Below are 57,083 nucleotides of genomic sequence, written 5' to 3' on the forward strand. Positions count from 1 at the left end.
CGCCACAGAGCTGGCAAAAGTTCTCGATCTCGTGCTGGACCTCCAGCTCCTCGAAGACGACGAGTCGGGGCGCATCGAGACGCTGGCCGACTACATCGCCGCGAGAATCCGCAGGCTGGGGTTCGAAGCCTCGCGAGAGATCACGCTCTCGCCCCGCCATGTCGCGCCTGCCGCGTCCACACCATCAGGTGACGCTCTCGCCTTCGACGACATCCTGGGCGGTCTCAATAAATGATCGCCGTGGTCCAGAAGATCTTTTCGGGCCTCCACCGCGAGCGCCGCGCGTACATGCAGGCTCGCGAACTCCTGGCCAGATGGGACGCCGACCGTGCGTGACCCTCTCACTGCGGAGTGTGCCGAACTCCTCGACCAGCTCCGCCCGCTGATCTCTCGCGAAGCTCACATGCACCTGACCTGTCGCGGCCCCTCTGCCACTTTGGCAGGCATGCTGCGAACAGTGCTTGACGCGCCTGACTCCGCGAGAGATGAGGCGAATGAGTATTGGACACAGTCCTTTCATGCCGATCCCATGGAAGGCCTGTCAGACGCGGCACAGAGAGAATTCGTTGCAACTGGGATTCGACGTTCAGAACTTCTTCTGTCACGGGATGCGCTGGCCTATCTGAAGTTGATGACGGGCAGGGATGCGGCGACAGCGCTCGCTATCCTCTTCACCGCCGACGATGCCGGACAGGGCGCACTGTCGTCACAGTGGGCCGCTGCCTTCCAGTCTCAGAACTGAGGAATCCTCAACTCCAGACATTGCGTGGCGGAACCTAACGCGGAACCCTGTCAAGCCTGGCGGAACACCCCTATGTGGCACCGGGATGGGAGTGAAACCAGTCAATCTGGGCAAAGTCGCTATGCCGCGTCTGTCTCGGTCGATAGTAAAGGGCATGACCGACCAAACTCCCCGCCGCCCCTTGGGGAGGCCGTGCACCGTGTGCTCTCACCCTGGTCGCGAACAGTTGGAAGCCGCCCTGATCGACGGTGACAACATCTCCTCCATTGCGCGTCGATTCGCGGTTTCTAGTGATGCCGTCTACAGGCACACCCGTCGTCACTTCAGCGCCGCTGCGCGAGAGGCAATGACCGGCCCCGCGGGCCTCGCACCATCTGATGTAGCAGCCAGGGTGCTCGCCGTTGCAGATGCGGCCCGGGATCTTCGCCTCACCTCAGCCACTTCGGGACGACGTGGAGATGCAGTGCGATCCATGTCAGTTGAGCTGAAGGCCCTTGAAACGTTGTCCGACCGCTTCGGGATTGAGAATTCCGATGTTCTGGCGGAAATAGCTCAGCTCTCGACCCTCGCAACCTCGCTCGCTCGACTCATGCGACGAGATCCAACCGTGGCAACAGCGCTAGCCAGTGAGCTGCGAGACGACGGTCACTCTGACCTCGCTGAAGAAATCGAAAGCGTCGCCGTAGCGCAGACGCAGATTGGAATGAATTGATGACCACCACCACCACAGGCAATCCGCTCGCTCGCCCCGGCGCATCCGTTCACTTTTTGGGCACTGTTTCCCTGGCCCGATCCCTCGCTCTCGGCTCAGTCGGGATCCTGGTCAACAGGGGCGACGTTGCCGTGCTCACAGAAGAACTTCTTCGGGCAAACCAGGATCGGAACGGCGCGTCGGTTTTCGACCTCATCGATGATCCTGACGCCCAGATCGAGAAATACGGACAGGTCTTGGTGGCCCCCGGCCCCTGGCCGGAAGACCAGCCGACGTGGGTCTACGGCACGCCTGAGTGGGCCGCGGCACGGGAAGAGGCTCGCCGCCGTGCGTGGCTTGTGGACACGGCAGAAGCCCGCTCAGCAGCGCTCGCAGCGGTCGAACGAGACTTCGGACCCGCCGCCCCCACGTCCAAGACCCTGAACGCTCGGGGTGCGCGCTAATGGCCATGGGAGACTCCTCGAACAGCAGTTCGGGCATGCAGTTCCGATCCGGCGTGGTCGATTTCCTGGAGGCGAGCGGCGTCCCCGTGGAACGAGTCAAAAGCCCGGGCCGGTTCAAGCTCAGCGAGGCGATCTCGGAAGACCGACCCCGGGGCGACATTCAGGGGGTTGAGGGATGGGTGATAAATACCCGTGCCCGTCCTTTGAACACGATCGCACAGGGAGACGACGAGGCAAAGAGAGACGCCGAACACGACGGCGCACCCTACGCAGCTACCATCTGGCGACGCCCGGGCGGAAAGCTCAAAGACAGTCTCGTCGTGCTGGACATCAGCGCATTTTCGGACCTCCTGCGCCGGGATCTCGAACGAGTCGAACTGTGAGGGTCAAACTCAGCCGCGAGCGGGGGCAGGGTGGCACTGAGCGGATCGTCGTCGGCGGCAAAACCTTTCGAATACCCGCTGGGAGCATTGTGGAGCTGCCCCGGGATCCTCGGGGTGCTTTCGGGTGGGTGCTCGATCCCCAGGGCCGCGTTCGGGCGTTCGTCGCGGCAGGCGAGGTGGACGTGCCAGATGAGATCGCCTCTACTGTCCGACGCGAGGTGTTCGGCCTCCAGTAGATCTTTTAAAGCTCCCGGGTTGCGCCACTTCCCGGGGTTGCTCGCACTTCCTCTGCCCCCGAGTGCAAGCACGATGCGCCCCTCTTTTTGGAAGGGAGGGGCGCATCTTTCGTGTCGGTCTGAGTCAGACGAATTCAAGGAATTAAGTGCGCTCGGGGCCACTAAGAATTTCGAAAGATTTGCTGCCTGTCGGGACGCCGCGAACGGTGAACGGTTTCGGGCGTCGGCCTACGGACTCCAGGGCCTGAGTCACCTGCTCAGACGTGAAATCCGAGAGTGCCGCATGCTCGAATATGGACGGTCCCGCACTCTGGAGGGCGCAAGTCGCTGCGTCACCGAGGAGATTTGGGCTGTGGTCGGCGATTTCTTGCAGAGCCATTAGCCAAGCATTCCAGTCACCTGGGTTTGCGAATGCCGACGCCAGCATGAGGCGCGAACGTTGCTGTTCGTCAGCCGTCGAGATCGCCAACCTCATTAGGGCGGGAGCGCAGAAATAATCTAGGTGGAGGCATCGAAGAACGCCGAGATCGTCGCCGACCACAAGTTCCATGGCCTCTTTCCACGCTGCCTCGGGGTGCCGTTCGGGTCCTGGAGTCCCTATTCGATTTCGTACGTCCGTGAACGCAAGCAGCTTCAGATTCCACTCCGGGTGGGCCTCTAGGTTGAGATCCCTAGCTTTCTCGAATTGTGCAAGGGACTCATCAAGGTCACCAAAGTAGAGGAGGGCATCCGCGTAGAACGCAGTGAAGGAGTCATCGCCTAGCTCGACGGCCTTGCTGTAGTGCGCCGCCGATTCTCGGTAGTCACCGTCGTGAAAGTCCATTCCTGCCAGGTCGGACCAGAAGTACGAACGGTCCTTGTATGCAGGGTCCACTTCCGATGCTTTGTTCAGGAGAGATCGGGCCAAATCATGGTCGTCTCCTTTGACGAATTGCGACGCATTGTAAAGAGCCTGTGAGTAGATCTCGTCCCGAGGGGCTTCGTCACGCAGGAGAAGGGCCAGCGTTTTTCGCTCATTCGGTCCAAGCTTGTCAAGCTCACCCATCACAACCGTCATTGCTTGGAGGCGTTGCAACATAGTTCCGTGAAGCGCGGAACGCCGAAAAAGTTCAGCCATAGCTGCGAATGAATGTGGTTTGGCTAGCTTTGCAAGACTTCCTCCGAGCGCTTTCTCATCCAGAATTAAATCCGAATCGCGGACGGCGGCGGAGAGGAAGTACGTCTCTAGCGCGAAGAGACGCAGGCTTTCTGTTAGGACTGCAAGGCCCGCAGCCACGTCGGCCAAGGTGGTGGACAGTAGACGATCACGATCTTTCTCTGGCGATGCATTGTTGAAGTGCAGCACGATCCCTGGATTACCAGAGATGCGGATCAAGATCGTTTTGCTCTCGATGATGATGTCGATGCCTACATCCGTTGACACGCGGCCAACGTGTATCTCATCCCGGGGAATTAGAAGGCCGCGGAGTCGAGCAGATAGCTCTGCTGTAAGACGTCCATCTCCCATCCAATCCTCGCGACGCTCAATGACGATGGAGAGAGGGAGCTGAACGTGTCCTCGAATCAGAGCACGACGGGATGAGATTTCCCGCTTGATAAGCGCGGCAGAACTGTCATCCCACTCTCGACCAATTGTGACTTTCCAGCTCTTAGCAGTCGGGCTCTTTTTGTATCTGTCGATGAGGTAACTCATCTCCCAGAACACTCGGTCGGTCCATTCATCCCACACGATGACTACGACCGGCACGTCACTTTCCCGCCAGTAATTAAGAGTCGAACGTCTTAGGGTCACTCGGGCGGGATCGTCCGACTTGACTTGACCTTTTAGTTGCACGCCAAACCGCATGCCGGTCGCCGAGTCTCCGTCGAAGATCTCTACGTCCAGGTCGATTCCGTAATCGTGCTCTCTAGGCTCGACTATCCAATTTCCCGGTAGGCGCTGCTCGAAGGCTTTACGCGAGTCAGACTCCAAGACGTGCTGATAGGGCCGCTGTGGCATGTCTTCGGTCAAGTGCGCCTCCTGGATCTTTAGCGGCTGTCTCGCCGCAGCAGGGAGATTACCCGCCTAGACGCCGGACACCGGGATCTGGAGGCGTGGGGTTGCCAGTGGACCTACTGTTTCTCGAAGCAATTGCGACACTCTCAAAAACGATCGATTGATGAGAGATCTCTAGGGACCGTGCAACTCCCCGAGGACGATCTAATTATTGTCTCAAAACTCGACTACGAAAAGTTGCCCTATTCCTTGCTTTCGCAAGTCGAGTATTGATAATCTCGACACATGAGCGAGACAGCAATTCCCGAAGGCCGACTGATCGGCTACGCCCGCGTTTCCACGTCGGAGCAGGACGAGACGATGCAAATCGACGCCCTCATCAAAGAGGGAGTGCAGCGGCGTGACATCTATGTGGACCGTGGGGTCTCCGGGTCGAAGACATCACGACCGGCCCTTGACCGCATGATCACTGAGATCGAACCGGGCGACGTGCTCGTGCTTTTCAAGCTCGACCGTCTCGGGCGTAACGCCGGACACCTCGTGACCCTCCTCGATGACCTCAAAAGCCGGGGCATCTACGTCCGCAGTGTGCAGGATGGCCTCGACTCCACAACCACTATGGGCGCTGCAATGATGGGGATGCTCGCCATCCTGGCCTCGGTTGAGCGGTCTTTCATCATCGAACGCACCAGGGCTGGACTTGCCTCCGCCAAAGCACAGGGCAACGTCGGGGGGCGTCCCAAGAAGCTCGACAGTCTCGCTGCCCGCACAGCTCAGGCGCACTACGACAAGGGCGAAAAGGTGGCCGACATCGCGAAGATGCTTCGGGTTTCAGTACCAACGGTCTACCGCTATCTGAACGCCGCCAAATAGGGGGCCTCTGCGGCCCCGCTCACATCGTCGGCCCCGCTCACCTTGCGCCCCTGCCTCACAGCGGGGGCGTTCTGGCGTCTACGCCCTACGACCTTTGACTGACCTCAGGCGGGCGGTCACGGGCCGCGCCTCGCTCACTGATCGGGAGAGTTCGCCAGCCGACTTCAAGGCCTGAGATGCCGTCGAGCGGACGTTGCACACCAAAGCGGCTTCGGCCCCCCTACCCCCTAGTACCAGGACCCCAACAGGGACTCTGGCACCAGAGACAGGCCACCCCAAAAATTTTGGGCAGGTCTAGCAGAGACTCGTCTAGAAGATCTTCTAGGACATAGATAATGACGGCACGCAAAGCCAACGCCTGTGAGCACCCAAAAGCACGGATGGAACAAACAAGTAGGTTGCCGAAAATCGGATGGAAGTGAAAGCAGGCCGACCTTCTCGCCGCCGAAGGAGAGGCGCTTCCGATCAAAGCGTGAGCGCGTTCAGTGACGCAGGCCTAACCAAGTACTTAGAACCACAACTGTGAGTCCCGCCACGACCGAAACGACTAGCGACGTTGCGTGGTTTCTCCAAGTGTTTCGCAACCATGAACCAGCGGGACGAGCGGTGGGATCGGCCCCGTCCGTCTCACTGGCCGGTTGCGCTGCCTCCAACGCGTCAGCGTGATCCTTCGCCCAAGTCACCAGGTATTCACGAAGTTCAGTCTCTATGCCCGCGACGAGGGAACGAGACGTACCCGATAAGTGAATGCGCACATCAAGTACCTCGACCTCACTCAAGAAGCTCGGGCGTTGCCGCCATACAGTGACATCTGCCTTCGCCGGGTCGTCAAAAGTAAAGCCCGTGCCTTCCCGTGATTTGGCATAAGAAGTGACTGTCAGATACTTGATGCTTTCCCGTTCGCTTTCAACAACTTCGCGCAGGTCCGCGAGACTCTTGCGTGTCAGACGAGAACCGCTGTCGAGGACCGCAGTGAACGGGCTGCGTTTAGCGTCAAATCCCGATGCAAGAGCAAGGTGCGCAAAGTGACCTCTAGCGTCGTTCAGCACGTCCCAAATGGCATCAAGATCCTGTACCTCGACGGAGACTGTCCGCTCCCACAAATCGCCATTCACCCGACGAACCTAGCTCGACGTTAGGGACCAGAGAGCGCGACACCCCCGCCGTGCCATTTCCGTGCCACATTCGTGCCACTTTTCTACTACTGTAAACACAGGCAGTCGGTGACCTAAAAGATCTTTTATGCCGATCAGGCCCGGTTTTGCAGGGTTCGGGAGAACCTCTTCGGTAGTCTTCCAAACTGATGATGCGGGTTCGATTCCCGTCATCCCCTCCGTAGATAGGCCACCCGGCGGTGTCCTCGCCCGACTCTTTCGCGTCGCTGTGACCCCCCTGTCAGGCGTCGCGACGGCCTCGAGAGAACCGCCATAATATTCTGGTGCGCGCGGTGACTCGGATCCTTGTCGGCGGTCTTCTGACTGCGACGATCGTCGTGCTCGCGGGCTGTGCCACGCTTCCCCACTCCGAGCCAAACGCCGGGGGCTTTTCGACCGTCGCACCGATGGCGACCGGTGCTCCCGTGCCCGAGGGCTCGACTCCCGGCGTGCGCGTCGCGATCGTCGGCGATTCTCTGACCGCCGGCGGAGGCCGCAGCTTGTCGGAGGGCCTCACCCCCAACACCTGGATTACCTACGCCAAGGGCAACGGGGTCGACTACGTGGGCGGCTGGGCCGTCGGCGGCACCACGATCCAGCAGATGGCCGCGGCGGTGAAGCCCATCGCCAAGGTGGATGTGCTCGTGCTGATGGCCGGTACCAACGACGTGCGTCACAAGATCTCGTTCGCCGATTCGCGGGCGAGCTACGAGAAGGTCATCGCGACCCTGCACCCGAAGCACGTCATCATCGGGGCGATCCCCCCCAATAATCGCCACCCTCGCCAGGCCGCCCTGTATGAGAAGCATCTCCACGCCTACGCGCTGGCCGCGGGCTACGACTTCGTCGATCCGTGGGGGTTCGCGCGCGACGGCGACGTCTACGCACCCGGCACCTCGCTCGACGGCACTCACCCGACCACGGCCGGATACCGACTCGTCGGGCTCGCCTACCGCGATGCGATCGTGCGCGTCATGGCGACCCCGAAGGTCGGCTGAGCGCCTTCTACGGGAGAAGGCCGACCATAGCTGGGCGCGCCTTCATGGCGTGAATGATCAATTCGTTGCCGCTATCGAAGACCAGTACGACGGTCTCGAGCAGACGACCATGGGTATCGAATCCCAGTCGCAGTTGCCGCGCGGGGCTGTCGTCGTCCACCTCGTCGATCCAGGTAGTCCACGTCGCCGCCTGAATTGCATCCTCCGGCAGGACTCCATGCTTCAAGGCGGATTCGTGAACCTTCACGCAGCCGAAACCGAGAGAGCTTGGCGGATGACCTCCGAACGAGTCTTGCCTTCTAGCTTCGCGCGAGCGTCGATGGCGGCCAACTCGTCAAGGGTGAGCCGCAGAGCCACGACCTGTGACGGCTGAGCACCACGACCGGGCCGACCTCGACCTCGTCTTTTGAGAGTCTCGACGTCATACCCCGCCTCGGCCTCCGCAGCCCACGCGGCGATCTGTTCTTCGGTGACGGGAACCCCGTCGATCGACTCGTCTTCACGCATGTTTTTAACGTAATACGAAATGGCTGTTCTGTCGATGGGAGCTCGCGAGGTGACGCGAATCGGCCGAGGTGCCAGCGCCGCGGCGCGCGAGGTTGGCCGATTCACGCGAGGTCACAGCCCGAATCGGGCAGAGACGCCGCTCAGCTCTGCAGGAACGCCAGCACGGCCAGCACTCGCCGGTGATCCGTGCCCGAGTCGTCGAGGCCGAGCTTCTGGAAGATCGCGGTCACGTTCTTCTCCACGGCACCCGTGCCGATGAACAGCGCCGCCGAGATGGCCGAATTGGTGCGCCCCTCGGCCATCAGCGCGAGCACCTCCCGCTCGCGCGGCGTCAGAGCCGCGAGAGGATCGCTGCGCCGACCGAGCAGCGCTCCGACGACTTCGGGGTCGAGCACCGTCGCGCCGTCCGAGATCCGATCGAGCGCCGACCCCAGCTCGTCGATCGAGGTCACCCGGTCTTTCAGGAGGTAGCCGACCCCGTCGGATCCTGCGCTCAGTAATTCTCGGGCGTACGCCACCTCGACGTACTGCGACAGCAGCAGGATGCCCGTCGACGGGGTGCGCCGCCGCAGCTCGATCGCCGCCCGCACGCCCTCGTCGCGATGGGTGGGCGGCATGCGCACGTCGAGAACCGCCAGATCCGGGCGCGCACGATCGAGATCGGCGAGCATCGCCTCGGCATCGCCGTACGAGCCGACCACCTCCGTACCCAGCTCGTCGAGCAAGCGCACGAGCCCCTCCCGCAGCAGCACGGAGTCGTCGGCCACGACGACCCGGCGGCGAGGTGTCTCGGATCCGGTGGTCACTCCCCCAGCCTACGAGTCGCGCTCGGCAGGCTTGGACAGCCGAACCGAAGGATCCAACGGCTCGTCACCGACCCTCGGCAACTCCTCGGTGGGGTACGGCCGCGTGTGCGCCTGGTCGGGCGGTGTCTCGCCGAAAAGGTGGTCCAGTTCGGCCGTGGCATCTGGGTCGGCGGCAGGCGCGTCGGCCTCGGCCTCGGGCACTGCCGGCGCCATCGGGATCCTGACGCTCGCGTGTGTGGGTCCGCCCTCGGGGCTCCGCAGTTCGAGACGACCGCCGAGCCCGACGAGTCGCTCTTCGATGCCGGCGAGCCCGTGACCCGGCCGGACCGTCGCACCGCCGGCACCGTCGTCCGTCACGATGACTCGGAGCTCGGTCGCCCCGGCGTGGGTCGGCGCTGACAGGATCAGCTCGGCCCGGTCGGCCCGCGAGTGCTTGCCGATATTGGCGAGCAGCTCGGCCGCGATGAAGTACGCATTCCGCTCGATCTCGACCGGGATCTCGATGCCGTCGGGCAGCTCGTCGGTGAAGCGGGTCGGCACCGTCGATCGGTCTACTACCGCGTCGAGAGCGGCAGCGAGCCCGCGGTCGAGCAGCAGGGGTGGAGCGAAACCACGCGAGAGGGCACGGAGCTCTTCGAGGGCCTCGCGGGCCTGGGCGCTCGCATCGTCGATCAGGAGCCGAGCCCGAGTGCCGTCGGTGTCGACGACGCGGGAGGCGGCTGAGAGATCCATCTGCAGCCGGATGAGGCGCTGCTGCGGCCCGTCGTGGATGTCGCGTTCGAGCCTCCGCAGGGCCGTGCCCTCGGCCGAGACGGCCGCGCTCCGCGAGACCTCGAGGCCCGCGACCTCGGCCTTGAGCTGCTCGGACCGGAAGCCGCCGAGCATCCAGGTGGCGACGGCGCCCTGGACGAGCACCATGCCGCGGGTGACGAACGGCAGGAGGGCCAGGGCTCCGAGCGCCACGACGAAGGCGACGACGGCCATCGCGGGCGCGTGGTCGATGAGTGCAGAGCTCACCCAGCCGCCGTTGATTCCGGAGAAGCCCCCCTCTCCGGAAACGACGAGGACGATGCTTCCTCCGACGATCCCACCGACGACGATCAGCAACATCCCGACGGTCAAGGCGACGACGAGGGCGCCCAGCCAGGGGAACACGATCGTCGTGAACGCGAAGTACAGCCAGTAGTGCGGATCGGCAGCCACCTCGACGAGGCGCTTGAAGCGCCCGGTCAAGGTCAGCGTTCGCCACGCGACCGGTCGAGGAGCCGGGTGGCGCGCCCACGACAGCCGAACGAGCTCGATTGCCCCGAACAGGCGACCGAAGTAAAGGCCCGCGAGCAGGAGCACGAAGAATGCCACGAAGGCGAAGAGGGCGTTGCCGGTGCCGACCAGGATCTGGCCGACGATGCCATAGGCCGCGAATGCCACGACGACGAGCACCCCGGTCAGCGCGAGATAGCCGATGTCTCGGGGGAAGGCCGCCCACAGCCGCCAGTACAGGGCGCGCGGCGGTGGTTCGGCAGCGGGGGCGGTGGTGGGTGGCATCGGGCTCGTCTCGGTGATCATGACTCCAGCGTGGCGCGATCCGGAGGCTCCCCCAATGGTGCCAGCGACCGAGCCTTTCGGGGGTTTACCCCCGATCCCGGCAAGGCAAGCCTCACTAAGCCGAGCCTCTGCTTGCTTGTCGGAATTTCGCGCGACCTCTAGCGTTGGGGAAACCGAGAGGCCCCAAGGCCTTCACCCGCAGAGGAGACACTCCATGTCCGAAGTCACCACCGTCACGCAGAGCTCCGTCGACCCCGACGTCGCAGCCGCCACCGCCCAGTTCCTCACCCCCATCGTCACGAACCTCACCGCCCTTGCCGTCAACGGCAAGCAGGCGCACTGGCACGTTCGCGGCATCAGCTTCATCGCCGTGCACGAACTGCTCGACGTGGTCGTCGGCCACGCTCAGGAGTACGCCGACCTCGCCGCGGAGCGCATCGTCGCCCTCGGCCTCCCCGTCGACGGCCGCCTCGAGACCGTCGCCGCCACCACGACCAACCCGCCGCTCAAGGCCGGCTTCCAGCAGATCGACGCCACGATCGCCGGAATCGTCGCCCAGATCGACTCGGCCCGCGTCTCGGTGCAGACCGCGATCGACGAGCTCGGCGAGATCGACGCCTCCTCGCAGGACGTCGCCATCGAGATCGCTCGCGGCCTCGACAAAGACCGCTGGTTCCTCTCGGCGCACGTCAGCCAGTAGTCTCCGGCACTCTGCCGCGAAGCCGTCGCTCCTCCAGGAGCGGCGGCTTCGTCGCGTCCGGGCTCGAAACCGGGTTGCGCGCACGCAGGCGCATGGCCGGACGCTCCACCGCGAGGTAGGTCGCCGTCGCCAGAGCCAGTGTGATGCCGCCGACGCATGCCACGGCCATGACGTAGGACGCCCAACCGCCTTCGCCGAACCGGGGAGCCCAGCGGTCGAAGCCCCGCACCACCGGCATGTGCCAGAGGTAGACGCTGTACGAGATCAAGCCAAGGCCCCGGAGCGCCGGGAGCTCGAGAGCGCGGCCCACCCAACCAGGGCGGCCCGAGGCCGTCGGAACGACCGAGACGAGAAGCAGAGCGGCGAGGCAGAGCGGCGCGAGCAGGTCGGCGACGTCGGACCAGGGGCGGGTGAGGCAGACGACGGCCGCGGCGACGGCGACGAGAGAAGCGGCGAACCGCAGGATCCTGCGCCCGGCCCCCAACAGTGCCCCACGTTGCACCGCGACGAACACGAGAGTCGCCACCATGCCGAGAGCGAAGAGCTGAGCGTGAAGCAGCAGGCTGCGACTTGCGACGGACTCCCAGTCGTGCGACCAGCCGTGCGGGTTCGTGCGGTCCTGCCAGATGAGACCGGCGGCCCCCACCAGTGCCAGGACGACGACCGGGATGCAGGCTCGCGCCCATCCGCCGACGCCGCGCCCCAGCCGAGAGGCCAGCGCCACCAGCAGGGGCAGGCAGGCGTAGAAGGTGAGCTCGACGGTGAGGGTCCATGCCACTTCGAGACCGGTGCGGATCGTGTGCGGCGAGAAGGTCTGGAGGAGGGTCAGATCGGCGACGAAGGTGCCGGGATCGACATGCCCCGTCCGCCCACGACCGAGGAACGACAGCCCGAGGGCGAAGTTCGTCACGGCGACGACCACGACGTATGCGGGCCACAGACGCAGCACCCGGTTCGACGCATAGCGCCTCGTACTCGGCAGTCCGCGACCGTCGATCAGGCGGTCGGCGAACCCGAGGAAGAGCAGGAATCCCGAGAGGATGAAGAAGAGGTTGAGGCCCTGGTGGAGGGCGAAGAACAACTCCGGTGACCGATGGCGGACACCCGGCGACAGGATGTTCGACACGTGATAGCCGAGCACTGAGAGCGCGGCGACTCCTCGCAGCCCGTCCAGCCCCGACAGATGCGCGCGTGATTGCTTCCCCATAGCAACCACACTGGCAGTACCGGGGAGGTCAAAATACCTCCCTGAGGACGAAAGAGGGGTCGTCCGGGTGAACAATCCCGCTGGGCTCAGAGCGCGGAGTGTGTGAATCGGCCACCGAGGAGGGTCGCCGCGACTGGCATACCCCGGAGGTCGTCCGTCGCCAATGGGTCGGCGTCGAGCAGAACGAGGTCGGCGAGGCTGCCCTGAGTGACGGAGTCACGGCCGTCGGTGGAGGCGGCGAGGGCCACGGCCACGGGCAGACTCTGCTCGGGATGCCAGGGCTCCCGGCCGTCGCGGCTTCTCGTGACCGCGGCGTCGAGCGCGATCCACGGGTCGAGCGGCGCGACCGGTGCATCGGAGCCGAGGCGCAAAGCCACACCCGCCGCCGCCAACGACTCGAGCACGAACGCCCGGCCCGTCCGTCCGGCCCAGTAGACCTCGGCGATGTCGCGGTCATCCATGGCGTGCTCCGGCTGCACGCTCGCGATGACGCCGAGCCGCGCGAACCGCGCCACGTCGACCGCCCGGAGCAGCTGCGCGTGCTCGATCGATCCCCCGCAGCCGACGAGTTCGAACGCATCGAGCGCGAGCGAGTTGGCATGGTCGCCGATGGCATGCACCGCCGGCACGAGACCGGCCTTCGACGCGCGGCGCATCAGCTCGGTGAGCTCGTCGAACGAGAACGACGGCAGACCGACTCCCCCGCCCTGCGCGTACGGGTCGTGGCAGTAGGCGGTGCGGGTGTTGAGCGACCCGTCGGTGATGATCTTCGCCGGGCCCATCGTGACGAGCCCGGCACCGCCCGGAACGGCGTCGCCCGTGCGGAGGCCGCGGGCAATGACCTCGTCGAGGTCGCCCGGGTAGACACCGGTGCGAACGCGGAGGGCGTCGGATCCTTCGGTCACTCGCTTCGCCCACGCGTCGATCGACAGGGTCATCTCGAGGTCGACGATGCCGACCACGCCCCGAGCTGCCGCGGCACGCGACGCCTCGTCGACCCAGTCGTCCATGCGCGAGCTGTCGATCGCGGTGATGACGCCGGACGCATCGAACGCGGCCTGTTCGCGCAGCAGCCCCGTCGGGTGAGTCGACTGGCCGACTAGCGCGAGACCCTTGCTGTTGAGCCAGACGGCGTGCAGATCGGCGCTGACCAGGGCGACCGGAAACTCGCCCGCACTGTCGAGCAACTCGGCCGTCGGGGTATCCGACCACAGCGCATCACGGAACCCGTAGCCGACCAGGAGGTCGCGGTCGTCGGGGCGGTCTTCAAGGATCCGGTCGCGCACCAGAGCGACCGTCTCACGAGCCGATCCCGCCGACGTGACATCGAGGCGTTGGCGCACGAGAGCCCACTGCTCCATGTGCACGTGGTTGTCCCACAGGCCCGGCGCGAGGAACCTCCCGCCGCACTCCACCGTCTCGACGGATCCCGGCGTGATGTCCGGTGCGAGAGCAGAGACGACGCCGCCCTCGACGAGGACATCGACAGGAGCGTGATCGCGGCCGACGACGCGGACGTCGCGGAGGAGGAGGTCGGGACCCGTCGCTGCGGGCTGGCGCTGCTGACTCGCGGTCACCCGCGGACCCGCTTCATCTCGGCGGCTAGCTCCGGGCTGGCATACTCGGCGCCGTTCTCGAGAGCGTCGATGATGCGATCGACGACGGCTGGATCCTTGTTCTGACTGAGCTTTGCTCTGGCGTCGAAGCGAGTGACCCTCAGGCGGATTCCGACCGTGCCCTTGGCGACCCGGCGGGAGCCGTCGGCGTCGAGCTCGAGCGACACGGGCTCGGGCATGCGGGCCTCGAAATGGTCGACGAGCTCGCCCAAAACGCGGAAGTTCTCGTCGTCGGACAGGATCTCGGGGGTGCCGTAGAGGTGCGCGGTGACGTGGTTCCAGGTGGGGATGATCTGGTCGCTCGGGTACCACCCGGGCGAAATGTAGCCGTGAGGGCCCTGCACGATGACGAGGAGTTCGTGCTGCCCCAGCTCATGCAGCTTCTCGTCGGGGCGCCCGACGTGACTGACGATGCTGATCTCGTCGCCCGCGGTCTCTTCGAGCACGATCGGGTAGTGGGAGGCCACAAGGCCAGCCCCCGTTGAGGAGACGATCGTCGCCCACGGATTCTCGCGGATGAGGCGCTTGACCTCGTCGACGTCTTCGAGAAGGAAGTGGGGTGTGTGCCGCATAGGGTAATTCTGGCAGAGGGCAGCTTCGGTCTCAGGGGTGCTTGGGCTTCAGGCTTGGGCTTCAGGCTCAGTCGGCGTCGGCTTGCTCGGGCTTTGGGGGCTCAGTCGGCGTCGGCTTGCTCGGGCTTCCGGCTTGGCAGACCGGGCACCAGTACAGCTTTCGGCCGGCCGCCTCCTCCATCACGATGTGGGTGCCGCACACGCGACAAGGCAGCCCTTCGCGGTGGTACACCCAGTGTCGATCGGCCCGGCTGCGCAGGGCCTTCGCGTACGCCTGCTTGGAGAGGCCGCTCATGGTCATCATCTGACCGAGCTCGACACCGGACTTGAGGAGTTTGGTCCAGTCTTTCCAAATCGCTCGCAAGGTGTCTTCGGAGACCTGGTTGCCGGGCGTGTGCGGGTTGAGACGGGCGCGGAAGAGGAGCTCGGCGCGGTAAATGTTGCCGATGCCGCTGACGATGGATTGATCCATCAACTGCAGACCGATCGGCGTGCGCTTCTTGTGGGCCGTCGCGACGAACCGATCGCCGCCCTTCTTAGGAGAGTCGACGAGCGGGTCGGGCCCGAGCTTGGCGATCTGCGCGTCGACCTGCTCGGCATCGAGCACGTCGCACTTCGTCGGACCCCGTAGATCGGCCACTGCCGTGTCGCTCAAAAGTCGCACTCGCACCTGACCAATGGGCTCGGGCGGGAAGCTCTCGACGTCGTCTTCTTGCTTCTCTTGCTCGGCCATGCGCACCCGCCGCTTTCGAGGTGCGCCGATGCTGCTCATCGAGTGCTCGCCGTCGTCGTCGGCCACCGGCTCGGGGGCGTCGTCCGCCTTGTGGGTCGCAGCCTCGTTGGGGGTCGCAGACTCGGCTTTGCGCGTGGCCGTGCGGCGGACTCGCGACTCGGCCATGGCGGCCCCGGTCGCGATCTCTCCCGCGAAATCCCACGCACCGTAGAGACCGAGATGAACGTGGAGGTACAGGCCGTTGTCGAACTCGAGGAACATCTGCTTGCCGACGGCCTTGGCGTCGACCATCGTCGCTCCGTCGAGCCTCTTCGCGCCGGAGGCGAACCGCCCCTGCGGACTCGACGTCTGGATGCGGTGGCCGACGAAGCTCTGCTCGAACTGGTTGGCGATGCGGTGGACGGAATGACCTTCAGGCATTGATCCAGGCTAGACGCGACCCCTGACAACGGGGCCGAAACGGTCGCCGATGGTCAGGCCCTGGTACCAGGCGATCTGTCTTGAGCTGGTCAGTCGACCGGGTGGCCCTTGATGGCAACGGTCGTCTCGTATTCGGCGAGCTGCGCGATGCGACGCTCGTGGCGCTCCTCGAACGAGAAGGGCGTCTTGATGAACTCGTCGATGAGTCGGATCGCCTCGTCTTCGGTGTGCTGACGGGCACCGATGGCGACCACGTTGGCATCGTTGTGCTGACGGGCCAGCTGGGCGGTGGCCGTGTTCCAGGCCAGCGCCGCACGCACACCCTCGACTTTGTTGGCGGCGATCTGCTCGCCGTTACCCGAGCCGCCGAAGACCACTCCGAGGCTCTCCAGCCCTTCGCTCTGATCGCGGACCACGGCTCGCGCCGCGGCAATGCAGAACGACGGGTAGTCGTCGAGCGGCTCGTACGACTTCGGACCGTGATCGGTGACCTCGTGGCCCTGGCCTTCGAGGTGCGAGATGAGGGTCTGGGCGAATTCGAGGCCGGCGTGATCGGTTCCCACGTGGATGCGCATGGCCTTCATTCTATTTCCGGTTCGGGGGTGTCTCTGCGCCGGCGGGTGCGCGCTGGGTGACGCGGTCGGTGTTGTGGGTGATGGGCGGGTGTTATGGGGAGTGGGCGGGTGTTCTCCGCAGTCGACGACGAGTGGGCGGGTGTTCTCAGCAGTGGGCGGGTGCTGCAGCACCCGCCCACACCCCACAACACCCGCCGACTGCCCCGGCGCGACGCCTCGAGCCCGACGCAGCCCGGCGCGGGCTACGAGAAGTCGGGGCCTCGGGTGCGGCTGCGCTTGAGCTCGAAGAACCCGTCGTACGACGCCGCAGCGACGACTCCGTCCCACAGGGTGAGAGCGATCTCGCCCTTGGGCGCCGGGCTGATGACAGGCCCGAAGAACGCGGTGCCGTTGACGGCAATGACCGGGGTGCCGACGTCCTGGCCGACCCGGCCGATTCCGTCGTCGTGGCTGGCGCGCATGTCCGTGTCGTACTCGTCGGTGTCGGCGTACTTGGCGAGGTCTGCCGGCAGTCCGGCCTCGGCGAGCGACTCCGCGATGACGGCGTCCTGGTCGTCTTTGCGTCCGTCGAGGTGAATGCGGGTGCCGAGCGCGTCGTAGAGCGGCTTCACGACGCCCTGCCCGTGCAGCTCGGTCGCTGCCGTCACGACACGCGTGTAGCGGATGAGCATCGAGAGGACGGCCGGGTCGAAGCCGTCGTTGTCTTCGTTCAGGAGCCCGAGGCTCATCACGTGGAACTGCACCTCGAGGTTGCGGTGCGCGGCGACCTCGTCGACCCACCGACTCGTCATCCAGGCCCACGGACACGAGGGATCGAACCAGAAATCAACGGCGGTGACGGAGGTGGAAGCTACTGTGTCGGTCATGGGTTGAGCCTAGAACCCAAGCCCGAGAGAAGAGCGCCCATGTCGACGTCCGTGTCATCCAGCCCCGGCCCCACGCCCGCCGACTCCGCACCCCGCGGGGTCGAGGTGAACGGCGTCAACGTCATCGACGAGTCGGAGCGCAAGGGCACGCCGCGCCAGCTGTTCTGGCCGTGGTTCGCTGCCAACATCTCCGTTCTCGGGATCGGCTACGGCGCCTACCTCCTCTTCTTCGGGGTCTCGTTCTGGCAGGCCGTCGTCGTGGGCGTGATCGGTATCGCTGTCTCGTTCCTCTTCTGCGGGCTCATCGCCCTCGCCGGAAAGCGCGGTAATGCGCCGACCATGACGCTGGGGCGCGCCGCGTTCGGTGTACATGGAAACAAGCTGCCGTCGGTCATCTCGTGGGTACTGACCGTCGGATGGGAGACGGCGCTGACGTCGCTCGCTGTCCTGGCCACCGAAACCGTTGTCACGACCCTGGGGTTCGACGGAGGCACGCTGACGAAGCTCATCGCCCTCGTCGTGATCGCAGTGCTCGTCGTCATCGCGGGCATCCTCGGCTTCGACTTCATCATGAGGCTGCAAAGGTGGATCACGATCGCGACCGCAGTTCTGACGATCGTCTACGTCGTTCTCACTGTTCATCGGATCGATCTCGCTACCGTCATGGCGCTCCCCCAGGGCACTGCGCCCTCGGTGATCGGCGGTTTCGTGTTCATGATGACGGGATTCGGCCTCGGCTGGGTGAATGCGGCGGCCGACTACTCGCGCTATCTGCCCCGATCCGCGTCAAGCCGAGGTGTCGTCTGGTGGACGACCTTCGGAGGCGCACTCGCCCCGATCATCCTGTTCGTCTTCGGCCTGTTCCTGGCGGGGAGCTCGACCGACCTGCTGAGCGCTATCGGCGCTAACCCGATCGGAGCACTCGCCACAGTTGTTCCTTCGTGGTTCTTAGTGCCGTTTGCCGTGGTGGCCGTGCTCGGTCTGGTCGGCGGATCAGTCATGAATATCTACTCCTCCGGTTTCTCATTTCTCAACATGGGCATAAGAATCCCGCGATACGCGGCCGCCACGGTGGATGGCGTCGTGATGATCGCAGGCACGATCTACGTCGTCTTCTTTGCCAACGACTTCATCGGGCCCTTCCAGGGCTTCCTCATCACACTCGGCGTTCCGATCGCAGCCTGGGCGGGGATCTTCCTCGCCGATGTTCAGTTGCGAAAGGCCGACTACTCCGTCTCAGAACTCTTCACGGCAAAGGGCCGTTACGGCTCCGTCCAGTGGGTCACAGTCGGCCTTCTCGTTCTGGGCACCGCCATCGGCTGGGGGCTCGTGACAAACGCAGCCGCGGGCTGGCTCGGGTGGCAGGGCTACTTGCTGGGCGACGGAGCATTCCTCAAGCAATGGGGCGGTGCCAACCTCGGCGTCCTGGCCGCACTCCTCATCGGCTACCTGGGAACGCTGCTCTTCATGCGCCCGGTAGTCCGGCAGCAAGAGGGCCTCCTCCAGCTCGATCGAGACATCGTATGAGCCTGACGTTCGCCACACCGCCCTGGCTGATGGCAATCGATATGCAGCGGGTTTTCGGCGACCCGGGCAGCGACTGGTTCACGCCCGACTTCGGGGTGGCCAGTACGCGTATCCAGCAGCTCCGGCCCGCCTTCGGCACTCGCGTGGCTCTCACACGCTTCGTGGCACCGGCCGAGCCCACCGGAGCGTGGATCCCGTACTACGACGAGTGGCCGTTCGCGCTCGTGCCCGACGCCGATCCGCTCTACGAGTTGATGCCCGAGTTCCCGGCCGGAGACGCTGTCGTGGTCACCCGCCCGACGTTCGGCAAATGGAGCGATGAGACCGCCAAAGCGCTCGGCGGTGCCACCGATCTCGTGCTCGCCGGGGTCTCGACCGACTGCTGCGTGCTGTCGACAGCACTCGCGGCGGCCGACGCCGGAGTTCGGGTGCGCGTCGTGGCCGATGCCTGCGCAGGACTCAGCGAACTTGACCACCAGCGAGCCCTCGACGTGATGGCGCTCTACGCGCCACTCATCGAGATCACAACGACCGACGAGGTGCTCGCAGCGCTCTGAGCGGCGCCGACCGTCGCCGACGGGGTGACCGCCCGAATTCGAAGGAGATCCTTGTCGGTGAGGCCGTCGGATCCTTGATTTTGCGTTGGCTGGCTCACGATTCTCCTTCGAATTCGGCAACGGGAGCGGGTCAGGCAGTGACGCGCGCAGGCAGACGGTGCACACGAGCCAGCCCGGGAGCGGCCACGCCCAAGCACACGAGCGCGCCGATTCCGCCGGCGAGAAAGGCCACGCCGGGAGCGGAACCGTCGATCAAGGCACCGCACCCCGCGACGGCGAGCGCCGCACCCGTGTTCACCGCCGTGTCGATCCAGCTCGACGCCTCGGTGCGCACGTCGGCGTCGGTCAGCTCGTCGGCGAGCAGGTAGCCAGTGACGAACGCCGGCGCGAGGAAGAACCCGACCACGACAAGTCCCACGGCCAGCCCGAGAAGACCGGGCACGAAGACGAGCAGGGCGCACGAGACGCCCATCCCCAGGCCGATGCCGAGGAGGCGACGACCGGGTGGCGACGACCAGGTGCGGTGTCCGTAGACGAGGCCGCCCACGGCCGAGGCGGCAGAGAAGACGGCGAGAAGGATCCCGGGGCCGAGAATCGACGCCGACCCCTCGCCCGCGGCCGGTGCGGCGACCTCGACAGCGCCGAGCGCGAGCCCGACACCCAGCAGCCCCAGCACGACCGAGACGAACCCCGGTTGCGCGAGCGGACGCGACGACCGTTTCGCCGGCACGGTGGCGGCGACCCGGGCGCGGGAGGCCGCGCCGTTCGTCATGAAGAGAGTGCCGACGAGCGACAGGGCGGCGGTCATGTACAGCGCGGCCGGAGGCGACCAGAAGGCGATGACGACCGCCACGACCAGCGGGCCGGTCGTGAACAGGATTTCCTGCGAGATCGCGTCGAGAGCGTAGGCCCGGGCTCGAAGCACCGGAGAGTCGGTCAGCTGCGCCCAGAGCACGCGCATGGCGGCTCCTAGGGGCGGGGCGAAGACGCCCGCGAGACCGGCAAGAGCGATCAGGATCCAAAGCGGCCGACTCCCCGACGACGCCAGAGTCGCCAGCACGGCCAGGCTCGCCGCGTGACCGACCGCGAGAGGGGCGAGAACTCGCCGCTGACCCCACCGATCGACCAGGCGCGCGCGAATGGGCGAAGCCACGACGTTGGCCACTCCGAACACCCCGGAGGCCGCCCCGGCCGCGCCGTACGACCCGGTGGCCGCCTCCACGGTGAGCAGCAGGGAGAGGGCGACCGTGGCAAACGCGAGCCGCCCGATCAAGGCCGGGAGAAAGACGCGGAGGGCGTGCGGGAGTCGGAGGACCGCGAGGTATCCACTCGACGGGGCCGGGCTGGATCCTGGGGTCTTTTCGTCACCCGGGGGCGCCTGTGGAGAACTCACACCCCCAATTCTCGCCCACCAGTAGTGTGGTCGAGGGCCACGAACCCACCACCTCACTCACCACCGACGGAGCACCCGATGCTCGTGGAGAAAACATGCCTGGAGAGAACCTCACCCGTGTCGAAGCGCAGGAGCGCAAGAGCATCGTCGACGTGCAGTCGTATGCGATCTCGCTCGACCTCACCCGCGGCGAGGAGGTCTTCGGCTCGACGACGACCGTGAAGTTCACGGCCACCGAGGGCGCTTCGACCTTCATCGACGCGTTCACCCGCACCGTGCACTCGGTCACTCTCAACGGGCAGGCGCTCGACGTCGCGTCAATCAACGACGGTGTGCGCATCCAGCTCGACGGCCTGGCCGCCTCCAACGAGCTCACCGTCGTCTCCGACGCCGAATACACCAACTCGGGCGAGGGCCTGCACCGCTTCGTCGACCCGGTCGACTCCGAGGTCTACCTCTACTCGCAGTTCGAGGTGCCCGACAGCCGCCGCGTCTTCGCCGTATTCGAGCAGCCCGACCTCAAGGCGACCTTCCAGTTCACCGTCACCGGGCCCGCGCGCTGGCAGATGGTCTCCAACTCGATCACGCCCGAGCCCGTTGTCGACGGCACGGATCCCGCTACGGCGACGGCTACGTGGTCGTTCGAGCCGACCGCCGTCATGTCGAGCTACATCACCGCGATCGTCGCCGGCCCCTACGACGTCGTCCGCTCGTCGCTCACCTCGTCCGACGGCCGCGAGATCCCCCTCGGCATCTTCACCCGCAAGTCGCTGTCCGAGTTCATGGACGCCGACTACATCTTCGAGAAGACCCGCCAGGGCTTTGCCTACTACGAGGAGAAGTTCGACTTCCCCTACCCCTTCGACAAGTACGACCAGCTCTTCGTGCCCGAGTTCAACGCGGGCGCCATGGAGAACGCGGGCGCGGTCACCTTCACCGAGACCTACGTGTTCCGCAGCAAGGTCACCGACGCCATCAAGGAGCGTCGGGTCGTCACGATCCTGCACGAGCTCGCCCACATGTGGTTCGGCGACCTCGTCACGATGAAGTGGTGGAACGACCTCTGGCTGAACGAGTCGTTCGCCGAGTGGGCCTCCACCATCTCGACCGCCGAAGCCACCGAGTGGACCGAGGCCTGGACGACCTTCCAGGCGATGGAGAAGAGCTGGGCCTACCGCCAAGACCAGCTGCCCTCGACCCACCCGGTCGTCGCGACGATCAACGACCTCGAAGACGTCCAGGTCAACTTCGACGGCATCACCTACGCCAAGGGCGGCTCGGTGCTCAAGCAGCTCGTCGCCTGGGTCGGTATCGACGCGTTCTATGCGGGTGTCGCCGCGTACTTCAAGAAGCACCACCACTCCAACACCGAGCTGAGCGACCTCCTCACCGAACTCGAGGTCACGAGCGGGCGCGAGCTGACCAGCTGGTCGAAGCTCTGGCTCGAGACGGCCGGCGTCAACACGCTCCGCCCCGAGATCGAGGTCGACGCCGAGGGCGCCATCACCTCGTTCGCCGTGCTGCAGACCGCTGCCGCCGACTACCCGACGATCCGGCCTCACCGCCTCGCGATCGGCCTGTACTCGCTCGACGGCGACTCGCTTGTGCGCACCGACCGTGTCGAGATCGACGTCGACGGCGAACGCACCGACGTGCCCGAGCTGGTCGGCCTCAAGCGAGGCGACCTGGTGCTGATCAACGACGACGACCTCGCCTACGCGAAGATCCGTCTCGACGACGTCTCCCGCGCCACGGCGATCGAGCACCTAGCGAAGATCCACAACCCGTTGGCTCGCGCGCTCGTCTGGGGTTCGATGTGGGATGCCACCCGCGACGCCGAGAGCGCCGCTCGCGACTACGTGAAGCTGGTACTCGCCAACATCGCGACCGAGACCGAGTCGACGACCATCCGCACCACGCTGTCGCAGCTCACGCAGGCCGCCCGCAGCTACGTCGACCCCGCCACCCGTGCGGCGACGATTACCGAGGTCGGCGACGCCCTGTGGGCGCTTGCGCAGGCCGCCGAGGCCGGTTCCGACGCGCAGTTCCAGTTCGTGAAGTTCTTTGCGAACATCGCGTCGACCGATGCCCACGGTGATGCCCTCCAGGGCCTCTCCGACGGATCGATCGCTCTCGAGGGTCTTGAGATCGACACCGACCTGCGCTGGGAGATCCTCGAGGGCCTCGTGCTCGTGGGCAGGGCCGGCACCGCCGAGATCGATGCGGCACTTGCCGACGACAACACGGCAAACGGCGCTCAGGCGGCGGCACGGGCTCGAGCAACGATCCCCACGAGCGAGGGCAAGCTCGCTGCATTCGCGTCGATCGTCGACTCCGACGAGCAGCCGAATGCGATCGTGCGGGCCACGACGATGGGCTTCCAGCACACGAACGACCCGTCGATCCTCGAGCCGGTCGTCGCGAAGTACTTCGACTCGCTTACGACGATCTGGGAGACGCGCAGCTACCACATCGCCGACACCCTCGTCTCGGGCCTCTACCCGGCCGGGCTCGCCGACTCCGCCCTCGTCGACGCTTCCCAGGCGTGGCTCGCGGCCAACCCGGAGACACCGGCCCTGCGACGCATCGTGACGGAAAACGTGGCCGGCACGGAGCGCGCTCTGCGGGTCCAGGCCGCCGACAAGTAGCGGCTGCGACCGGCAGCCTGGCCGGCTGGTGGGCTAGCCGGCTGGCGAGCTGCATCCCGACGCCGAGCGGCGGCACCCTTCACGGGTGCCGCCGCTTCGCTGTGTGCGGGCCGGATCGTGCGTTTCGCGGGCATTGTGCCGCGAGATGGCCTGATCTCCCGCCAAAGCGCTCCGATCGCGGAGATGAGGCCATCTCGCGAGGCCCGGCAACTCGCGAGCCCCAAGCACCTCGCGAGGCCCGGGTCGGGCGTCGAGATCGCAGTTGAGGTCGCCAGGGCCCGACCACAACTGCGATCTCGGCGCAGCAGGCCCGGGTCGCTCAGCAGACCCTTGAACTCTTCCTCGTAGCATTGGCCGAATGGTCACTCAACTTCTCGCAGCCGCTGCGACCAAGACGAGCGCCGCCGACGACATCGCGACCGGGGCCAGCGCCTTCTGGGACGCCTGGGGCACGCCGATCGCGGTCGCCGGCGTCATCGTCGGCGCGGTCGTGCTTCGCATCATCGTCCACTTCGTCATCCGTCGTGTGGTCGACCAGATCGTCACGGGCGTCAAGAAGAAGCAGAACGTCGACGACACTCAGGCGCTCAACTCTCCTCTGCGTGCGGTGCGGGTGGTCCAGCGCACTCGCACTCTCGGCAGTGTCCTCAACAACGTCGCGACGGTCGTCATCGCGGTGATCGCCATAGCGACGATCCTCGCCACGTTGAACGTCGCCACGGTCGGGCTCGTCAGTGCGGCCAGCGTGATCGCGGCCGGCCTCGCTTTCGGCGCGCAGAACATCGTCAAAGACATTCTCAGCGGGCTGTTCATGGTCGTCGAAGATCAGCTCGGAGTCGGCGACATCGTCGACGTCCAGCTGGCGACCGGCGTCGTCGAGGCGGTGGGCATCCGCGTGACTCAGGTACGCGACGTCAACGGCACCCTGTGGTTCGTCCGCAACGGCGAGATCCTGCGCGTCGGCAACATGTCGCAGGGCTGGGCTCGCGCCATCATCGACATCGCAGTTCCGTACGAGAACGACATCGACGAGGTCGAATCGATCGTGCTCACGACGTCGGCGGCGGTCGCCGCGCAGCCCCGCTGGAAGACGCGCATGCTCGAGAAGCCCGAGATCTGGGGCCTGCAGTCGATCTCGGAGTCGCACCTCGTCATCCGTCTCGCCGTTCGAACCCGGTCGGCCGACAAAGACGCGGTCGCGCGCGAGCTGCGCCTCCGCATCGTCCGCGCCCTCGACGCGAAGGGCATCCACCTCCCCTCGCTGCAGAGCGTCGTTCTGTCGGGCTTCGAGGAGGCCACCAACATCCGGGGGGCTCGCCCGATCGAGACGCAGCCGACACCGGTGCAGGGGCGGAACAAGGCGCCGCGGGCGCCACGTCGGGGCAGGAACGCCCCGCCCTCGGGAGACAATGAGGCATGACCGAAACGCACCCTGTCTCTTCTGGTGAGCCGGTGGATCCTCAGCGCTCTCTGCCTCTGGGCCAACCCGTCACGCTTCGGTCCGGCAGGGGCGACGACGACGCCCAGGGCAACTTCTGGGTGAAGGTCGGCGGTCGCCCGACGTTCGAGAAGCTCGTGCGACGCTTCTACGAGGGCGTGCAGACCGATCCGATCATCTGGCCGATGTACCCGGCCGACGACCTCGAGGGCGCCATTCAGCGGCTGACGGGGTTTCTCGAGCAGTACTGGGGTGGCCCGACGACGTACAGCGACGAACGCGGACACCCGAGGCTCCGCATGCGGCACAACCCGTTCACGATCACTCCCGCGGCACGGGACCGCTGGCTCGTGCACATGCGCGATGCGGTCGACTCGCTCGACCTCGCGCCCCTCGACGACGCGATGCTGTGGGGCTACCTCGATCGAGCCGCGCACGCAATGGTCAACTCGTTCGCCGAATGACTCACACGCGACCGAGCTGCGCGTAGCTCTGCCTTCGCGGAGGTCGTTGACGAGACTCGGGCGCGATGGCGACGGGCCGTGTTCGTCTCGACCCGAGGATCCGACGGCTAGAGCAACGAGGAGCGTCGCTTCACGAGCACGTGCCCGCGGCTGGTGGAGAGGCGCGTCCAGGCACCCACCGTGAAGACCCGGGTCGGCTCCTCACCGGAGAGGAACCCGAGCGTCAGCGCCGCAAAGGCCGCACCGGCCGGAACCCCGTCGGTGCCGTCGATCGGACGCGTCCAGACGCCCGAGCGGACCTTTTGCACGATCTGCTCGCCCGTTCCCGTCGGGATGACTCGGGCGACCTCGTCGATTCCCGCCTTGGCCGTGGCCTCGAGGACGGCCGCGTCGACTGCGGCCGCCGCCTGCCAGCCACCTCGCGGCGGGGAGATGGCGGCCCAGGAGGCCGCGATCACGACAGGTGGCAGCGCGACGACGACTGCGGCGGTGGGGTCGACGACCTCGTTCTGAAGCCGCACCAGTCGCTCCTGGACGGAGCGGATCGGCACCACGGCGTCGAAGGTCGCTTCGCTTCCTTCGGCCAGGGCATAGGTTCGCAAACCCAAGACCGTCGGGCTCGTGTCGAGGAGACCGGCCGGGCTGAGAACGCCGACGTAGGCGGCGAGCAACCCGCCCGCTCCGATGAGGCGCACGGCACCGTCGTCGACCGCGGCAGCCCGCGCGAGGAAGGTGTGCAAGTCGCCGAGCGAGAGCGAGTCGGGGAGCGTGAATGCGGTAGTCATGAGCGATCTAAACTACCGCTGATGAACTCCGACCCGTCGCACCCCGCGGCCGCCACCGACCCCCTGGCCGACCTTCTCCATGCTCTCGAACTCACACCGTCGGGCACCGACACCTTCGAGGGCTCGAGCCAGTGGATGCCCAACGGGCGTGTGTTCGGTGGGCAGGTGCTCGCGCAGTCACTCATGGCGGCCGCGCAGACCGTCGATGGCGAGCGCGTGCCGCACTCCCTGCACGCCTACTTCCTGCGCGCCGGCAAGGTCGAGTTCCCCGTGTCGTTCCAGGTCGACCGGAGCCACGACGGCCGTTCCTTCGCCTCTCGCCGGACCGAGGCCTCGCAGAACGGCGTGCCGATCATGACGACAATGTCGTCGTTCCAGACGATCGACGGAGGAATCGACCACCAGGTCGAGGCGCCGACCGGGTTGCCGGATCCTGAATCTCTTCCGACGCTCGCCGAGGGGCTCGAGGGCATAGACGATCCGTCGGCGAGGTTCTGGGCTCACGGCCGGCCGTTCGACATCCGGCACGTGCCGTCGCCGATCTTCCTCCGGGTCGAGGGGGCGCACGTCGCGCACCAGGCACTGTGGATGAAGACGGTGGGGCGGCTCCCCGACGACGACCTCGTTCACCGCGCTGCGCTCGCCTACGCCAGCGACCTCGGCATCCTGGAGCCGATCCTGCGGCGACACGGCGTTCCACTGTCGGCACCCGGTATCAAGATCGCCAGCCTCGACCACGCCATGTGGTGGCACCGGGCCGGGCGTGCCGACGAGTGGCTGCTCTACGCCATGGAGTCACCGAGCGCACAGAGCGGCCGTGGGCTGTCGACCGGGCGCTTCTACGATCGTAGTGGGCGCCTGCTCGCGTCGGTCGCTCAGGAGGGTATGACCAGGGTTCCTGGCGCGTAGCTCGGCGGTGTGAGTCAGCGAGACCTTAAAAACGACCGCCGATCGGCGCGATCGGCGGTCGTTTCAGAGGTCTCGACAGGTGACGAGTCAGCGACGCCGGAACGTCAGCGGTTCATCGACGAACGGCGACCAGGCGGTTCGCTCGGCGTCGTTGATCCGGCGCGGGCGCTGCGTCGAGGCATCGACCAAGACCAGCGTCGAAGCGGCACGGGTGTGCAGCACGCGTGGCTCGACGCCAACCGGCGAGAAGACCTCATAGAAGATCTCGAGGCTGGCACCGCCCATGTGGCCGATCCAGAGCTGGATGTCGAGGGGCAGACGCGTGTACGCGATCGGCGCGAGGTACTCGACCTCTTGCCGGGCGATGAGCGACCACGTGTCGGTTCCCGGGCTCGAGTCGAGGATGGCCGTCGCGGTCGAGTCGCCCGACTCTTCGCCTGCCGACCAGAACGCCTGGATCCTGGCCTCTTCGAGGAGGTGCAGCATCTCGGCGTTGTTCACATGGCCATAGGCGTCGAGGTCGCCCCACCGCAGCACGGTGGGAACGTGAAGCCTCGCCACGTCAGTCTCTCGTCAGCTTGCGGTACGTGACCCGGCTCGGCTTGGCGGCGTCGGCGCCGAGGCGCTCGATCTTGTTCTCTTCGTAGGCCTCGAAGTTGCCCTCGAACCAGTACCAGTTGGCCGGGTTGTCGGGGGTGCCCTCGTACGAGAGGATGTGCGTCGCGATGCGGTCGAGGAACCACCGGTCGTGAGTGATGACCACAGCGCAGCCGGGGAACTCGAGCAGTGCGTTCTCGAGGCTGCCCAGCGTCTCGACGTCGAGGTCGTTTGTGGGCTCGTCGAGCAGCAGAAGGTTTCCGCCCTGCTTGAGGGTCAGCGCGAGGTTCAGACGGTTGCGCTCACCACCGGAGAGCACGCCGGCCTTCTTCTGCTGGTCGGGGCCCTTGAAGCCGAACTGCGACACGTAGGCCCGCGACGGGATCTCGGTCTTGCCGACCTGGATGTAGTCGAGGCCCTCGGAGACGACCTCCCACAGGTTTTTGTTGGGGTCGATGCCGCCGCGGTTCTGGTCGACGTACGAGATGTCGACCGTCTCGCCGACCTTCAGGTCTCCGCCGTCGAGCGGCTCAAGCCCCGTGATGGTCTTGAAGAGCGTGGTCTTGCCGACGCCGTTCGGGCCAATCACGCCGACGATTCCGTTGCGGGGAAGGGTGAAGGAGAGGTTGTCGATCAGGACCCGCCCGTCGAAGCCCTTTTCGAGACCCTTGGCATCGATCACCTGCTGCCCCAGACGCGGACCGACCGGGATGATGATCTCTTCGAAGTCGAGCTTCTTCGTGCGCTCGGCCTCGGTTGCCATCTCTTCGTAGCGAGCGAGGCGGGCCTTCGACTTGGCCTGGCGGCCCTTCGAGTTGCTTCGCACCCACTCGAGCTCGGACGAGAGGCGCTTGGCAAGCTTCGCGTCTTTCTTGCCCTGAATGTTGAGGCGCTCGCCCTTCTTCTCGAGGTAGGTCGAGTAGTTGCCCTCGTACGGGTAGAGCCGGCCGCGGTCGACCTCGGCGATCCACTCGGCGACGTGGTCGAGGAAGTACCGGTCGTGTGTCACGGCGAGGACGGCGCCGTGATACTGGCTCAGGTGCTGCTCGAGCCACAGGACGCTCTCGGCGTCGAGGTGGTTAGTGGGCTCGTCAAGAAGCAGGAGATCGGGCTTCTGCAGCAGCAGCTTGCAGAGCGCGACGCGGCGCTTCTCACCACCGGAGAGATTGGCGATCTGGGCGTCGCCCGGGGGCGTCCGCAGGGCATCCATGGCCTGCTCGAGTTGGGAGTCGAGATCCCAGGCGTCGGCTGCGTCGATCTCTTCTTGAAGACCGCCCATCTCTTCGAGAAGGGAATCGAAGTCGGCATCGGGCTCGGCCATCGCGGCCGAGATCTCGTTGAAGCGGTCGATCTTGCCCTTGATCGGCCCCACGCCCTCCTGGACGTTCTCGAGGACGGTCTTGGACTCGTCGAGCTCGGGCTCCTGCATGAGGATGCCGACCGTGTAGCCCGGGCTCAGCTTCGCCTCGCCGTTCGAGGGAGTGTCGAGGCCGGCCATGATCTTGAGGATCGTCGACTTACCGGCACCGTTCGGGCCGACGACGCCGATCTTGGCTCCGGGGATGAACGACATGGTCACGTCGTCGAGGATCAGCTTGTCGCCGACCGTCTTTCGCGCACGGACCATCGAGTAAATGTATTCGGCCATGGGGTCCAGTCTATTTGGGGAATGGGTCGCGGGCGGCGACTCTGAGACGAGGTCTCACCAGTCGATGGCGCGAGTCGTTCCGATCAGGCATTTGCCGGTCTTCAAGACCGCAGAGGAAGTGCTGGCGAACCCGTGCTGACCGATCTGCCCGACAAGACAGTCGTCGCCCCGCCAGCGCACCGAGACCTCGATCGAGTCGACCTGACGGCCGATCGAGGTGGAGTCGGCGGTGACCTCCATGTTCTTCTTGGAGAAGCCGGCCGAGCTCAGGGCGTCGACGATGTCTCGACCCTGCGCGCCCGAATCGGCGTCGAGCTTCTTCTTCACCACGGAGTCGAAGAAGCGGAGCGCCTCGGCGGTCGAGGCGGTCTTCGAGAAGCTGGGCGCCGGCTTGGGCGTGGCAGTCGACTCAGCGGTGGAGGTGGCCGTCGCCGATTCCTGCGACGCCGAAGGACTCGTCGTCGGCTCAGGCGCCTGGGTGGTGCACGCTGTCGTCACGAGGAGGACGAGCAGAGTGAGCCCGGCGACCGCCCCGCCCGTGCCTCGGGATCGCTGGATTCGAAAGACCACGGCCCGAGTCTATTCGACCCGATCAGAACGGGGCCTCTTCGCCGACGACGTGCCACCCGGACTGCTGGTCGACCGGGGAGGGCGGCGTGGAGGCCGCCAGGACGAGGACTGGTGCGGCGGCGGGCACTGCGACGTTGGTCTGCTGAGGCGGCGCGCTCGGCACGCCCAGTTCGGAGCCGGAACCGGGTGCCGCGGTCGTGACGGGCGTCTCGAGGTGGCCCGAGGGATCCTGCGGGGGTGCCTGCTGCGGATCGGTCGCGTTCTCGTCGTGCTCGTCTGCCGCGCCGGGGGCCGGTGCCGCGCGACCTGCGGCCTTCGTGAACGTGGTCGTGCCGAACAGCAGATCGGGCCCGAGCGATTCGGCATCGATCTCGACGGAGGTGCCGGAGCGGTCGTCTTTCTGCCAGTTGCGAATTCGCAGACGGCCGGAGACGAAGACGCGGTCGCCCTTGTCGAGCGAGGCGTCGGCGTGGTCGGCCAGCTGGCGATACACGCTCACCGAGTACCAGTTGGTATCGGAGTCGACCCAGACGGCGCGCGAGCGATCGTAACGACGCTGAGACGACGCGAGGCGGAAGGTGACGAGCGAGATGCCCGAGGTGGTGCTCACCCGCTTGAGCGGGGTCGCGATTGTGCCGGTGAGGGAGATGGTGTCTGTCATGACCGAAAGTCTCGCGACGACGACAACGGCCCGAGACCGTCTCTCCCTCGTCTGGGGAGAAGCAGGCCGTCGGGCCGGTTGTGGAGACCAGGGCGCTCCCGGTCTTTCGCTCAGTGCTCGGTGAACTCCGGGCGATCCGCGCCGGGACCGAGCGCCGCGTGCATGGCGCGTTTCGCGACGTCGAGCGTCGGGTAGGCGCCGTGATAGTCGGCCTCGCGACCGACTCGAATGGCGAAACCGTCGCCGGTGCGGTGGATCGATCCCACGGCTCCGGCGGGGCCGCTGGCCACCCAGGTGCTTTGCGTGGTGGTGGCGGTGTCGTTGCTCATCGTTGAGCTCCTTTCGATGTGGCCGAGGCGCGGTGCCGCGACCTATGACGCCAAGACGTACTTGCCGTACGACTTGCGGATCTTGTTGACCTTGGGCAGCGCGACCGCGAGGCAGTAGCCCTGACCGGGATTCTTGGCGAAGAAGTCTTGGTGATACTCCTCCGCGTCGTAATAGACGCCGAGCGGCTCGAGGGTGGTCACGATTCCGCCCTCCCAGTACTCTCCAGCACGGTCGAGGGCCGCTTCGAACTGCGCCTTCTGCGCGTCGTCTGTGTAGAACATCGCCGAACGGTACTGAGTGCCGACATCGGCACCCTGGCGATTGAGCTGTCGCGGATCGTGAAGGGTGAAGAAGACGTCGAGGATGACCTCGGCCGGGATGACCTCCTCGTCGAAGGTGACCTGAACGGCCTCGGCGTGCCCCGTCGCGCCGGTGCAGACGGCCTCGTAGCTGGGATTCGACATCGAGCCTCCCGTATAACCGGAGACGACGTCGGTCACGCCCTGAAGGGTGCGGTAGACCGCGTCGAGACACCAGAAACAGCCGCCGGCAAGCGTGAAAGTGGTCATGACCTCACGGTACTCCCCGGCCCTGCGGGCGTCAGTAGGCTCAGCCCTATGACCTCACCTTTCACGCCCTACGTCGCCGACGCCGAACGGTACGAAAAGCTCCCCTACGACCGGATCGGCCGGAGCGGACTGCGACTCCCCCGCATCTCGCTCGGATTCTGGAACAACTTCGGCACCGACCGCTCCCTCGAGACACAGCGTGACATCGTGCTCCGAGCCTTCGATCGCGGCGTGACCCACTTCGATCTGGCAAACAACTACGGCCCCCCGTACGGCTCGGCCGAGGAGCAGTTCGGCCGGATCCTGAGTGCGAATCTCGCGCCCTACCGCGACGAGATCCTCATCTCGTCGAAGGCCGGCTACGACATGTGGCCCGGCCCGTACGGCGACGGCGGCTCGCGCAAATACCTGCTCTCGTCGCTCGACCAGAGCCTCACGCGCATGGGCCTCGACTACGTCGACATCTTCTACTCGCACCGCCCCGACCCCGAGACGCCCATCGAAGAGACGATGGGTGCGCTGGCCACGGCCGTCCGCCAGGGCAAGGCCCTCTACGTCGGCATCTCGAACTACGACCCTGCCCAGACCGAAGCGGCGATCACCGCCCTCGCCGCCGAGGGTGTGCCGCTGCTGATCCACCAGCCGCGGTACAACATGTTCGATCGCCGACCCGAGCAGGGCCTGTTCGACACCCTCACCGCCAACGGCGTGGGCTCGATCGTCTTCTCGCCGCTCGCGGGCGGGCTGCTGACCGGTCGATACCTGAACGGAAAGGCACCCTCAGGATCCAGGGCTGCCGAGGGTCGCTGGTTCACCGAAGACGTGCTCGATGAGACCTACCTCTCTCGGGTCGGCGCCCTCAACGACATCGCGTCGGCACGCGGGCAGTCGCTCGCGCAGCTCGCGCTGCTGTGGGTGCTCCGACAGGAGGCCGTGACGTCGGCCCTCATCGGCGCCTCGAGCGTCGCACAGCTCGACGACAGCCTCGACGCGCTGCACGGCGCGGATCTGAGCGACGCGGAGCTCGCGGCGATCGAGCCTCTCGCTGTCGACGGCACTGGGTCGGGTCGGTAGTCGCGCTCAGTATCACCGGTCGGTGAGACCTCAGAATCGCCCGCTTTTCTCCACGAAAAGCGGGCGATTTTGAGGTTTCGCGCCGGATGCGTGGTCGCGCGGGGTCGAATGTCGGTGGTCGTACGTACGTTCGATTTACACCCAGAGTCCAGCCGACCACAGCGAGGAGCACCACGATGACCACCCTGACCTTCACCCCCGATTCCGTTCCCGGCGCCCTCGCGACGGCGCCATCCGTGCGCGAGCAGCGGGGCGGGCTCACTCTCGTCCAACTTCACGACGGCCTCATCCGCGTCACCCGGCCGTCGGGTGAAGTGCTCGGGTACGTCGAGAGCTATCAGCACGCCGAGGGCGAGCGATTCCGCGCCAAGCGTTTCCTCCCGCGGCAGCGTCGGTTCGTGGAGATCGGCGAGTTCTGGAGCCGAAACGACGCCACCGACTGCTTCCGGTTCGCCTGAGTTCGCTGTCGCCTTGCCTGAGCGGAGTGGCGCTTTGCGGGCCGATTACGCCCCGATGCCTGTCGCAGCCCGGCCCGGGGCCCTGGAGCAGTTAGTGTGCGCGGCATGACCTGGTGGAACGCGCTGACCGACTGGCTGACTTCAACCGAAGGGCAACGCATCATCACGAACGTCGTTCTGCCCTTCGTAGCGATAATCGTGGCGGGTGTCTTAACTGCGCTCATCGCTCGCAGCATGGGCAAGCGGCTACTCGAGGCGCGTGACCGCGAAGTAAAGGCGAACACGGTCACGGCCCTGATTGCATCGGCCCGTCGTTCGATCGAGTGGAGCACGCTCGGCACCGACGAACGGGCGCACACGGCGCACCTCTCCGACGAGGCGTCCATCAGGCTCCGCCTGCTTCCCGTCGCGGGCGCCGACCTCGCCGCCGTCTGGTCGGAGCACGAGATCGCGTCGATTCGCAGCAACTCGGCCACCTTCCGATTCCAGGCCGAGCAGACCTTTGCCGACCTGCGCGACCGCCTTGTGCAATGGCAGACCAAGCCGACTCGGGCGAAGAAGCTGTTCCGCGACGAGGTCGAGCGTTGGAACGCCGAAAAGGCCGAAGACAAGGCGTCCCAACCCGAGTCGGCAACGACGCAGTCGTTCGTTCCGGTCGACGGCGAGTCCAGTCCGGAGCAGGCGCCCACAGCGTTCGCACCCGCACCCGTCGTTCCGGCTACGCCCCCGGCCGCGGCCACCCAAGACGCCGCCATCGCCGCGATGGAGCAAACGCCTGCCGAACCCCAGGTGGCAGCTGCGGCCCCCTCCGCGACCGCCACCGACGAGGCGTCGCCGGTCGAGACCGCCCCTCGCGAGGCATCCCCGAGCGAGGAGGGGCGCGTCGAAGCGGCCTACGCCGAGGCGGGGCGGACGAATGACGCTCACGTGCAGGGCGGGGCCGAGGTGAGCGGCGTGGGGGCGGATCCTTCGATTTCTGGCGGCGTACCCGCTCGCGCCTCGACCGGCATGGTGACGACGCCCGTGGTCAACGCGCCTGTGCAGGTCAGTGCAGAGTCGGCAGGTGCAGAGGCGGCGAATGCGGAGGCGGCGAGCGCGACGCAGGAGACCACCGCCGATACGGAGCGGGGCCTCGAGCCGGCCGACAGCGAATCTCGCGATGACGAGTCGGGCGACGATCGCGAGCCGGCGTTCAGCGCTCCGGTCAGCGCGCATCAGGTTCGTCGCCGCACGACACCCGACGAAAGCTGAGCGAACGGGCGGCGCGTAGTACCGTAGTCATCGATTGCGGTCGGTCGTCTCCCCCCGTAGCTCAGTGGAAGAGCACGTGGTTTCTACCCACATGGCCGGGGGTTCGAATCCCTCCGGGGGGACTCCTGCATCTCTGCGCACGACAGATTTAGTCGCGTTTCGCAGGTTTAGTCGCGGTAAATCGCGACTAGACCTGCGAAATGCGACTAGACGCAGTGTCGTCAGCGACTCGACGGGTGTCGCTAACCGAATCACGCACCGCCCACCGAAAAAACGGTAAGCGGTGCGTGATTCAGTTCGCGATGGTCGGGCTACTGGGTCAACGAACCCGTCAGGTCGTAGACGGTCACGCCGCCGACGGTCTGCGAGGCGAAGTTCGCCTTGACCCAGGCCGCGATCTTCGACGACGCGTTGCTTCCGCCGTTCGACGTGCCGACCGAGCTGCCCACGAAGTAGTGGATCTTGCCCGCGGCGACGTAGGCCTTGAACTCGGCCAGGGTCGGCGACGGATCGCTGCCGTTGAAGCCGCCAACGGGCATGACCGACTTGAGAGTCGCGAGCTGATAGCTGGCTGCCGTGTCGGAGCCGATCGCCGCAGCAACCCAGGTGTACTGGTCGGCATCGGTGAGCAACAGCTTCTTGAGGGCCGACGAGACCGTGGTCGAGCCTCCGAAGATGCCGCCCATGCCTCCGCCACCGCGAGCCATGCCGCCCATACCGCCGGTCGGGGCCGTGCGAGTGCCAGTGCCAGTGCCGGTGCCGGTGCCGGTGCCAGCGCCGGTGCCCGTGCCAGCCCCGCCGGGCGTACCACCGAAGCCACCGGGCGGCGTGCCCATTCCGGTGCCCGCTCCGGTGCCTGTCCCGGTCCCGGTCCCGCCCTGCGTGCCGCGAGCGCCACCGCCCGCACCGGGCGCGCCACCGCCGCCGCCGAACCCACCGCGAGCGGAAGCCACCGCAGGCCCGGCCGACGGGATCGACCCGGTGTGGGCGGTCGAGGCTGTCTCGATCGAGTAGGCGAGAGGCCCGAGCAGACCGCCGACCAGCATGAGCGACACGGTCGCCGCAGCCAGCCCGCGAGCGCGCCCGGCCGAGCGCCCCATAACGCCAGCAGCACCGGCAGCGACGCCACCTGCACCACCGACAGCACCCCCAGCAGTCCGACCGTCAGCGCCACGCCCGACGCCAGCACCAGCACCAGCACCACGAGGCACCAGCACGAGCACCGCAGCGGCCACGCACGCGACGACGACCACGAACTTCAGCCACGGCAGCCAGTCGGTGGCCCGGGCGAGCAGCGCGTACGACCAGGCCGCCGTCACGAGCATGGTGACTGCCAGGACGATCCGTGGCCACCAGCGCGTGCGGGCGGCGTTCCAGACGACGGAGCCGCCGATGGCGACGGTCCCGGCGAGCGGGGCGGCCAGTGCCACCGTGTAGTACGGGTGGAAGATGCCGCCGGCGAAGCTGAAGACGAGTCCGGTGACGACCAGCCAGGTCGAGAAGAGCAGCAGTGTGGCGCGGCGCACGTCGATCCGGTGGCGCCGACCCAGCACGACGAATGCGGCGACCATCACGATCAGGGCGGCGGGCAGCAGCCAGGTAATTTGGCCGCCGATCTCCGAGCCGAAGAGGCGGGTGATGCCGGTCGAACCCCAGGATCCGGCTCCTGCCGCCCCTGTTCCGCCCGTCACCGAGCCCGTCTCGTTGCCCGTCAACCGGCCGAAGCCGTTGTAGCCGAACGTCAGCTCGAGGAACGAGTTGTTCTGCGACCCGCCGATGTACGGACGCATCGAGGCAGGAACGATTGAGACGATCGCGACCCACCAGCCGGCTCCGACGATCACGCCGCCGAGGGCTCCGAGCAGGTGCAGCAGTCGCGTCTTCCAGCGGAGGGGCGCGCAGAGGAAGTACACGGCCGCGAGCTCGGGCAGGATCACGAACGCCTGCAGTTGCTTGGTGAGGAACCCGAATCCGACGACCACCCCGGCCCAGACGACCCATCGGATCCTGCCCGATTCGATGCCGCGCAGCGTCAGGTAGACGGCCAGCGTCATCAACAGCAGGAGCATCGCGTCGGGGTTGTTGAACCGGAACATCATCACCGCGACCGGCGTCAGCATGAGGGTGCCGCCGGCGATCAGAGCGGTCCCCGCCGAGAAGTGCCGTCGCACGATCACATAGACCAGGAAGACCGTGGCCACGCCCATGAGCGCCTCGGGCAACAGGATGCTCCACGACGAGAGGCCGAACAGGCGCACCGACAGCTCCATGATCCAGAGCGACGCGGGCGGTTTGTCGACCGTGATCGAGTTCGCGGCGTCGGAGGATCCGAAGAAGAACGCCTCCCAGTTCGATGCCCCGGCCTGGACGGCCGCCGAATAGAACGAGTTCGCGTAGCCCGAGATCGAGAGGTTGGTGATGTAGAGCACCGCCGAGGCGATGATGAGGCCCCAAAGCGACGGTCGCTCCCAGCGCGGCGAGGTCGCCGGGCCGAGAGCCAGCCAGCGCCCGGCCCGTCGGAGCCGTGACGGCGGCGATGCGGCAGCGGACGAAGGATCCGACGTGGCCGACGCGGGCGGAAGAGAAACGGTGGTCATGACTGGCTCGCCTTCGTCAGGGTCTCGGCGGTGCGGGGGTGAGCGTGCGCGCTCGGCTGGTCTCCGACCTCGAACGCCCGTCGCGGCTCGAGCGTCGGGGCGGGTTTCGCCTCGCGGCGAAAGACCCAGACGCGGAGCAGCACGAACCGGACGACCGTGGCGACGAGGTTGGCGGCCGTGAGGACGACGAGTTCGACGTGGGCTCCGGCATCGGGCGAGACCCGGTGCAGGCCGACGAGCGAGCCGGAGGTGATGACCCAGGCGATCCCGAACACGATGAGGCCCTGGGCCTGATGCTTGACCTGACCGCTCCCCCGCACCCCGAAGGTGAATCGTCGGTTTGCGGCGGTGTTGCCGATGGTCGTGATCAGCAGCGCGAGGAAGTTGGCCAGCTGGGCCGGCACGAACTGCTGAAAGAGCAGGTAGATGACGGCGTAGGCGGCTGTCGAGAGCACGCCGACGAGACCGAATCGGATCACCTGCCCGAAGAACGACGGCGCCGGTTGGGCATAGGGATGACGGCCGATCTGGTCGTAGATGGCGCCCACCGGAATGCGGCCCCGGGCGATCCCCGTAGCGACGCGGACCATTCCTCGGAGATCAGCGGAGGCGGTCGCCACGATGTCGACGGACGACTGTGGGTCGTCGACCCAGTCGACCGGCACCTCGTGGATGCGGAGGCCCGACCGTTCGGCGAGGATCAGCAGCTCGGTGTCGAAGAACCAGCCCGTGTCTTCGACGAGGGGCAGCAGGTGAGCCGCCACGTCGCTTCGGATGGCCTTGAAGCCGCACTGCGCATCGCTGAACGACACGCCCATGGTCCGGCGCAGCAGCAGGTTGTAGGTGCGCGAGATGAAGTCGCGCTTGCCGGCCCGGGTGATGCGCGAGGAGGGATCGAGGCGCGTGCCGATCGCCAGGTCGGAGTGCCCGGAGAGGAGGGGCGCGACGAGCGGCTTGAGCGCCGACAGGTCGGTCGACAGGTCTTCGTCGACGTACACGAGCACGCTCGCCGTCGACTCCGACCACACCTTCTTGAGGGCGCGGCCCCGGCCCTTCTGAGCGAGGTGGACGGCGATCACGCCGTCGAGTTCGTTCGCGAGCGTGTCGGCCAGCGCCGGCGTGGTGTCGGTCGACGCGTTGTCGGCGATCGTGATCCGCCACGTTTCCGTCAGGGAGCGCGAGAGGTACGCGTGCAGAGCGGTGATGCTGGCTACGAGGGTCGCCTGCTCGTTGTACACGGGCACGACGATGTCGAGGTCGAGGGTCTTCGTGATTTCGGGCATGGATCGAGAATGCGATCCGTCTCAATGAGGGCGACTGATGCACCCGATGAGATCCCTATGAAAACGAGCGGAGAGCAAAAAACGCAGGATCCGAGGAGGCGCTCCTCGGATCCTGCGTTCTGGCTCTGTGCTTTTAGTTGGTGCTCTCGCGGCGATCTTCGGGGTCGACCACCGGGTCGCTGTCTTTGGCGTCGAGGGCGTAGTGGACCTGGAGCTGCTCGCCCACCAGGTGTGCCTTCGTCGCCGTGTAGACGAAACCGGTCTCGGTTCCGTCGATGAGCACGTAATCGGTGATCTCGTCGTCGTAGGAGCCGTTCGTCGACACGCGCTTGTCGGTGCGGCCATCGCTCGGCCCGCCCTCGAAGAACACGACGTATTCGGAGCCTTCTTCGACCTGGAGCTTTTCGTCTGTCATGGGAACTGTCTACCAGGCGGGGCCCCCGGAATGTTCAGCGTCGACCCCCGCGAGCCCCTCGCTAGACTCGCGACATGCCTTCAAGCGACAGACTCGTGTGGATCGACTGCGAAATGACCGGGCTCGACCTCGGCGTCGACGAATTGGTCGAAGTGGCCGTCGTCGTCACCGACTTCGACCTCACTCCCCTTCACCCCGGGTTCGACATCGTCATCAAGCCCGACCAGGCCGCACTCGACAACATGGGCGAGTTCGTCACGAACATGCACACCTCGTCCGGTCTCATCGACGAGATCCCGAACGGCGTCAGCCTCGCCGAAGCCGAATACGAGGTGCTCAACTACATCCTCGAATACGCACCTGACAAGGGCAGCGCCCCGATCGCCGGCAACACCATCGGAACCGACCGCACGTTCCTCGCCAAATACATGCCCCGTGTCGACTCGCACCTGCACTACCGCTCCGTCGACGTGTCGTCGATCAAAGAGCTCTCGCGCCGCTGGTTCCCGCGCGTCTACTTCAATGCCCCTGCGAAAAACGGCGGCCACCGCGCCCTCGCCGACATCCTCGAATCGATCCGCGAGCTCGAGTACTACCGACTCGCCGGCTTCACCGCCGAACCCGGCCCGACCACTGACGACGTGCAATCCATCTCGAAGTCGGTAGTGGACAAATGGGCCCCGCGTTTGGGATAGACTTGTCGGGTCGCTTCGTTCGTCAAGCTCTCGCCAGCTAGGCGGGCGAAGTCGCATGGTGGGTATAGCTCAGCTGGTAGAGCGCCTGGTTGTGGTCTAGGAGGCCGCGGGTTCAAGCCCCGTTACTCACCCTCAGAAATGGTCGGGCCCTGCCCTCTCTCACGAGAGCAGGGCCCGATTTCTTCGTCGTGCCCATTGCTTTAGATGCGCAAGCGCATCTAAAGCGGACCAAAAATGGTCGGGCCCTGCCCTCTCTCACGAGGGCAGGGCCCGATTTCTTGGCCGTGCCCATGGCTTTGGATGCGCAAGCGCATCGGAAGCGGATCAGAAATCGTCGTGCTCGTCGGCTTGGCCCGAAAGGCTCAGGACCTTTTTGGGCTCGAGCATCTTATATATCTCTGATATTCTGGTGACATCAATCCGACCCGGGGGTAGATGTGCCCAGATCAGGCCGCAAACCAACAACCACTCTTGCCACCAGAAATGGCAGACGCTCCGATATTCAGGGCCTTCGTGCCCTGGCCGTCATCGGTGTCATCGCCAACCACCTGACAGGAGCCCCCTCGGGTGGCTTTCTCGGAGTCGACGTCTTCTTCGTCATTTCTGGCTTTCTCATCACGGGGCTACTCGTGCGCGAGCGTCAACAGACCGGGCGCATCTCTCTCGCTGACTTCTACCGACGCCGGGTCAAACGCATCGTCCCGCTGGCCCTGCTCGTCACGATGTCGACGTGTGTGGCCGCGTTCGCACTGTTCAACTCCGCACGAGCCGACTCGGTTCTGACCGACGCGAAGTGGTCCGCCGCGTTTCTTGCCAACTGGCATTTCGCCGCCTCCGGCACCGACTACTTCACGAGCCAGAACGCCACTTCCCCGTTGCAGCACCTCTGGTCGTTGTCCGTCGAGGAGCAGTTCTACGTGGGCTGGCCGCTTCTCCTCATCGCCGGCTTCTTCGCCCTCTCCTCGGCCCGGTTCTCGCTCCAGCGGGGTGCCCTCGTCGCTGTGGCGATCGCCCTGGTCGGGGCGTCCTTCTTCTACGCGGTCGCATCGACCAGCGCCGAGCCGATCGCGGCGTATTTCTCTACTCCAGCCCGAGCATGGGAGCTCGGGTTCGGTGCCGTCCTCGCACTCGCCCTGCCGCTTTGGGAGCGCATTCCCCGCGCGGTGAGCGGCCTCGCCTCGTGGATCGGCCTCGGGGGCATCGTGGCGTCGTTCGTCTTCATCGATGCGTCGTTCGCTGTTCCCGGCCCCTGGGCGCTCGCAGCCGTTGCCTCGTCCGGGCTCGTCATCCTCGGCGGGGCTGCCTGCACGGCGCCCCGGCTCGTGCCTCTGTCCAATCCGGTCACGGCATTCATCGGTGACATCTCGTACTCGCTCTACCTATGGCACCTGCCCGTGATCGTGTTCGTGGGGGTCTCGCTCGAGGCCGGCTCTCCGGCTCTGTATGCCGCGGCGATCGCACTCACGGGCGGCCTCTCGGTTGCGACCTACTACCTCCTCGAGCGACCTGCCCTGTCAGCGCCGCTCCTTACGGGCGAATCGGTCCAGAATCGCGCGGCTCTCTGGCGAGAATGGCGGAAAGCGCATGGAGCGACTTACCGTACTGGCGGCCTCGCCGTCCTTTCGGGCATCACTGTCGTCCTCTGCGCCGCGACCCTCCTCCCCTCGACGTCACCCTCGGTCACGCGTCCTCTCCCCGTGGCCGAAGCGGCTGGAGAATCCAGATCCGCTACCGACCAGGGCGGCCCCGTGCAGCAAAAACTCGCGAAGCAGATCGAGGCAGCGCTCGGGGCCAGCACCTGGCCAGACCTCGACCCCTCCATCGACGCGGAGATCAACGGCCCAGACGCGGCCTCCGAGGTGGCGACCTGCGGCCAACCCGGTCGCATCGATATCGGTAGCTGCAGTTGGGGGTCCCCCTCTGCGAAAAAATCCCTGGCGGTAGTGGGCGACTCCGTCGCGCTTGCCTACGCCAAGACGTTCATCGCCATGACGGAGGCGCATGACGATATCTCGGTCACGAGCCTTGGCCAGTTCGGCTGTCCACTCGCCGATCTCCCGCTTCACGAGAGCAGCACAGACAAAACCGAGTGCTCTCGGCATCGTGAAGAGACGCTGACGACGCTCGAAACGCTCAAGCCCGATGTCGTAGTCGTCACTGACACCTACGCTCCGCTCACCGATGCCACCACGAAGGCATCTGTCTCGGCGGCCCAGTGGAAGACCGGCATGAATGGTGTCACCGATCGCATGGCCGCTACCGGGGCACAGGTCGTTTTCCTGCCTCCGCCACCGCCCGGGGCCGTTCTCGAGACGTGCTTCACTCCCCGCAGCGTTCCGTCCTCCTGCATCTCACGCGTCAGCAGCACCTGGACGGCCCGGGCCGAGACCGAGAAGAGTCTGGCGAAGTCGGTGCAGGGCACCTTCGTCGACACGCGGCCCCTTTTCTGTGTGTCGGGCCTGTGCCCTGCCTTCGTTGGCCGCGACGTCGTCAAATCCGATCTCAATCACCTCACGGTCCGCTACGCCACCGCGATCGCACCGGCCATGTACGAACTTCTGAAGGAGGCGGGGGTTCTCAGTCCGGCGTGAGAGGCTGACCGCATGCTCGAGGTGGATGCGAACGCGTTTGAGAAGCTCGTGATCGACGAGCTCGACCTCCTTCCCGACGACATGTTCGAGGGTCTGGAGAACGTCGCCTTCGTCACCGAAGATCGCCCCGAAGACGGCTCCCTCGACCTCCTCGGCCTCTACGACGGCGTAAGCCTCACCGAGCGGGGCCAGTACGGCTTCGGCGAGCTACCCGACCGCATCATCCTGTATCGGGAGCCCCACCTCGCGGCGTGCGACACCGAAGACGACCTCCGCGACGAGATCCACGTGACGCTCGTCCACGAGATCGGTCACTACTACGGTTTCGACGACGACAAACTGCACGAGCTCGGCTGGGCGTAGTCGTTCAGCCCTCCACGACGACATCGGCGAGCTGGCGCGGGTCGTTCGCTACACGGTGCGCTTCCTCCTGCTCGGCCCAGACATCCCACCACGCACTGTCGGCGTAGTCCGCGGCGTCCACTACCGACCGTTCACGCACACGCGACCGCCGAGACTCATCGTCGAGCTCGACCCACACGCGCAGCGTAGCCAGAGGAGCCGAGGCACGGGTGAGGGCACCGGCACCCTCGATCACCAGCGGCCGTCGCGGGTCGAGGGAGCGCCAGGTGGAAGGCTCACTGGCGTCCCAGTCCCAGCGGCGGTGGCCGGGTTCAGCGGCGCGGAGCATGTCGCGGACGACGGCCTCGGAGGCGCGAGCGAGGCCGTGCCAACCGGGATACACGTCGTCGAGCTCCACGAGCTGAGCGTCGAGGAGTGGCGCCAGGGCTCGGCCGAGTGTCGTCTTGCCGGATCCTGATCTCCCGTCGATGAGCACGACCGGACGCGCGCTCCCAGCCTCCGCACGCGAGGCGAGCAGGGCGAGAGAAGTCGACGAAGACAACGACAGTGGCGAGGGCTGATCAGGCAAAGACGATCGACCAGGTTCCAGCGAGGCAGGCCGCGACGACCGCGACGGCGGCGATGGCGACGGCCAGGACGACGAGGATCCACTCAGCACGCCCGAAGGTCGACTCACGCGCCCACGTGCGGGGTGCGTCGGTGCCGAATCCCTTTGCTTCCATCGCCGTGGCGAGTTTGCTCCCCCTGCGCACCGAGAGCACCAGGAGGGCGAAGGCCATACCCGTGCCGCGACGGACCGCCCCGACGATGCCACCCTCGTCGGCGACGCCCCGGGCACGCCGGGCGAGCCCGAGTTGCCGCCAATCGTCGACGAAGAGGCCCACCAGCCGCAGGCCGGCGAGGCCGCCCAGTACGAATCGGGCGGGAAGACGCAGCACCTGGGCGAGGCCGTCGGCGAGGTCGGTGGGGTCGGTGGTGGCGAAGAGCACGATGCCGGGGATGCCGACCGCCAGAATCCTCAGCCCGATCGCGAACGCCAATGCGACCGACCCCTCGGTGACGGTGATGAAGCCGAGCCGCCACAGGGTCGCACCGGAGTCGACGCCGTAAAGGGAGGTCGCGATGACGGCGAGCGGCGCCGCGATCCAGAGCGGCAGCGTGCGCTTCACGAGCTGCCGCGGGCTCAGCCCCGCGAAGAGGAGCAGAACGGCCTCGAGCGCGAGTGCCGTACCCGCCGAAACCCAGTCGATGGAGAGCAGCAGTGTGATGCTGACGATCACGGCGGCCAGCAGCTTGGCGACCGGGTTGACGCGGCCGATCGCCCGGGTCGTCTCGATGGTGGAGAGGATCGTCACGCCGACACCGCCGCCCGAGAGGCCGAGATCCGAGGCACGGCGCGGGAGCCGGACGGCGCGAGGGTCAGCACGTCGTCGGCGAGCACATCCACGAACTCGGCGTCGTGCGTGACCGCCACGATGGCGCTGCCGGAGTCGAGCAATTCGGCCGCGAGCGCGACGAGCTCGCGCCAGGTGCGGGCGTCCTGCCCGAAGGTCGGCTCGTCGAGCACGAGCACCCGAGGCCGTGAGGCGAGCACCGTGGCGACCGACAGTCGGCGCTTCTCGCCGCCCGAGAGCGTGAACGGGTTCGCCTCAGCGAGGTGGGCGAGCCGGAGGCGCTCGAGCAGGTCGTCGACGCGCGCATCGACCTCGGTGGGAGCGAGGCGCAGAGCCCGCGGTCCGACAGCCAGTTCGGCCCGCACGCTCGACGCGAGCAGTTGGTGCTCAGGATCCTGGAAGACGGTTCCGATCCGGGTCAGCAGCTCCCGTGACTTCCAGCGGATCGGCTCTCGTGCCGCCCCTGCGGCGAGCGGGCCCGCGGCCTCGAGATTGCCCCCGGCCGGAGGCAGAAGCCCCGCGACCGTGAGCGCCAGCGTCGACTTGCCGACGCCGTTCGGGCCCGTGATGGCGAGGGCGCGTCCGGCGACCACGGAGGCGTGGATGCCGGTGGCGACGGTGAGGCCGCGCTGGCGTCCGACAGCGAGGTCGGACACGTCGAGGAGGGGCGTCGGCGTCGGCTGCGACGTCGAGCGCGGAGGGAGGACGGGCGGTCGCCCGGGCACCCAGACGCCCGCCTCCGTCAGCGTCGCGGCGTGGGCGCCGAGGACGGCGTCCGGGGTGCCGTCGGCGAGAACGCCGCCGCCGGCTGCCAGCACGACCACGCGATCGACCACGGGGAGCCAGACCGACACGCGGTGCTCGACCACCACGAGCGTCGCCCCGCTCTCCGCGGTGACCCGGGCGACCGCGTCGCGCACTTCGCGCACCCCCTCGGGATCGAGGTTGGCCGTGGGCTCGTCGAGCAGCAGCAGCCCGGGCCGCATGGCCAGGGCTCCGGCGAGCGCGAGTCGTTGCTTCTGGCCGCCCGAGAGAGCCGATGTGGAGCGGTCGAGGGGCACGTCGAGTCCGACGGATTCGAGGGCCTCGTGCACTCGCGACCAGATCTCGTCGCGCGGTACGCCGAGATTCTCCGGGCCGAAGGCGACGTCGTCGCCGACCCGGGCGAGCACCACCTGGGAGTCGGGATCCTGGAGGACGAGCCCCGCCCGCCCGCGCTGCGTCGCCGCGGGGCGACCGTCGATAAGGAGCTCGCCGGCCGAGTCGCCCTCCTCGTCACCCCCGAGGACTCCGGCGAGCCCCGCGAGGAGCGTCGACTTGCCCGCGCCGGAGGCGCCGAGGAGGAGGACCCGCTCGCCGGGTTCGATGACGAGGTCGAGGGAATCGACGGCGGGCTGGATCCTTGAGGCGTGCCGCCACGACCACCCTCGTGCATCGACCCGCGCACCCGACCCGGGCGCGCGGATCACGTCAGACCCGCTTCGTGGCCGAGCGGCCGCTCGCGAACCGGCTGAGTGCGCCGGAGGCGGCGAGGCCGCGGACGGCGAGCCAGGAGAGCAGCCCGGCCAGCACAGCACCGGAGACGACGGACGAGACGAGGTAGATGACCTTGAACTCGGGTGCGTAGGCCGCGACGCTCGAAAAGTTGGTGTCGAGGAGCCCCGCCGCGAGGCCGGCCCCCATGCCGGCGAGGAGCGCCGCGCCCAGCCGCCACGACCGGTAGAGGAGCACGGCAAAGAGGAGTTCGGCGCCGAGGCCCTCGAGGATGCCCCAGATGAGCGTCGAGAAGCCCCACTGCGTGCCCACGAGCATCGACACGACGGCCGCGACGATCTCGGTGTAGAGCGCGGCCCCCGGCTTACGGATCACGAGGCCGCCGAGCACGCCGGCGAAGAGCCAGCCGCCGGCCAAGAGACCCTCGAGGCCCGGCGAGAAGGTCAGCAGACCGCTGAGCGGGGTCCAGGCGAGACCCCAAGCCCAGAAGATGACGCCAGCGGCGACGCCCAAGACGCTGGCGACGACGATGTCGACGACCCGCCACCGTCGCGGCGGTGAGGCCGGGGTGCTGCTCGAGGTGGTGCGAGTGCTCGCAGAAACAGACATGCGTTCTCCTCCCTGCGCCGGCATGATCCGGATCAGGTTCGACGGTCGAAGCGTGGATCGCTTCCTCTCAGCCCGGCTCACCGGACTCCCGTGTGTTGTGGGTCGAGCATAACGCCTGCCGCGTCCGCGTGCCGGGGAGGGCCCGGACGCGATCAGCCGATCGCCCGTAGGCTTAGCCGAGTCCTGACGGAGGTTCGATGATCACCTGGCCCGGCAACCCCTATCCCCTCGGTGCCAATTACGACGGCAGCGGCACCAACTTCGCCATCTACTCGGAGGCGGCCGAGCTCGTGCAGCTCTGCCTGTTCGACGACTCCGGAGTCGAGACGAGGGTCGACCTCGTCGAGGTCGACGCCTACGTCTGGCACGCCTATCTGCCGAGCGTGCAGCCGGGGCAGCGCTACGGCTACCGAGTGCACGGCCCCTACGACCCGTCCAAGGGGCAGCGCGCCAACGCGAACAAGCTCCTCCTCGACCCGTACGCGAAGGCGACGAGCGGCGAGATCGACTGGGACGAGGCGCTGTTCGCCTACAACTTCGGTGCGCCCGATTCCCGCAACGACAAAGACAGCGCGGCGCACATGATGATGAGCGTCGTCATCAACCCGTTCTTCGACTGGCAGGGCGACCGTCCGCCGAAGTACACCTACGACGAGACGGTCATCTACGAAGCCCACGTCAAGGGCCTGACCGAGACGCACCCCGACATTCCCGAGTCGGAGCGCGGCACCTACGCGGGCGTCGCCCACCCGGCGATCATCGAGCACCTCAAGGGGCTCGGGGTCACCGCCATCGAGCTCATGCCGGTGCACCAGTTCGTGCAAGACAACACCCTGCTCGAGAAGGGCCTCCGCAACTACTGGGGCTACAACACCATCGGCTTCTTCGCACCGCACCAGCAGTACGCCTCGGTGACCGACCACGGCCAGCAGGTGCAGGAGTTCAAGACGATGGTCCGTGTGCTCCACGAAGCGGGCATCGAGGTCATCATCGACGTGGTCTACAACCACACGGCAGAGGGCAACCACCTCGGGCCGACCCTGTCGTTCAAGGGCATCGACAACGCCAGCTACTACCGCCTCGTCGAAGACGACCAGCAGTTCTACATGGACTACACCGGCACCGGCAACTCGCTCAACGTGCGTCACCCGCACTCGCTGCAGCTGATCATGGACTCCCTGCGCTACTGGGTGACCGAGATGCACGTCGACGGCTTCCGCTTCGACCTCGCGGCTGCCCTCGCCCGCGAGTTCTACGAGGTCGATCGCCTGTCGACCTTCTTCGAGCTCGTGCAGCAGGATCCCATCGTCAGCCAGGTCAAGCTCATCGCCGAGCCGTGGGACGTCGGGCCGGGCGGTTACCAGGTCGGCAACTTCCCGCCCCAGTGGACGGAGTGGAACGGCAAGTACCGCGACACCGTTCGCGACTTCTGGCGCGGCGAGCCGGCGACCCTCGGCGAGTTCGCCTCGCGGATCACCGGATCGGCCGACCTCTACCAGCGCGACGGACGACGGCCCATCGCGTCGATCAACTTCGTCACGGCCCACGACGGCTTCACCATGCGCGACCTGGTGTCGTACAACGAGAAGCGCAACGAGGCCAACGGCGAGAACGGCAACGACGGCGAGAGCCACAACCGCTCCTGGAACTCCGGGGTCGAAGGCCCCACGACCGACGAGGCGATCACCGCCCTGCGGCGCCAGCGGGTCAAGAACTTCTTGGCGACCCTGATGCTGAGCCAGGGCGTGCCGATGCTGCTTCACGGCGACGAGCTGGGCCGCACGCAGAACGGCAACAACAACACCTACGCGCAAGACAGCGAGATCGCCTGGGTCGACTGGGAGAACGCCGACGCCGAGCTCGTCGAGTTCACGACACGGGTGATCGAGCTCCGTCGCAAGCATCCGACCTTCCGCCGCCAGAGCTACTTCGACGGACGCAATGTGCGGCGCGGCGAGGGCGACCCTCTGCCCGACATCGTCTGGCTGACGCCCGAGGGCGAGTCGATGACCGCCGACGAGTGGGATTCCGGTTTCGGGCGCTCGATCGGCATGTTCCTCAATGGCAACGGCATCCACGGTCGCGACAAGCGAGGCGGTCGGGTCACCGACGTCAACTTCGTCGTGTACTTCAACGCCCACGACGAGGCTGTCAGCTTCACCCTGCCCTCCGACGAATACGCGGAGTGCTGGGAGGTCGTGCTCGACACGACCGATTCCCCCGAACCCACCCACGCGATCAAGGCCGGTAACGTGCTGCCCGTGCCGGGCCGCTCGATCGTCGTCCTCCGCGCCAGCACGGAAGACGCCGAATGACCCGCGCGCACCACCCTTTCTCCACCTACCGTCTGCAGATCCGCGAGGCGTTCGACCTCGACAAAGCCGCCGCCGTGACCAAGTATCTGAACGACTTGGGCGCCGACTGGGTCTACCTCTCGCCCGTGCTCGAGGCGGAGCCGGGCAGCGACCACGGCTACGACGTCGTCGACCACTCCCGGGTCGACCCGGCTCGGGGTGGCAGCGTCGGCCTGCAGAAGCTCTCCGACAGCGCGCACGGCCTGGGCCTCGGCGTCGTGATCGACATCGTGCCGAACCATATGGGCGTCGCCACTCCGGCGTCGAACTCGTGGTGGTGGGACCTCCTGAAGCACGGTCAGGAGTCGCGCTACGCCACGGCGTTCGACGTCGACTGGGCGGCAGGCGACAACAAGATCAGGATCCCGGTGCTCGGCGACGCGGGCGACGACCGTTTCGACGCTCTCGAGGTCGTCGGCGACGAGCTCCACTTCTACGATAACCGGTACCCGATCGCCCCCGGCACCGCTGCCGCCGGCGACTCGGCCGTCGACGTGCACAGCCGCCAGAACTACGAGCTGGTGTACTGGAAGCGCGCCGACTCCGAGCTGAACTACCGGCGCTTCTTCGCCGTGAACACCCTCGCCGGCATCCGGGTCGAAGAGGGCTGGGTCTTCGATGAGTCGCACGCCGAGATCGGTCGCTGGTTCCGCGAGGGGCTGGCCGACGGGCTCCGTGTCGACCACCCGGACGGCCTCGCCGATCCGGCTGGCTATCTCGACCGCCTCGCCGAGCTGACGGGCGGCAAGCACGTGCTCGTGGAGAAGATCCTCGAGGGCGACGAAGAGATGCCGAGCGACTGGGCGACCGCCGGCACGACAGGCTACGACGCTCTCGGTGAGTACGAGCGAGTGCTCGTCGACCCCGACGGACGCGACGCACTCGGCGCGCTCGATTCCGCCCTCCGTTCGGAGCCCGCGGGCGAGTTCTCCTGGGAGGAGATGATCCTCGGCACGAAGCGGGGCATCGCGGACGGCATCCTCGGCAGCGAGATCCGGCGGCTCGCCAGGCTGCTCGGTGAGAGCGGCGCTCCGACGGATCCTCGGGTCGTCGACGCCCTCGCCGAACTCGCCGCCGCCTTTCCCGTCTACCGCAGCTACCTGCCGCAGGGCGGCGAGCAACTCGCCCGCGCCGCGTCAGCCGCCGGGGCCGCTCGCCCCGACCTGACCGACGTGATCGCCACGGTCGTGCAGAGGCTCGGCGACCCGACCGACCCCGCGGCGGTGCGGTTCCAGCAGACCAGCGGAATGGTGATGGCAAAGGGTGTCGAAGACACGGCGTTCTACCGCTACAGCCGACTCGTATCGCTCAACGAGGTCGGTGGCGAGCCGAACGTGTTCTCGTTCACGGCCGACGAGTTCCACGCTCGGCAGCAGCGTCGCCTCGCGACGTTCCCCCACGCGATGACGACCCTGTCGACGCACGACACGAAGCGGTCAGCCGACGTGCGCGCCCGCATCACGGTGCTCGCCGAGGTGGCCGACGAGTGGGCCGCGGCGCTCGAGCGACTGCGGCAACTCGCCCCCGTCGGCGACGGACCGTTCGAGAACCTCCTTTGGCAGAGCATCGTCGGCGTCTGGCCCGCTTCTCGTGAGCGCCTCCACGACTACGCCGAGAAGGCGTCACGCGAAGCCGACCTGTCGACGCACTGGACGGCTCCCGACGAGGAGTTCGAGAAGCGGATGCACGCGCTGGTCGACGCCTGCTTCGACGACGACCGGGTCGCGAGTGAGCTGGAGCGCATCGTCGAGGTCATCCGGAGCGCCGGGTGGTCGAACTCGCTCGCCCTCGCGGCCTTGCAGCTCACCGGCCCGGGAGCACCCGACGTCTATCAGGGAGGCGAGCTGTGGGATTACTCGCTCGTCGACCCCGATAACCGTCGCGAGGTCGACTTCGACGAGCGCCGCCGCATCCTGGCGGCCATCTCGGCTGGCGAGACCCCTCCCGTCGACGAGACCGGCGCTGCCAAGCTGCTGCTGACGCACCGGGCTCTGACCCTCCGACGTGACCGGCCCGAACTGTTCGAGCGCTACGTGCCTCTACCCGTCTTCGGCGAGGCGGCCTCGAATGCCGTCGCGATCGACCGCGGTGGCGCCGTCGTCGTTGCGACGCGCCTTCCGGTCGGTCTTCGCGAATCCGGCGGCTGGCGCGGCACCGAGCTCCACCTGCCCGCGGGCGACCGTATCGACGCGCTCACCGGGCGAGGCTTCACCGGCTCTCGCATCGCTCTGTCCGACCTCCTGGCGACCTACCCCGTCGCCCTGCTGATTCCCGCCCCTCAGAAAGGCTGACGTGGCTCTCTACGACGTCTGGGCCCCCGAGCCCTCCCGTGTCCGACTCCAGCTCGACGGCACCGTGCACGAGCTGGCCCGAGGCGACGACGGCTGGTGGCGCGCGCCCGCCGACCTCGACCGCAGCCCGGGTCATCGCTACGGATTCCTGCTCGACGACGCCGAGACGCCCGTGCCCGACCCTCGGTCGCTTAGCCAGCCGGACGGCGTCCACGGGTTGAGCGAGACGTTCGACGCGACGACGTTCGCCTGGACCGACTCCGACTGGAAGGGCCGCCCGCTCGCCGGATCGGTGATCTACGAGCTGCACATCGGCACGTTCACCCCCGACGGAACGCTCGACTCGGCCATCGAGAGGCTCGATCACCTGGTCGACCTGGGTGTCGACCTGGTCGAGGTGCTGCCGGTCAACGCGTTCAACGGCACGCACAACTGGGGCTACGACGGCGTTGACTGGTTCGCGGTCACCGAGAACTACGGCGGCCCGGCGGCCTATCAACGCTTCGTCGACGCGGCTCACGCGCTGGGCCTCGGCGTCGTCCAAGACGTCGTCTACAACCACCTGGGCCCGTCAGGTAACTATCTGCCGCAGTTCGGCCCCTACCTGACCGACAAGCACGCCTCCACCTGGGGTACCGGAGTCAACCTCGACGACGCCGGCTCCGACGAGGTGCGCAGCTACATCTCCGACAACACGATGCTCTGGCTCGACACCTTCCACGTCGACGGCCTGCGTCTCGATGCCGTTCACGCGCTCGTCGACGACTCGCCGGTGCACCTGCTCGAAGAGCTCGCGATCCGCACCGACCACCTCGAAGCCGTCTCGGGTCGCAGCAAGTGGCTCATCGCCGAGAGCGACAAGAACGACGCCTCGCTCGTCACCCCGCGCGAGGCGGCCGGTCGCTCCGGTGCCGCGTTCGGAATCGACGCGCAGTGGTCCGACGACTTCCACCACTCGGTGCACGTCGCCCTGACCGGCGAGACCACCGGCTACTACTCCGACTTCGAGCGTCTCGCCGCCCTCGAGAAAGTACTGACTCGCGGTTTCTTCCACGACGGCACCTGGTCGTCGTTCCGCGAGACGTATCACGGCCGTCCCATCGACACCGAGCGCATGCCCGCCTGGCGTCTCGTGGTCGCCAACCAGAACCACGACCAGATCGGCAACCGTGCCATCGGCGACCGGCTTGCTGCGACCCTCGACGAAGGGCAGCTCGTCATCGCGGCGGCGCTCACCCTCCTGTCGCCCTACACGCCGATGCTCTTCATGGGCGAGGAGTGGGCCGCCTCGACGCCGTGGCAGTTCTTCACGTCGCACCCCGAGCCCGACCTGGGTGAGGCCACCGCGAAGGGGCGCATCGCCGAATTCGCCAAGATGGGATGGGACCCGAGCGTCGTGCCGGATCCTCAAGCCCCTTCGACCTTCACCGACTCGAAGCTCGACTGGAACGAGCTCGCCACAGGTCGTCACGCGACCGTGTTCGACGCGTACAAGCGGCTGACAGCCCTTCGTCGCGCCGAACCCGAGCTCGTCGACCCCGCGCTTGCCGGCGTGGCGGTCGACTACTCCGAAGACGAGCGGTGGCTCGTGCTGAAACGCGGCTCGCTGCGCATCGCCGTCAACTTCGGCGAGGATCCAAGAGAACTCCCGGTCGAATCGAGCGCCGTGCTCTTCACGAGTGACGCGTCGATCGTCTCCGGCCGAGCGCTTCGCCTGCCCGGGCATTCGGTCGCCGTTGTGCGATAAACAGAAAGCAGTACTCTTGTAGGAGAAATATCAATAAGGCATAATAGAACCGCCCGTAACCCGATCGGACGGAATTCTTGTGCCTTCTCTCTCGCGACTTCCCCAGCGCCCAACCGCACCCGGCCACCGCAGCGACATCCAAGTTCTCCGTGCCGTCGCCGTCGTAGCCGTCTTCGCTGACCACCTCCTCGCCTTTCCCGGCGGGGGGTTCTTGGGCGTCGACGTCTTCTTCGTGCTCTCCGGGTTCCTGATCACCGGGCTCCTCCTCCGCGAGCACGCCTCCACCGGCCGCATCTCGCTGCGGCGCTTCTTCGTCCGGCGCGTCAAACGACTGGCGCCCGCGGCGCTTCTCGTGCTCGGGGTCACGGTCGCGGTGTCCGCTCTCGTGTTCAACGCGGTCCGCGCGTCGTCGATCCTGACGGATGCCCTGTGGGCCTCCCTCTTCGGGGCGAACTGGCGATTCGGCAGTATCGGAACCGATTACTTCGCCGCCGACACCCCCGTCTCCCCGCTGCAGCACTTCTGGTCGCTCTCGGTCGAGGAGCAGTTCTACCTCGTCTGGCCGCTCGCCCTCATCCTCCTGCTCGCCCTCGGCCGCGCGTTCCACGCTCGCGGGCGCACGGCGCTGGTCGCCGGCGGGCTGGCGGCCCTGGTCGCGGCCTCGTTCGTCTGCGCCCTCGTGACGACCGGCGAGAATCCGACTTCCGCCTACTTCTCCACGTTCGCCCGGGCATGGGAGATCGGGGCCGGTGCCCTTCTCGCCACGCTGACGCCGCTCCTCGGGCGCATTCCCGACCGAGTGCGGCCGGCCCTGGGCTTTCTCGGCTGCGCCGGCATTCTCGGCTCGTTCGTGATGATCGACGAGGCGTTCCCCGTGCCCGGCCCGTGGTCGCTTGCTCCCGTGATCGCCACGCTCGTCGTCCTGGCCGCAGGAACGGGTCGGGCCGACCCCGATCTCGCCGTGGTCCCCTTCGAGACCAACCGGGTGGTCGGGTACGTCGGAGACATCTCGTACTCGCTCTACCTCTGGCACTTCCCCGTCATCATCGTGCTCGCGTCGGTGTTGCCGAGCGGACCTTTCGAGCTGGTCGCCGCTGCCGTGCTTTCGATCGGGTTCGCGATCGGCTCGTACCACCTGGTCGAGCGCCCCCTGCTCCTGTCTCCCCTCTTCACATCCGGGCCGGGCGTCCGTGCCCGATGGCGCTCCTGGCTCGCCGATGTGCGGCCCACCTACCGTCGCGGCAGCCTCGGTCTCCTCGCCGGCCTTGCTGTGATCCTGTCGGGTGCCGCGGTGGTCGGCTCGGCCCCGGTCACGCCCGCGTTGCCTCCCGAGCTCGCCCAAGCCTCTGAGAATGCATCCGACGCCTCGACCGCGGGGCCCGAGGTCACGGCCCTCCAGAAGAAGATCGAGGCATCGCTCAAGCTGACCTCCTGGCCCACGACAGACCCCAGCATCGAGCAGGTCTTGGCGGGTGATACCGGTGCCGACGCCGAGGTGGATGCCGCGTACCACTGTTCGGCCGTGACGGGGTCTCTCACCTCGACAACTGATCCCGCCTGCTCCTTCGGACCCTCCGATGCACCCAAGACCGCCTTCGTCGTCGGCGATTCCATGGCCGCTTTCGGATTCCCCGGCCTCGCCGACATCGTCTCCGACCCCAAATCGGGGTGGAAGCTGCAGAACGTCTCGAAATTCGCCTGCCCCTACGTCGACCTCGACGTCTCGTTCGACGGGACGGAAGAGAGCTGCCTGCAGCACAAAGAGGCCGTCCTCGACGCCATTCGGAGTGCCGAGCCTGACATGGTCATCGTCTCGAACGCGTACACCGAAGCGAAAGACCGAAACGGCAAAGCCATCACCGCGGCCGACTGGGACGCCGCGACAAAGCGGGCTCTCACCGAGTTGGCGAAGTCGACCGACAAAGTGGTGATCCTGTCGCCACCGCCCGCAGAGCAGAACATCAAGACGTGCTACACCCCGTCGAGCACCCCCGGCAACTGCCTCTCGCACGTCGTCGGCACCTGGCAGCATCGAGCCGCGTCTGACCAAGCTCTGATGCGCACCCTCAAGGGCTCGTGGATCGACAGCAGGCCCCTTTTCTGCGCGTACGACCTCTGCCCGGCCGTCATCGGTTCGACGGTGGTTCGGATGGACTTCAACCACATCACCCCCGGCGCGGCCCACCTGACTTCGGCGGCTCTGGCCGAGCTCCTCCGCAAAGCCGACCTCCTCAGCGCATGAAGCAGCGTCAGTCAGTCACGCATCGCCGCCGCGACATTCAGGCGCTCCGGGCCCTCGCGGTCTCCGCGGTCTTCGCCAATCACCTTGCGGATCGTCCTGCCGGGGGCTTTCTCGGCGTCGACGTCTTCTTCGTCGTCTCGGGCTTCCTGATCACCGGTCTCCTCCTCCGCGAGCACCGCACGACTGGGCGCATCGCTCTCGTCGCGTTTGCCATTCGACGAATCGTGCGGCTTGCCCCGGCGGCATTCCTCGTCCTTCTCGCAACCGTCGCCCTCTCGGTCTTCGTCTTCAGCCCCTCCCGTCTGGCGACGATCTCCGTCGACGCGGTCTGGGCTGCCCTGGCCGCAGCCAACTGGCGATTCTCGACAGACGGCACCGACTACTTCGCAGCGGCATGGGCGATCTCGCCCCTCCAGCACTACTGGTCGCTGGCTGTGGAGGAGCAGTTCTACCTGGTCTGGCCACTCCTGCTGGTTCTGCTCCTGTTCGTCGGCGGCCGACTGGGTGGCCGGGGCCGCGGCGCCATCCTCGTCGTCGGTATCGCGGCCGTGACGCTGGGTTCGTTCGTCGTAGCGCTCGACCTCACTGCCGATCACCCCAGCGAGGCGTACTTCTCGACGTTCGCCCGGGTGTGGGAGCTCGGGGCGGGCGCTCTCCTCGCGGTCGTGGCACCGTGCCTGGCCAGGATTCCCCACTTCGCCCGCCTCCCCCTTCGACTTGCGGGCCTCACGGGGATCCTCGCCTCATTCCTCCTGATCCCGGCATCGTTCCCGGTGCCGGGGCCCTGGTCACTCGCGCCGGTGGCCGCAACGATCCTCGTCATCGCTGCCGGCACCGGACGAGATTCAGCCCCTCTTCGACCGATTCCCCTTCGGATCGACCGAGGAGTCGTCGCTCTCGGAGACATGTCGTATTCGCTCTACCTCTGGCACTTCCCCGTCATCGTCCTGTTGGAGTCGTCGATGGGGCGATCCGTCTGGATCATCCTTCCCGCGACCGCTCTCACTTTTGCCCTCTCGCTCGCCACTTACCGCCTCGTCGAGCGTCCCCTTATTGCGTCCCCGATCGGTTCCGTGGGCCGCGGAGTCAAATCGACCTGGCGAGACTGGCGCCGGTCCGTCCGGGCGACCTACCGACGGGGCCTCCCTGTCGTCGCCGCCGGCGTCACCATCGTCGCTACCGCCGCGGGCCTCTTCATTGCGCATCCGCCCCAACCGCCGACACTTCCCGAACAGACGGCGTCAGATGCAGCCCTGGCCCAGAGAGAACCGGAGCGGGCTGTACTTCGCGATCGCATCATCGCCTCCCTTCGAGAGTCGACATGGCCCGACGTGAAGCCGAGCATGGAGACCATCTTGGCGAACTCGTATGCCACAGACCTCATCAACGGGTCGCCCGAGGGGAAGTACTACCGGTGCTCGACGAAGACCTCCGGATCAGAGGTCAGCCCCGACTGTCTGTTCGGGCCCCGGAATGCCCCTCGACTTGCCTTCGTGCTGGGTGACTCCATGGCGGCGTTCGAGTTTCCCGGCCTCGGTCAGTTCGCTGAAGCCTCCGGCTCGAAATGGAAAATCCAGAACGCTTCGAAGGTGTCGTGCCCAATCGGGGACAACACCGACACGAGCGAGGAATGCCTCAGACACCGCGCGGCGGTCGAAAAGGCGATCAGGGCGACGCACCCCGACGTGGTCTTCATCTCCAATATCTACGGCGACTCGAACGACCCGGAGAAAGAGCGGGCTTCCCACCGGGCGATCGCAGGGGCCGTCTCCCGCATCGCGCGCTACACCGAGAAGATCGTGCTCCTGGCTCCCCCTCCGTCTCAGAACAACATTCGCAACTGCTTCACTCGCTTCAGCACTCCGAGCAGTTGCCTGAGCCGCGTCACCGACGGCTGGAAGGCTCGCGCTCGGTTCGAATCAGCCCTGGCTCGGTCTCTTGGTGGCGTGTGGATCGACAGTCGCCCGCTCTACTGCGCCTACGACCTCTGCCCCGCCATCATCGGCACGACGCCGGTGCGCTACGACTTCAACCATCTGACCCCCGAGGCAGCGCACCTGACGTCGCCCGCCCTCATCGAGACGCTGAACGACGCAGGAGTCCTCGACTGAGCCGCGACGACGGCGCACCCGAACGGGCGCGCTACTCCGAGCGGGCCGACACGTAGGTGTCGACGTACTCCTGGGGAGTGAGCTTCTGCACGGCCGCCATGATCTCGTCGGTGACCGCACGCAGCCGCGCCGCGTCGTAGTCGCCCGTCACCTTCTCGAACGTCAGGGGTTCCCCGAAGGTGACGGTGACGCGGGCCCGTCGAGGGAGCTTGGATCCCTTGACCATCACCCCGTCGCTGCCGACGATGCCGAAGGGCACAACCGGCACTCCGGAGGAGAGCACGAGACGGGCCACCCCGGTGCGGCCCTTGTGGAGCTTGCCGTCGCGGCTGCGTGACCCCTCGGGGTAGATGCCCAGGGCGCCGCCTCGCTCGAGCACACCGATTCCGGTATCGAGCGCCGCCTTCGACGCCGACCCGCCGGCCCGGTCGATCGGGAGCTGCCCGATCTGCGTCAGGAACCAGCCGAGCAGACGCCCGCCGAATCCAGTTTTCGTGAAGTAGTCGCTGCCGGTCAGGTAGGTCATCGGCCGGTTGGCCGCCCCCGGCACGAACACCGAGTCGATGAACGCGATGTGGTTGCCCGCGATGATGACGCCGCCGCGTTTCGGAATGTTCTCGAGACCGACGACCCGCGTCCGGAAGAAGAGGAACATCACCGGGCGGACTGCGAAGAAGCGGAAGAAGCGATACACGAGGCCACTGTAGACGGCGGGCGGCCGCTGACGGTCACGGCGCGAGGGGTGGCTCGTTCGCCGAAGCGCTACGCCGCCTTCCGAGTCGACGTCAGGTCGGCGAAGACGATCGTGTTCTGGTCGTAGTGGCCGATCGAGGCGTCGAACGTGCCACCGCAAGTGATGAGGCGCAGCTGGGGCGTCGGCGACGTGCCGTAGACGTCGCTGGTCGGGAACTCGGTTTTGAGCGCCGCACGGCTG

Annotated in this window: 53 protein-coding genes, 2 tRNA genes and 1 riboswitch (2 of these 56 cut by a window edge); of the genes, 26 read left to right on the plus strand and 29 right to left on the minus strand. The window is 66.6% G+C overall.

What is annotated here, in order from left to right; translation table 11 throughout:
- The 4 genes from EDF39_RS09535 to EDF39_RS09550 form a co-directional block, all read left to right on the plus strand.
- Window positions 1-235: the 3' portion of a hypothetical protein gene (locus EDF39_RS09535; RefSeq protein WP_123942628.1), read on the plus strand. Its footprint begins 20 nt before the window's first position; 235 of the gene's 255 nt are visible here — the last part of the coding sequence; the start codon falls outside the window, past its left edge; the stop codon is at window positions 233-235.
- A gap of 979 nt (window positions 236-1,214) precedes the next feature.
- Entirely contained in the window at window positions 1,215-1,454 is a 240-nt protein-coding gene (locus tag EDF39_RS09540; protein WP_123942630.1) for a hypothetical protein, read from the plus strand.
- Window positions 1,454-1,897, plus strand: a complete 444-nt coding sequence (locus tag EDF39_RS09545) for a hypothetical protein (RefSeq protein ID WP_123942632.1) — start codon at window positions 1,454-1,456, stop codon at window positions 1,895-1,897. The genes EDF39_RS09540 and EDF39_RS09545 overlap by 1 nt, the downstream gene beginning before the upstream one ends.
- A gap of 35 nt (window positions 1,898-1,932) precedes the next feature.
- Window positions 1,933-2,280, plus strand: coding sequence for a hypothetical protein (locus tag EDF39_RS09550; protein ID WP_123942634.1), 348 nt, complete (start codon window positions 1,933-1,935; stop codon window positions 2,278-2,280).
- Window positions 2,281-2,658: 378 nt separating this feature from the next.
- Here EDF39_RS09550 and EDF39_RS09555 read toward each other — a convergent pair whose 3' ends face one another.
- Window positions 2,659-4,527, minus strand: coding sequence for a DUF4365 domain-containing protein (locus EDF39_RS09555; protein WP_123942636.1), 1,869 nt, complete (start codon window positions 4,525-4,527; stop codon window positions 2,659-2,661).
- A gap of 270 nt (window positions 4,528-4,797) precedes the next feature.
- Between EDF39_RS09555 and EDF39_RS09560 the strand changes: the two genes are divergently transcribed.
- A complete protein-coding gene (locus EDF39_RS09560; RefSeq protein ID WP_123942638.1) occupies window positions 4,798-5,385 on the plus strand; it encodes a recombinase family protein in 588 nt (195 codons plus the stop codon).
- Between the two features lie 482 nt (window positions 5,386-5,867).
- Here the strand turns inward: EDF39_RS09560 and EDF39_RS09565 are convergent, their stop codons facing one another.
- Window positions 5,868-6,500 carry a hypothetical protein gene (locus EDF39_RS09565; protein WP_123942640.1) on the minus strand — a complete coding sequence of 211 codons (633 nt, stop codon included), beginning with the start codon at window positions 6,498-6,500 and terminating at the stop codon, window positions 5,868-5,870.
- 323 nt (window positions 6,501-6,823) lie between these two features.
- On the opposite strand from EDF39_RS09565, the gene EDF39_RS09570 reads away from it, so the two are divergent.
- Window positions 6,824-7,537, plus strand: coding sequence for an SGNH/GDSL hydrolase family protein (locus tag EDF39_RS09570; RefSeq protein ID WP_123942642.1), 714 nt, complete (start codon window positions 6,824-6,826; stop codon window positions 7,535-7,537).
- Window positions 7,538-7,544: 7 nt separating this feature from the next.
- Here the strand turns inward: EDF39_RS09570 and EDF39_RS09575 are convergent, their stop codons facing one another.
- The 4 genes from EDF39_RS09575 to EDF39_RS09590 all read right to left on the minus strand — a co-directional run bounded on the left by EDF39_RS09575 (window position 7,545) and on the right by EDF39_RS09590 (window position 10,416).
- Window positions 7,545-7,784 (minus strand): toxin, encoded by a 240-nt coding sequence (locus EDF39_RS09575; protein ID WP_123942644.1) that lies wholly within the window; start codon window positions 7,782-7,784, stop codon window positions 7,545-7,547.
- Window positions 7,781-8,044, minus strand: a complete 264-nt coding sequence (locus tag EDF39_RS09580) for a ribbon-helix-helix protein, CopG family (RefSeq protein WP_123942646.1) — start codon at window positions 8,042-8,044, stop codon at window positions 7,781-7,783. Before EDF39_RS09580 ends, EDF39_RS09575 begins: the two co-directional genes overlap by 4 nt.
- 140 nt (window positions 8,045-8,184) lie before the next feature.
- A complete protein-coding gene (locus EDF39_RS09585; RefSeq protein WP_123942648.1) occupies window positions 8,185-8,850 on the minus strand; it encodes a response regulator transcription factor in 666 nt (221 codons plus the stop codon).
- Window positions 8,851-8,859: 9 nt separating this feature from the next.
- On the minus strand, window positions 8,860-10,416 hold the full coding sequence (locus EDF39_RS09590) for a sensor histidine kinase (RefSeq protein WP_123942650.1): 1,557 nt from the start codon (window positions 10,414-10,416) through the stop codon (window positions 8,860-8,862).
- Between the two features lie 193 nt (window positions 10,417-10,609).
- On the opposite strand from EDF39_RS09590, the gene EDF39_RS09595 reads away from it, so the two are divergent.
- Complete coding sequence (locus tag EDF39_RS09595; RefSeq protein ID WP_055962791.1) at window positions 10,610-11,095, plus strand: Dps family protein; 486 nt, start codon at window positions 10,610-10,612, stop codon at window positions 11,093-11,095.
- Here the strand turns inward: EDF39_RS09595 and EDF39_RS09600 are convergent.
- The 6 genes from EDF39_RS09600 to EDF39_RS09625 all read right to left on the minus strand — a co-directional run bounded on the left by EDF39_RS09600 (window position 11,085) and on the right by EDF39_RS09625 (window position 17,084).
- The gene (locus tag EDF39_RS09600) at window positions 11,085-12,302 is read right to left on the minus strand and encodes an acyltransferase (protein ID WP_123942652.1); all 1,218 of its coding nucleotides are present in this window, start codon (window positions 12,300-12,302) and stop codon (window positions 11,085-11,087) included. The two genes, EDF39_RS09595 and EDF39_RS09600, sit on opposite strands and share 11 nt — an antisense overlap.
- A gap of 86 nt (window positions 12,303-12,388) precedes the next feature.
- The gene (locus EDF39_RS09605; RefSeq protein ID WP_123942654.1) at window positions 12,389-13,879 is read right to left on the minus strand and encodes an amidohydrolase; all 1,491 of its coding nucleotides are present in this window, start codon (window positions 13,877-13,879) and stop codon (window positions 12,389-12,391) included.
- Complete coding sequence (locus tag EDF39_RS09610) at window positions 13,876-14,490, minus strand: FMN-binding negative transcriptional regulator (RefSeq protein ID WP_123942656.1); 615 nt, start codon at window positions 14,488-14,490, stop codon at window positions 13,876-13,878. Before EDF39_RS09610 ends, EDF39_RS09605 begins: the two co-directional genes overlap by 4 nt.
- 67 nt (window positions 14,491-14,557) lie before the next feature.
- Window positions 14,558-15,643, minus strand: coding sequence for an Fpg/Nei family DNA glycosylase (locus EDF39_RS09615; RefSeq protein WP_123942658.1), 1,086 nt, complete (start codon window positions 15,641-15,643; stop codon window positions 14,558-14,560).
- A gap of 89 nt (window positions 15,644-15,732) precedes the next feature.
- Complete coding sequence (locus tag EDF39_RS09620) at window positions 15,733-16,218, minus strand: ribose-5-phosphate isomerase (protein WP_123942660.1); 486 nt, start codon at window positions 16,216-16,218, stop codon at window positions 15,733-15,735.
- A 242-nt stretch (window positions 16,219-16,460) separates the two neighbouring features.
- Window positions 16,461-17,084 carry a DsbA family protein gene (locus EDF39_RS09625; RefSeq protein WP_123942662.1) on the minus strand — a complete coding sequence of 208 codons (624 nt, stop codon included), beginning with the start codon at window positions 17,082-17,084 and terminating at the stop codon, window positions 16,461-16,463.
- 39 nt (window positions 17,085-17,123) lie between these two features.
- Here EDF39_RS09625 and EDF39_RS09630 point away from each other — a divergent pair, with 39 nt between their 5' ends.
- Both EDF39_RS09630 and EDF39_RS09635 read left to right on the plus strand, forming a co-directional pair.
- A complete protein-coding gene (locus EDF39_RS09630) occupies window positions 17,124-18,611 on the plus strand; it encodes a cytosine permease (protein WP_123942664.1) in 1,488 nt (495 codons plus the stop codon).
- Window positions 18,608-19,168, plus strand: a complete 561-nt coding sequence (locus EDF39_RS09635; protein ID WP_199726195.1) for a cysteine hydrolase family protein — start codon at window positions 18,608-18,610, stop codon at window positions 19,166-19,168. Before EDF39_RS09630 ends, EDF39_RS09635 begins: the two co-directional genes overlap by 4 nt.
- A 130-nt stretch (window positions 19,169-19,298) precedes the next feature.
- On the opposite strand, the gene EDF39_RS09640 is transcribed toward EDF39_RS09635, so the two are convergent.
- Window positions 19,299-20,561, minus strand: coding sequence for an MFS transporter (locus EDF39_RS09640; RefSeq protein ID WP_158613202.1), 1,263 nt, complete (start codon window positions 20,559-20,561; stop codon window positions 19,299-19,301).
- A gap of 95 nt (window positions 20,562-20,656) precedes the next feature.
- Here EDF39_RS09640 and pepN point away from each other — a divergent pair, with 95 nt between their 5' ends.
- The 3 genes from pepN to EDF39_RS09655 all read left to right on the plus strand — a co-directional run bounded on the left by pepN (window position 20,657) and on the right by EDF39_RS09655 (window position 25,111).
- The gene (pepN, locus tag EDF39_RS09645; protein ID WP_055963940.1) at window positions 20,657-23,209 is read left to right on the plus strand and encodes an aminopeptidase N; all 2,553 of its coding nucleotides are present in this window, start codon (window positions 20,657-20,659) and stop codon (window positions 23,207-23,209) included.
- Window positions 23,210-23,567: 358 nt separating this feature from the next.
- The gene (locus tag EDF39_RS09650; protein ID WP_084816208.1) at window positions 23,568-24,629 is read left to right on the plus strand and encodes a mechanosensitive ion channel family protein; all 1,062 of its coding nucleotides are present in this window, start codon (window positions 23,568-23,570) and stop codon (window positions 24,627-24,629) included.
- Window positions 24,626-25,111 (plus strand): globin, encoded by a 486-nt coding sequence (locus EDF39_RS09655; RefSeq protein WP_084816209.1) that lies wholly within the window; start codon window positions 24,626-24,628, stop codon window positions 25,109-25,111. The genes EDF39_RS09650 and EDF39_RS09655 overlap by 4 nt, the downstream gene beginning before the upstream one ends.
- Window positions 25,112-25,218: 107 nt before the next feature.
- Here EDF39_RS09655 and EDF39_RS09660 read toward each other — a convergent pair whose 3' ends face one another.
- Window positions 25,219-25,896 carry a hypothetical protein gene (locus EDF39_RS09660; protein WP_123942669.1) on the minus strand — a complete coding sequence of 226 codons (678 nt, stop codon included), beginning with the start codon at window positions 25,894-25,896 and terminating at the stop codon, window positions 25,219-25,221.
- 21 nt (window positions 25,897-25,917) lie between these two features.
- On the opposite strand from EDF39_RS09660, the gene EDF39_RS09665 reads away from it, so the two are divergent.
- Window positions 25,918-26,805 (plus strand): acyl-CoA thioesterase II, encoded by an 888-nt coding sequence (locus EDF39_RS09665; protein ID WP_199726194.1) that lies wholly within the window; start codon window positions 25,918-25,920, stop codon window positions 26,803-26,805.
- An 87-nt stretch (window positions 26,806-26,892) separates the two neighbouring features.
- Here EDF39_RS09665 and EDF39_RS09670 read toward each other — a convergent pair whose 3' ends face one another.
- The 6 genes from EDF39_RS09670 to msrA form a co-directional block, all read right to left on the minus strand.
- On the minus strand, window positions 26,893-27,366 hold the full coding sequence (locus tag EDF39_RS09670) for a thioesterase family protein (protein ID WP_055962816.1): 474 nt from the start codon (window positions 27,364-27,366) through the stop codon (window positions 26,893-26,895).
- A gap of 1 nt (window position 27,367) precedes the next feature.
- Window positions 27,368-29,050, minus strand: a complete 1,683-nt coding sequence (gene ettA / locus EDF39_RS09675) for an energy-dependent translational throttle protein EttA (RefSeq protein WP_055962820.1) — start codon at window positions 29,048-29,050, stop codon at window positions 27,368-27,370.
- Between the two features lie 54 nt (window positions 29,051-29,104).
- Entirely contained in the window at window positions 29,105-29,620 is a 516-nt protein-coding gene (locus tag EDF39_RS09680; protein WP_123942671.1) for a hypothetical protein, read from the minus strand.
- A gap of 22 nt (window positions 29,621-29,642) precedes the next feature.
- Window positions 29,643-30,281, minus strand: coding sequence for a single-stranded DNA-binding protein (locus EDF39_RS09685; RefSeq protein ID WP_123942673.1), 639 nt, complete (start codon window positions 30,279-30,281; stop codon window positions 29,643-29,645).
- A gap of 110 nt (window positions 30,282-30,391) precedes the next feature.
- Complete coding sequence (locus EDF39_RS09690) at window positions 30,392-30,610, minus strand: methyltransferase (protein WP_123942675.1); 219 nt, start codon at window positions 30,608-30,610, stop codon at window positions 30,392-30,394.
- 42 nt (window positions 30,611-30,652) lie between these two features.
- Window positions 30,653-31,180: a peptide-methionine (S)-S-oxide reductase MsrA gene (msrA, locus tag EDF39_RS09695; protein WP_055962831.1), complete on the minus strand. Its 528-nt coding sequence runs from the start codon at window positions 31,178-31,180 to the stop codon at window positions 30,653-30,655.
- A gap of 48 nt (window positions 31,181-31,228) precedes the next feature.
- Between msrA and EDF39_RS09700 the strand changes: the two genes are divergently transcribed.
- From EDF39_RS09700 to EDF39_RS09715, 4 genes are all read left to right on the plus strand, one after another.
- On the plus strand, window positions 31,229-32,254 hold the full coding sequence (locus tag EDF39_RS09700) for an aldo/keto reductase (RefSeq protein WP_123942677.1): 1,026 nt from the start codon (window positions 31,229-31,231) through the stop codon (window positions 32,252-32,254).
- Window positions 32,255-32,430: 176 nt separating this feature from the next.
- On the plus strand, window positions 32,431-32,712 hold the full coding sequence (locus EDF39_RS09705; RefSeq protein WP_194605125.1) for a hypothetical protein: 282 nt from the start codon (window positions 32,431-32,433) through the stop codon (window positions 32,710-32,712).
- A gap of 105 nt (window positions 32,713-32,817) precedes the next feature.
- Window positions 32,818-33,963 carry a hypothetical protein gene (locus EDF39_RS09710; protein ID WP_123942679.1) on the plus strand — a complete coding sequence of 382 codons (1,146 nt, stop codon included), beginning with the start codon at window positions 32,818-32,820 and terminating at the stop codon, window positions 33,961-33,963.
- Window positions 33,964-34,013: 50 nt separating this feature from the next.
- Window positions 34,014-34,085: transfer RNA gene (locus EDF39_RS09715), tRNA-Arg, on the plus strand.
- A gap of 189 nt (window positions 34,086-34,274) precedes the next feature.
- On the opposite strand, the gene EDF39_RS09720 is transcribed toward EDF39_RS09715, so the two are convergent.
- The 3 genes from EDF39_RS09720 to EDF39_RS09730 all read right to left on the minus strand — a co-directional run bounded on the left by EDF39_RS09720 (window position 34,275) and on the right by EDF39_RS09730 (window position 38,258).
- Window positions 34,275-36,560 carry a glycosyltransferase family 39 protein gene (locus tag EDF39_RS09720; protein ID WP_123942681.1) on the minus strand — a complete coding sequence of 762 codons (2,286 nt, stop codon included), beginning with the start codon at window positions 36,558-36,560 and terminating at the stop codon, window positions 34,275-34,277.
- A complete protein-coding gene (locus EDF39_RS09725) occupies window positions 36,557-37,843 on the minus strand; it encodes a bifunctional glycosyltransferase family 2/GtrA family protein (RefSeq protein WP_123942683.1) in 1,287 nt (428 codons plus the stop codon). Before EDF39_RS09725 ends, EDF39_RS09720 begins: the two co-directional genes overlap by 4 nt.
- A 133-nt stretch (window positions 37,844-37,976) precedes the next feature.
- Window positions 37,977-38,258: a hypothetical protein gene (locus EDF39_RS09730; RefSeq protein WP_055962843.1), complete on the minus strand. Its 282-nt coding sequence runs from the start codon at window positions 38,256-38,258 to the stop codon at window positions 37,977-37,979.
- Between the two features lie 74 nt (window positions 38,259-38,332).
- On the opposite strand from EDF39_RS09730, the gene orn reads away from it, so the two are divergent.
- The 4 genes from orn (at window position 38,333) to EDF39_RS09750 (ending at window position 41,907) form a co-directional block, all read left to right on the plus strand.
- On the plus strand, window positions 38,333-38,953 hold the full coding sequence (orn, locus tag EDF39_RS09735; RefSeq protein WP_123942685.1) for an oligoribonuclease: 621 nt from the start codon (window positions 38,333-38,335) through the stop codon (window positions 38,951-38,953).
- Window positions 38,954-39,011: 58 nt separating this feature from the next.
- Window positions 39,012-39,084, plus strand: a tRNA-His gene (locus EDF39_RS09740).
- A gap of 306 nt (window positions 39,085-39,390) precedes the next feature.
- Window positions 39,391-41,544 carry an acyltransferase family protein gene (locus tag EDF39_RS09745; protein ID WP_123942687.1) on the plus strand — a complete coding sequence of 718 codons (2,154 nt, stop codon included), beginning with the start codon at window positions 39,391-39,393 and terminating at the stop codon, window positions 41,542-41,544.
- Between the two features lie 12 nt (window positions 41,545-41,556).
- Window positions 41,557-41,907 (plus strand): metallopeptidase family protein, encoded by a 351-nt coding sequence (locus tag EDF39_RS09750; RefSeq protein WP_123942689.1) that lies wholly within the window; start codon window positions 41,557-41,559, stop codon window positions 41,905-41,907.
- A 4-nt stretch (window positions 41,908-41,911) separates the two neighbouring features.
- Here EDF39_RS09750 and EDF39_RS09755 read toward each other — a convergent pair whose 3' ends face one another.
- The 4 genes from EDF39_RS09755 to EDF39_RS09770 all read right to left on the minus strand — a co-directional run bounded on the left by EDF39_RS09755 (window position 41,912) and on the right by EDF39_RS09770 (window position 45,404).
- Complete coding sequence (locus EDF39_RS09755; RefSeq protein ID WP_199726193.1) at window positions 41,912-42,448, minus strand: ATP-binding protein; 537 nt, start codon at window positions 42,446-42,448, stop codon at window positions 41,912-41,914.
- Window positions 42,449-42,467: 19 nt separating this feature from the next.
- Entirely contained in the window at window positions 42,468-43,262 is a 795-nt protein-coding gene (locus EDF39_RS09760; protein ID WP_199726192.1) for an energy-coupling factor transporter transmembrane protein EcfT, read from the minus strand.
- Window positions 43,259-44,767, minus strand: coding sequence for an ATP-binding cassette domain-containing protein (locus tag EDF39_RS09765; RefSeq protein ID WP_123943416.1), 1,509 nt, complete (start codon window positions 44,765-44,767; stop codon window positions 43,259-43,261). The genes EDF39_RS09760 and EDF39_RS09765 overlap by 4 nt, the downstream gene beginning before the upstream one ends.
- Window positions 44,768-44,771: 4 nt before the next feature.
- A complete protein-coding gene (locus EDF39_RS09770; RefSeq protein WP_123942691.1) occupies window positions 44,772-45,404 on the minus strand; it encodes an ECF transporter S component in 633 nt (210 codons plus the stop codon).
- Window positions 45,397-45,505: riboswitch (TPP riboswitch) on the minus strand. (Overlaps the previous gene by 8 nt.)
- 96 nt (window positions 45,506-45,601) lie before the next feature.
- On the opposite strand from EDF39_RS09770, the gene glgX reads away from it, so the two are divergent.
- The 5 genes from glgX (at window position 45,602) to EDF39_RS09795 (ending at window position 56,149) form a co-directional block, all read left to right on the plus strand.
- Window positions 45,602-47,719, plus strand: a complete 2,118-nt coding sequence (glgX, locus tag EDF39_RS09775; RefSeq protein ID WP_123942693.1) for a glycogen debranching protein GlgX — start codon at window positions 45,602-45,604, stop codon at window positions 47,717-47,719.
- Entirely contained in the window at window positions 47,716-50,049 is a 2,334-nt protein-coding gene (gene treY, locus EDF39_RS09780) for a malto-oligosyltrehalose synthase (RefSeq protein WP_123942695.1), read from the plus strand. Before glgX ends, treY begins: the two co-directional genes overlap by 4 nt.
- 1 nt (window position 50,050) lies before the next feature.
- Complete coding sequence (gene treZ, locus EDF39_RS09785) at window positions 50,051-51,796, plus strand: malto-oligosyltrehalose trehalohydrolase (RefSeq protein ID WP_123942697.1); 1,746 nt, start codon at window positions 50,051-50,053, stop codon at window positions 51,794-51,796.
- Window positions 51,797-51,875: 79 nt separating this feature from the next.
- Window positions 51,876-54,038, plus strand: coding sequence for an acyltransferase family protein (locus EDF39_RS09790; protein WP_158613203.1), 2,163 nt, complete (start codon window positions 51,876-51,878; stop codon window positions 54,036-54,038).
- Window positions 54,035-56,149 carry an acyltransferase family protein gene (locus EDF39_RS09795; protein WP_123942701.1) on the plus strand — a complete coding sequence of 705 codons (2,115 nt, stop codon included), beginning with the start codon at window positions 54,035-54,037 and terminating at the stop codon, window positions 56,147-56,149. The genes EDF39_RS09790 and EDF39_RS09795 overlap by 4 nt, the downstream gene beginning before the upstream one ends.
- A 31-nt stretch (window positions 56,150-56,180) precedes the next feature.
- Here EDF39_RS09795 and EDF39_RS09800 read toward each other — a convergent pair whose 3' ends face one another.
- Window positions 56,181-56,843 carry a 1-acyl-sn-glycerol-3-phosphate acyltransferase gene (locus EDF39_RS09800; RefSeq protein ID WP_233573088.1) on the minus strand — a complete coding sequence of 221 codons (663 nt, stop codon included), beginning with the start codon at window positions 56,841-56,843 and terminating at the stop codon, window positions 56,181-56,183.
- A 68-nt stretch (window positions 56,844-56,911) separates the two neighbouring features.
- Window positions 56,912-57,083, minus strand: the 3' portion of a protein-coding gene (locus tag EDF39_RS09805; protein ID WP_158613204.1) for a sortase domain-bontaining protein. The gene runs 488 nt beyond the window's last position; 172 of the gene's 660 nt are visible here — the last part of the coding sequence; the start codon falls outside the window, past its right edge; it ends in the stop codon at window positions 56,912-56,914.

The organism is Frondihabitans sp. PhB161 (assembly GCF_003814635.1).
GTDB lineage: Bacteria > Actinomycetota > Actinomycetes > Actinomycetales > Microbacteriaceae > Frondihabitans.

Coding starts and splice junctions, on each gene's coding strand:
- EDF39_RS09540 (WP_123942630.1), top strand. CDS start 1,215: ATGTCAGTTGAGCTGAAGGCCCTTGAAACGTTGTCCGACCGCTTCGGG.
- EDF39_RS09545 (WP_123942632.1), top strand. CDS start 1,454: ATGACCACCACCACCACAGGCAATCCGCTCGCTCGCCCCGGCGCATCC.
- EDF39_RS09550 (WP_123942634.1), top strand. CDS start 1,933: ATGCAGTTCCGATCCGGCGTGGTCGATTTCCTGGAGGCGAGCGGCGTC.
- EDF39_RS09560 (WP_123942638.1), top strand. CDS start 4,798: ATGAGCGAGACAGCAATTCCCGAAGGCCGACTGATCGGCTACGCCCGC.
- EDF39_RS09580 (WP_123942646.1), bottom strand. CDS start 8,044: ATGCGTGAAGACGAGTCGATCGACGGGGTTCCCGTCACCGAAGAACAG.
- EDF39_RS09590 (WP_123942650.1), bottom strand. CDS start 10,416: ATGATCACCGAGACGAGCCCGATGCCACCCACCACCGCCCCCGCTGCC.
- EDF39_RS09595 (WP_055962791.1), top strand. CDS start 10,610: ATGTCCGAAGTCACCACCGTCACGCAGAGCTCCGTCGACCCCGACGTC.
- EDF39_RS09600 (WP_123942652.1), bottom strand. CDS start 12,302: ATGGGGAAGCAATCACGCGCGCATCTGTCGGGGCTGGACGGGCTGCGA.
- EDF39_RS09610 (WP_123942656.1), bottom strand. CDS start 14,490: ATGCGGCACACACCCCACTTCCTTCTCGAAGACGTCGACGAGGTCAAG.
- EDF39_RS09615 (WP_123942658.1), bottom strand. CDS start 15,643: ATGCCTGAAGGTCATTCCGTCCACCGCATCGCCAACCAGTTCGAGCAG.
- EDF39_RS09620 (WP_123942660.1), bottom strand. CDS start 16,218: ATGCGCATCCACGTGGGAACCGATCACGCCGGCCTCGAATTCGCCCAG.
- EDF39_RS09625 (WP_123942662.1), bottom strand. CDS start 17,084: ATGACCGACACAGTAGCTTCCACCTCCGTCACCGCCGTTGATTTCTGG.
- EDF39_RS09630 (WP_123942664.1), top strand. CDS start 17,124: ATGTCGACGTCCGTGTCATCCAGCCCCGGCCCCACGCCCGCCGACTCC.
- EDF39_RS09635 (WP_199726195.1), top strand. CDS start 18,608: ATGAGCCTGACGTTCGCCACACCGCCCTGGCTGATGGCAATCGATATG.
- pepN (WP_055963940.1), top strand. CDS start 20,657: ATGCCTGGAGAGAACCTCACCCGTGTCGAAGCGCAGGAGCGCAAGAGC.
- EDF39_RS09650 (WP_084816208.1), top strand. CDS start 23,568: ATGGTCACTCAACTTCTCGCAGCCGCTGCGACCAAGACGAGCGCCGCC.
- EDF39_RS09655 (WP_084816209.1), top strand. CDS start 24,626: ATGACCGAAACGCACCCTGTCTCTTCTGGTGAGCCGGTGGATCCTCAG.
- EDF39_RS09660 (WP_123942669.1), bottom strand. CDS start 25,896: ATGACTACCGCATTCACGCTCCCCGACTCGCTCTCGCTCGGCGACTTG.
- EDF39_RS09665 (WP_199726194.1), top strand. CDS start 25,918: ATGAACTCCGACCCGTCGCACCCCGCGGCCGCCACCGACCCCCTGGCC.
- ettA (WP_055962820.1), bottom strand. CDS start 29,050: ATGGCCGAATACATTTACTCGATGGTCCGTGCGCGAAAGACGGTCGGC.
- EDF39_RS09685 (WP_123942673.1), bottom strand. CDS start 30,281: ATGACAGACACCATCTCCCTCACCGGCACAATCGCGACCCCGCTCAAG.
- EDF39_RS09690 (WP_123942675.1), bottom strand. CDS start 30,610: ATGAGCAACGACACCGCCACCACCACGCAAAGCACCTGGGTGGCCAGC.
- msrA (WP_055962831.1), bottom strand. CDS start 31,180: ATGACCACTTTCACGCTTGCCGGCGGCTGTTTCTGGTGTCTCGACGCG.
- EDF39_RS09700 (WP_123942677.1), top strand. CDS start 31,229: ATGACCTCACCTTTCACGCCCTACGTCGCCGACGCCGAACGGTACGAA.
- EDF39_RS09705 (WP_194605125.1), top strand. CDS start 32,431: ATGACCACCCTGACCTTCACCCCCGATTCCGTTCCCGGCGCCCTCGCG.
- EDF39_RS09710 (WP_123942679.1), top strand. CDS start 32,818: ATGACCTGGTGGAACGCGCTGACCGACTGGCTGACTTCAACCGAAGGG.
- EDF39_RS09720 (WP_123942681.1), bottom strand. CDS start 36,560: ATGACCACCGTTTCTCTTCCGCCCGCGTCGGCCACGTCGGATCCTTCG.
- EDF39_RS09725 (WP_123942683.1), bottom strand. CDS start 37,843: ATGCCCGAAATCACGAAGACCCTCGACCTCGACATCGTCGTGCCCGTG.
- EDF39_RS09730 (WP_055962843.1), bottom strand. CDS start 38,258: ATGACAGACGAAAAGCTCCAGGTCGAAGAAGGCTCCGAATACGTCGTG.
- orn (WP_123942685.1), top strand. CDS start 38,333: ATGCCTTCAAGCGACAGACTCGTGTGGATCGACTGCGAAATGACCGGG.
- EDF39_RS09750 (WP_123942689.1), top strand. CDS start 41,557: ATGCTCGAGGTGGATGCGAACGCGTTTGAGAAGCTCGTGATCGACGAG.
- EDF39_RS09770 (WP_123942691.1), bottom strand. CDS start 45,404: ATGTCTGTTTCTGCGAGCACTCGCACCACCTCGAGCAGCACCCCGGCC.
- glgX (WP_123942693.1), top strand. CDS start 45,602: ATGATCACCTGGCCCGGCAACCCCTATCCCCTCGGTGCCAATTACGAC.
- treY (WP_123942695.1), top strand. CDS start 47,716: ATGACCCGCGCGCACCACCCTTTCTCCACCTACCGTCTGCAGATCCGC.
- EDF39_RS09795 (WP_123942701.1), top strand. CDS start 54,035: ATGAAGCAGCGTCAGTCAGTCACGCATCGCCGCCGCGACATTCAGGCG.